Annotated in this window: 49 protein-coding genes (2 of these 49 cut by a window edge); 29 read left to right on the top strand and 20 right to left on the bottom strand. The window is 43.1% G+C overall.

Annotated elements, in window-relative coordinates:
* The 5 genes from BM043_RS15720 to BM043_RS15700 all read left to right on the top strand — a co-directional run.
* A protein-coding gene (locus tag BM043_RS15720; RefSeq protein ID WP_245753056.1) for a glycoside hydrolase family 10-like protein crosses the window boundary here: on the top strand, positions 1-1,595 show its 3' portion. Its footprint begins 46 nt before the window's first position; 1,595 of the gene's 1,641 nt are visible here — the last part of the coding sequence; its start codon lies off the left edge, out of view; the stop codon is at positions 1,593-1,595.
* Complete coding sequence (locus tag BM043_RS15715) at positions 1,592-2,071, top strand: GNAT family N-acetyltransferase (RefSeq protein WP_092793367.1); 480 nt, start codon at positions 1,592-1,594, stop codon at positions 2,069-2,071. The genes BM043_RS15720 and BM043_RS15715 overlap by 4 nt, the downstream gene beginning before the upstream one ends.
* Positions 2,068-3,333 (top strand): MFS transporter, encoded by a 1,266-nt coding sequence (locus BM043_RS15710; RefSeq protein ID WP_092793366.1) that lies wholly within the window; start codon positions 2,068-2,070, stop codon positions 3,331-3,333. Before BM043_RS15715 ends, BM043_RS15710 begins: the two co-directional genes overlap by 4 nt.
* Positions 3,334-3,643: 310 nt before the next feature.
* Positions 3,644-5,143 carry a glycoside hydrolase family 3 protein gene (locus BM043_RS15705; RefSeq protein ID WP_245753055.1) on the top strand — a complete coding sequence of 500 codons (1,500 nt, stop codon included), beginning with the start codon at positions 3,644-3,646 and terminating at the stop codon, positions 5,141-5,143.
* A gap of 101 nt (positions 5,144-5,244) precedes the next feature.
* Positions 5,245-6,714 (top strand): phage tail sheath family protein, encoded by a 1,470-nt coding sequence (locus BM043_RS15700; protein ID WP_092793364.1) that lies wholly within the window; start codon positions 5,245-5,247, stop codon positions 6,712-6,714.
* A 106-nt stretch (positions 6,715-6,820) separates the two neighbouring features.
* Here BM043_RS15700 and BM043_RS15695 read toward each other — a convergent pair whose 3' ends face one another.
* From BM043_RS15695 to gndA, 3 genes are all read right to left on the bottom strand, one after another.
* Positions 6,821-7,963 (bottom strand): aldose epimerase family protein, encoded by a 1,143-nt coding sequence (locus BM043_RS15695; protein WP_092793362.1) that lies wholly within the window; start codon positions 7,961-7,963, stop codon positions 6,821-6,823.
* A gap of 258 nt (positions 7,964-8,221) precedes the next feature.
* A complete protein-coding gene (locus tag BM043_RS15690; protein WP_092793360.1) occupies positions 8,222-9,589 on the bottom strand; it encodes an amidohydrolase family protein in 1,368 nt (455 codons plus the stop codon).
* Between the two features lie 114 nt (positions 9,590-9,703).
* Positions 9,704-11,599 (bottom strand): NADP-dependent phosphogluconate dehydrogenase, encoded by a 1,896-nt coding sequence (gndA, locus tag BM043_RS15685; protein WP_092793359.1) that lies wholly within the window; start codon positions 11,597-11,599, stop codon positions 9,704-9,706.
* 102 nt (positions 11,600-11,701) lie between these two features.
* Here gndA and BM043_RS15680 point away from each other — a divergent pair, with 102 nt between their 5' ends.
* The 3 genes from BM043_RS15680 to BM043_RS15670 all read left to right on the top strand — a co-directional run bounded on the left by BM043_RS15680 (position 11,702) and on the right by BM043_RS15670 (position 16,678).
* A complete protein-coding gene (locus tag BM043_RS15680) occupies positions 11,702-13,156 on the top strand; it encodes a DUF294 nucleotidyltransferase-like domain-containing protein (RefSeq protein ID WP_092793357.1) in 1,455 nt (484 codons plus the stop codon).
* Positions 13,157-13,396: 240 nt separating this feature from the next.
* A complete protein-coding gene (locus BM043_RS15675) occupies positions 13,397-15,724 on the top strand; it encodes a PIG-L family deacetylase (protein ID WP_092793355.1) in 2,328 nt (775 codons plus the stop codon).
* Between the two features lie 93 nt (positions 15,725-15,817).
* On the top strand, positions 15,818-16,678 hold the full coding sequence (locus BM043_RS15670; RefSeq protein ID WP_092793354.1) for an ROK family protein: 861 nt from the start codon (positions 15,818-15,820) through the stop codon (positions 16,676-16,678).
* A 55-nt stretch (positions 16,679-16,733) separates the two neighbouring features.
* Here BM043_RS15670 and BM043_RS15665 read toward each other — a convergent pair whose 3' ends face one another.
* The 3 genes from BM043_RS15665 to BM043_RS15660 all read right to left on the bottom strand — a co-directional run bounded on the left by BM043_RS15665 (position 16,734) and on the right by BM043_RS15660 (position 19,422).
* Entirely contained in the window at positions 16,734-17,903 is a 1,170-nt protein-coding gene (locus tag BM043_RS15665; protein WP_177188499.1) for a 6-bladed beta-propeller, read from the bottom strand.
* A gap of 50 nt (positions 17,904-17,953) precedes the next feature.
* Positions 17,954-18,196 (bottom strand): hypothetical protein, encoded by a 243-nt coding sequence (locus BM043_RS19555; RefSeq protein WP_177188498.1) that lies wholly within the window; start codon positions 18,194-18,196, stop codon positions 17,954-17,956.
* Between the two features lie 116 nt (positions 18,197-18,312).
* Positions 18,313-19,422, bottom strand: a complete 1,110-nt coding sequence (locus BM043_RS15660) for an endo-1,4-beta-xylanase (protein WP_092793350.1) — start codon at positions 19,420-19,422, stop codon at positions 18,313-18,315.
* A gap of 121 nt (positions 19,423-19,543) precedes the next feature.
* Between BM043_RS15660 and BM043_RS15655 the strand changes: the two genes are divergently transcribed.
* Together BM043_RS15655 and BM043_RS15650 are read left to right on the top strand one after the other, a co-directional pair.
* Positions 19,544-20,500, top strand: coding sequence for a carbon-nitrogen hydrolase family protein (locus BM043_RS15655; protein WP_092793348.1), 957 nt, complete (start codon positions 19,544-19,546; stop codon positions 20,498-20,500).
* A 37-nt stretch (positions 20,501-20,537) separates the two neighbouring features.
* Complete coding sequence (locus BM043_RS15650) at positions 20,538-20,762, top strand: addiction module component CHP02574 family protein (protein WP_092793346.1); 225 nt, start codon at positions 20,538-20,540, stop codon at positions 20,760-20,762.
* A 391-nt stretch (positions 20,763-21,153) separates the two neighbouring features.
* Here BM043_RS15650 and BM043_RS15640 read toward each other — a convergent pair whose 3' ends face one another.
* Entirely contained in the window at positions 21,154-22,524 is a 1,371-nt protein-coding gene (locus BM043_RS15640) for a Gfo/Idh/MocA family protein (RefSeq protein ID WP_092793344.1), read from the bottom strand.
* A gap of 136 nt (positions 22,525-22,660) precedes the next feature.
* Between BM043_RS15640 and BM043_RS15635 the strand changes: the two genes are divergently transcribed.
* From BM043_RS15635 to BM043_RS15565, 14 genes are all read left to right on the top strand, one after another.
* Complete coding sequence (locus tag BM043_RS15635; protein WP_092793342.1) at positions 22,661-23,533, top strand: geranylgeranylglycerol-phosphate geranylgeranyltransferase; 873 nt, start codon at positions 22,661-22,663, stop codon at positions 23,531-23,533.
* A gap of 83 nt (positions 23,534-23,616) precedes the next feature.
* Positions 23,617-24,699: a glutamate 5-kinase gene (gene proB, locus BM043_RS15630; RefSeq protein WP_092793340.1), complete on the top strand. Its 1,083-nt coding sequence runs from the start codon at positions 23,617-23,619 to the stop codon at positions 24,697-24,699.
* Positions 24,692-25,933, top strand: coding sequence for a glutamate-5-semialdehyde dehydrogenase (locus BM043_RS15625; protein WP_092793338.1), 1,242 nt, complete (start codon positions 24,692-24,694; stop codon positions 25,931-25,933). Before proB ends, BM043_RS15625 begins: the two co-directional genes overlap by 8 nt.
* A gap of 105 nt (positions 25,934-26,038) precedes the next feature.
* Complete coding sequence (gene purN / locus BM043_RS15620) at positions 26,039-26,608, top strand: phosphoribosylglycinamide formyltransferase (protein ID WP_092793336.1); 570 nt, start codon at positions 26,039-26,041, stop codon at positions 26,606-26,608.
* Between the two features lie 30 nt (positions 26,609-26,638).
* Positions 26,639-27,163 carry a BRO-N domain-containing protein gene (locus BM043_RS15615; RefSeq protein WP_092793334.1) on the top strand — a complete coding sequence of 175 codons (525 nt, stop codon included), beginning with the start codon at positions 26,639-26,641 and terminating at the stop codon, positions 27,161-27,163.
* A 186-nt stretch (positions 27,164-27,349) separates the two neighbouring features.
* On the top strand, positions 27,350-28,876 hold the full coding sequence (gene purH, locus BM043_RS15610; protein WP_092793332.1) for a bifunctional phosphoribosylaminoimidazolecarboxamide formyltransferase/IMP cyclohydrolase: 1,527 nt from the start codon (positions 27,350-27,352) through the stop codon (positions 28,874-28,876).
* A gap of 402 nt (positions 28,877-29,278) precedes the next feature.
* Entirely contained in the window at positions 29,279-29,497 is a 219-nt protein-coding gene (locus BM043_RS15600; protein ID WP_092793330.1) for a type II toxin-antitoxin system HicB family antitoxin, read from the top strand.
* Positions 29,498-29,734: 237 nt separating this feature from the next.
* On the top strand, positions 29,735-30,322 hold the full coding sequence (locus BM043_RS15595; RefSeq protein ID WP_092793328.1) for a hypothetical protein: 588 nt from the start codon (positions 29,735-29,737) through the stop codon (positions 30,320-30,322).
* Positions 30,323-30,495: 173 nt separating this feature from the next.
* Positions 30,496-31,989: a cysteine--tRNA ligase gene (gene cysS, locus BM043_RS15590; protein ID WP_092793326.1), complete on the top strand. Its 1,494-nt coding sequence runs from the start codon at positions 30,496-30,498 to the stop codon at positions 31,987-31,989.
* Positions 31,979-32,959: a M28 family peptidase gene (locus BM043_RS15585; RefSeq protein ID WP_092793324.1), complete on the top strand. Its 981-nt coding sequence runs from the start codon at positions 31,979-31,981 to the stop codon at positions 32,957-32,959. Before cysS ends, BM043_RS15585 begins: the two co-directional genes overlap by 11 nt.
* Before the next feature lie 89 nt (positions 32,960-33,048).
* Positions 33,049-34,074, top strand: a complete 1,026-nt coding sequence (locus tag BM043_RS15580) for a LacI family DNA-binding transcriptional regulator (RefSeq protein WP_092793322.1) — start codon at positions 33,049-33,051, stop codon at positions 34,072-34,074.
* 2 nt (positions 34,075-34,076) lie between these two features.
* The gene (locus BM043_RS15575; RefSeq protein WP_092793408.1) at positions 34,077-35,225 is read left to right on the top strand and encodes a galactokinase; all 1,149 of its coding nucleotides are present in this window, start codon (positions 34,077-34,079) and stop codon (positions 35,223-35,225) included.
* A gap of 231 nt (positions 35,226-35,456) precedes the next feature.
* Entirely contained in the window at positions 35,457-38,897 is a 3,441-nt protein-coding gene (locus tag BM043_RS15570) for a ThuA domain-containing protein (protein ID WP_092793320.1), read from the top strand.
* Between the two features lie 60 nt (positions 38,898-38,957).
* The gene (locus tag BM043_RS15565) at positions 38,958-39,551 is read left to right on the top strand and encodes a GNAT family N-acetyltransferase (RefSeq protein WP_092793318.1); all 594 of its coding nucleotides are present in this window, start codon (positions 38,958-38,960) and stop codon (positions 39,549-39,551) included.
* Here BM043_RS15565 and BM043_RS15560 read toward each other — a convergent pair.
* The 3 genes from BM043_RS15560 to BM043_RS15550 are packed head-to-tail and all read right to left on the bottom strand — an operon-like array spanning position 39,512 to position 42,298.
* Positions 39,512-40,807, bottom strand: a complete 1,296-nt coding sequence (locus tag BM043_RS15560; protein ID WP_092793316.1) for a TRAP transporter large permease — start codon at positions 40,805-40,807, stop codon at positions 39,512-39,514. The two genes, BM043_RS15565 and BM043_RS15560, sit on opposite strands and share 40 nt — an antisense overlap.
* On the bottom strand, positions 40,794-41,309 hold the full coding sequence (locus BM043_RS15555) for a TRAP transporter small permease (RefSeq protein WP_092793314.1): 516 nt from the start codon (positions 41,307-41,309) through the stop codon (positions 40,794-40,796). The genes BM043_RS15560 and BM043_RS15555 overlap by 14 nt, the downstream gene beginning before the upstream one ends.
* A complete protein-coding gene (locus BM043_RS15550; RefSeq protein ID WP_092793407.1) occupies positions 41,309-42,298 on the bottom strand; it encodes a TRAP transporter substrate-binding protein in 990 nt (329 codons plus the stop codon). The genes BM043_RS15555 and BM043_RS15550 overlap by 1 nt, the downstream gene beginning before the upstream one ends.
* Before the next feature lie 187 nt (positions 42,299-42,485).
* Between BM043_RS15550 and BM043_RS15545 the strand changes: the two genes are divergently transcribed.
* Positions 42,486-44,132, top strand: coding sequence for a UxaA family hydrolase (locus BM043_RS15545; RefSeq protein ID WP_092793312.1), 1,647 nt, complete (start codon positions 42,486-42,488; stop codon positions 44,130-44,132).
* 9 nt (positions 44,133-44,141) lie between these two features.
* Positions 44,142-45,518 (top strand): tagaturonate reductase, encoded by a 1,377-nt coding sequence (locus tag BM043_RS15540; protein WP_092793310.1) that lies wholly within the window; start codon positions 44,142-44,144, stop codon positions 45,516-45,518.
* A gap of 358 nt (positions 45,519-45,876) precedes the next feature.
* On the opposite strand, the gene BM043_RS15530 is transcribed toward BM043_RS15540, so the two are convergent.
* The 9 genes from BM043_RS15530 to rpsT all read right to left on the bottom strand — a co-directional run bounded on the left by BM043_RS15530 (position 45,877) and on the right by rpsT (position 53,505).
* Entirely contained in the window at positions 45,877-46,077 is a 201-nt protein-coding gene (locus tag BM043_RS15530) for a hypothetical protein (protein WP_092793306.1), read from the bottom strand.
* Positions 46,078-46,175: 98 nt separating this feature from the next.
* Positions 46,176-46,952: a zinc-dependent peptidase gene (locus BM043_RS15525; RefSeq protein ID WP_092793304.1), complete on the bottom strand. Its 777-nt coding sequence runs from the start codon at positions 46,950-46,952 to the stop codon at positions 46,176-46,178.
* 40 nt (positions 46,953-46,992) lie between these two features.
* Positions 46,993-48,558: a ribonuclease Y gene (rny, locus tag BM043_RS15520; protein ID WP_092793302.1), complete on the bottom strand. Its 1,566-nt coding sequence runs from the start codon at positions 48,556-48,558 to the stop codon at positions 46,993-46,995.
* Positions 48,559-48,627: 69 nt separating this feature from the next.
* The gene (locus BM043_RS15515) at positions 48,628-48,912 is read right to left on the bottom strand and encodes a cell division protein ZapA (protein ID WP_092793300.1); all 285 of its coding nucleotides are present in this window, start codon (positions 48,910-48,912) and stop codon (positions 48,628-48,630) included.
* 1 nt (position 48,913) lies between these two features.
* Entirely contained in the window at positions 48,914-49,198 is a 285-nt protein-coding gene (locus tag BM043_RS15510; protein ID WP_092793298.1) for a hypothetical protein, read from the bottom strand.
* Positions 49,199-49,201: 3 nt separating this feature from the next.
* A complete protein-coding gene (gene pheT / locus BM043_RS15505; RefSeq protein ID WP_092793296.1) occupies positions 49,202-51,616 on the bottom strand; it encodes a phenylalanine--tRNA ligase subunit beta in 2,415 nt (804 codons plus the stop codon).
* A 113-nt stretch (positions 51,617-51,729) separates the two neighbouring features.
* Entirely contained in the window at positions 51,730-52,347 is a 618-nt protein-coding gene (locus BM043_RS15500; RefSeq protein ID WP_092793295.1) for a DUF1684 domain-containing protein, read from the bottom strand.
* 109 nt (positions 52,348-52,456) lie between these two features.
* A complete protein-coding gene (gene radC / locus BM043_RS15495; protein WP_092793294.1) occupies positions 52,457-53,152 on the bottom strand; it encodes a RadC family protein in 696 nt (231 codons plus the stop codon).
* 98 nt (positions 53,153-53,250) lie between these two features.
* Positions 53,251-53,505: a 30S ribosomal protein S20 gene (gene rpsT / locus BM043_RS15490; protein WP_092793405.1), complete on the bottom strand. Its 255-nt coding sequence runs from the start codon at positions 53,503-53,505 to the stop codon at positions 53,251-53,253.
* Positions 53,506-53,716: 211 nt separating this feature from the next.
* Between rpsT and BM043_RS15485 the strand changes: the two genes are divergently transcribed.
* Complete coding sequence (locus BM043_RS15485) at positions 53,717-54,652, top strand: zinc dependent phospholipase C family protein (protein ID WP_245753054.1); 936 nt, start codon at positions 53,717-53,719, stop codon at positions 54,650-54,652.
* Positions 54,653-54,718: 66 nt separating this feature from the next.
* A complete protein-coding gene (locus tag BM043_RS15480) occupies positions 54,719-55,090 on the top strand; it encodes a four helix bundle protein (protein WP_092793291.1) in 372 nt (123 codons plus the stop codon).
* Positions 55,091-55,157: 67 nt separating this feature from the next.
* Here BM043_RS15480 and BM043_RS15475 read toward each other — a convergent pair whose 3' ends face one another.
* On the bottom strand, positions 55,158-56,468 hold the full coding sequence (locus tag BM043_RS15475; protein WP_092793288.1) for a pyridoxal phosphate-dependent aminotransferase: 1,311 nt from the start codon (positions 56,466-56,468) through the stop codon (positions 55,158-55,160).
* A gap of 237 nt (positions 56,469-56,705) precedes the next feature.
* On the opposite strand from BM043_RS15475, the gene BM043_RS15470 reads away from it, so the two are divergent.
* Positions 56,706-57,671 carry the 5' portion of a metallophosphoesterase gene (locus BM043_RS15470; protein ID WP_245753053.1) on the top strand. The gene runs 267 nt beyond the window's last position, so 966 of the gene's 1,233 nt are visible here — the first part of the coding sequence; it begins with the start codon at positions 56,706-56,708; its stop codon lies beyond the right edge, outside the window.

Genomic DNA, 57,671 nt, shown 5'->3' with positions numbered 1-57,671 from the left:
TTTTTTTTGCCTGTAAATCCCAAAAGGATCTTTCCGGCTCAAAAGAAACTCCCTCAATCGGAAAAGAAATACCGAAGAGAACCGACCGACAATTCCCCGAGAAACCCCTTCCCAAAACTCCCATAAACCTACAACCGCTTTCTTTCGAACTCCCCGAAATGCCCCGTGAGTTTAGGGGAGTCTGGATTGCGACAGTTGTCAATATCGACTGGCCGGAAGCCGGAACAGATAGTTGGGAAAAGCAAAAAAGGGATTTTGTCACCCTTTTGGATCATTATAAAAAAATGAATTTCAACGCAGTCATCGTGCAAGTGCGAACTGCAGGAGATGCCTTTTACCCCAGCCGACATGCACCTTGGTCCCGGTATTTGACCGGAAAGGAAGGAACAGCACCCAATACCATAGAAAATCCCCTCACATGGATGATCAATCAGGCTCATGAACGCGGCTTAGAGTTCCATGCTTGGCTCAATCCCTACCGTGCGACCTTTGATGACAAAACCAGTCTGCTCAGTCAGGATCACGATTTTAACCTCCACCGAGACTGGATGCTAAAATACGGACCAAAATATTATTACAATCCCGGTTTGCCAGAGGTGAGAGAAAAATTTATTGCGGTGATCGACGAACTCGTCAATAACTACGATTTGGATGCCGTGCACTTTGATGATTACTTTTATCCCTACAAAATCGGTAACCAGATTTTTCCAGATCAAAAGACCTTTAATCAATACAAAAAACCCGGACAAACCATTGATGATTGGCGACGCGAAAACGTCAATCTGCTAATTCAGGCCGTTCACCAAACTATCAAAAAATCTAAACCATGGGTGCAGTTTGGCATCTCCCCATTTGGAGTTTGGCGCAATCAGGACAAAGACCCCAAAGGCTCTCCGACTCGCGCTGGACAGACCAATTATGACGACCTTTATGCAGACCCGCTGACATGGATGAAAAATGGCTGGATCGATTACTTGATTCCTCAATTGTATTGGAGTATGGATTATGAATTGGCCAGCTATCGCAAACTCAATGACTGGTGGTCAATAAATAATTTTGGCACCCATATCTACATCGGAAACGGACCCTATAAAATCCGAGACAATGCCGACAAGGCCTGGGACAATCCCCGGGAAATCAACAATCAGATCAATTACACCCGTACACTTCCGGCCATTCAAGGAAATACATTTTTCTCTGCAAAGTCCCTCTTCGGCAAAAATCAGGATGTAGCAAACCTGCTGCAGCAGGAATTGTATAACCGACCTACTTTGCCGCCGGCTTTTGAACCAAATTCCCCTTCCATCATTGAAACACCATCTGTTTTCCAAGTGGAAGCTAACTTAGAATGGACAAAAATCACCTTGGAGAAACCCTTGGATCCGGCCATTCGCTATGCCATGATTCAAGGGGATGATAACTTGGTGAATTTAGCTGACGCAGAAATTCATACCGTATGGGTCGGTGGGACTCGTGCCCGTCACCTCGAGGTTAGCAGCTTACACACCAATTATTTGGCAGTTCGCTGGATTGATCACTACGGACGAATTGTCCAAACTCAAGTTTTCCAAACCCCAAAAGCAAGCCGACCATGAAAGATATGCTCGTTCGCTTGATCAACTTGCCCGATATTTCCGAATTGGCAAAAAGACTTTTAGAAAAGGAAAAGATTATTTTCCGTCGGGCAATTGCTCCCGAAAAACACCTTGTCACTGAATGGATTTTGGATCAATTCGGAGAGTATTGGAAATCTGAGGTGGAAGTAGCTTTTTCCAGACAGCCTGTTTCCTGCTGGATTGCTCAGCGGGAAAATGAGATTTTGGGATTTGCCTGCTATGAAAGCACGGCAAGAAATTTCTTTGGCCCAACAGGAACGTTGGAATCAGAACGGGGAAAAGGCATCGGGAAAATCCTTCTCATTAAATCTCTGGAATCGCTTCGGGAAATGGGCTATGTCTATGGCATCATCGGAGGGGTCGGACCGGCCGAATTTTATGAGAAAGCCGTCGGAGCCAAAATTATCGAAGGCTCAGAAATCAGTATTTACCAGAACTTACTCCGAAAGTCATGACCCAAAATTCAACTAAAAACCCGTGGTTTTGGGTACCGTCACTTTACCTCACCGAATCACTTCCCTACGTGGTGATCATTACCGTCTCGGTAATCATGTACAAAAACCTCGGCATCTCCAACGCAGATATTGGGCTGTACACTTCCTTTCTGTATTTACCTTGGGTAATCAAACCGATCTGGAGTCCGATTTTAGAGCTTTTTGGAAATAAAAAACAGTGGTTTCTCAGCATGCAATTGATCCTGTCTCTCGTCTTTTTGGGCGTGGGATTGACGACCGGTACCGATCAGTTTTTTACCATTACCCTTGCCTTTTTCTGGATGGGCGCTTTTGCTTCTGCTACTAATGACATTGCCTCCGACGGCTTGTATTTAATCGCCTTAAAACCCGATCAGCAAAGCTTTTTTGTCGGGATGCGAAGCACCTTTTACCGAGTTGGGATGATTACAGGACAAGGTTTGATTGTAATTCTGGCGGGTTATTTAGAAGAAAAATTCGGAGATCCGGCTCAAGCTTGGTCTTGGACGATGATCGGAGTCGGCGCCTTGATGCTATCCTTGTCTGGGATCAACTACCTGACTACCCCAAAAGTCATCGAACTACGTGTAGCTAAAGCTGATCAGCCTAGTTTTGGGAAGGTCTTTGGGACTTTCTTCACCAAGAAAAATATTGGGTTGTCGCTCGCTTTTGTCCTGTTCTACCGATTGGGGGAATCCCAATTGGTCAAGATGGCTTCCCCTTTTTTTCTTGATTCCCGAGAGACCGGCGGCTTGGGATTGAGTACCACCGAAGTCGGATTTATTTACGGGACCCTGGGCGTAATTGCGTTATTGACAGGTGGAATTGTCGGAGGCATTTTGATTTCACGTGACGGTTTGGGTAAGTGGATGATGCCCATGGCTTTTGCCATCAATATCCCAAATATCGGCTACATCTTTTTAGCATGGTTACAGCCGGAAAGTGTCTTTTTCTCTACGGCAGTCGTATTTATTGAGCAACTGGGCTATGGATTTGGCTTTGCGGCGTATATGGTATTTCTGATTTATCTGGCAGAAGGACTGTTCAAAACAGCTCATTATGCTTTGGCCACTGGATTTATGGCGATGGGTATGATGCTTCCGGGAATGCTGAGTGGCTATATGCAAGAATGGCTGGGATATTCGGGCTTTTTTGTATGGGTGGTGATTGCGACGATTCCTGGGATTTTGATCGCTTATTGGGCAAAATACCCGAAGGATTTTGGAAAAAAGTTAGAAAGCTAAAGGTTTAAGTCTAAGAAGATAGGGCTTCGACTACGCTCAGCCGGACAACGACTACGCTCAGCCGGACTCCAAACACAATCCGATATTGGTAGTGAAGACAAAGCCAATTACCTTTAGATTACGTCTTCATTGACTCCTAATTCCAATCGATCAATTCCTCATGAACCAAAATCAAAAAGTCATTCAACGCTTCTCCCCTGCAGCATTTAATCAAGATACGGAAGAAAACACTCGTTGGAGTTCGTGTCCCTACGGACTTCATAAGCTACATTGAAATGAGAGTGCAGACACTCCCTTAAGCGTTTAAAACATGATGAACAAAAACCAAAAAATCGCCCAATGCTTTTCCCCAGCAGCTTTTATTCACGATACAGAAGAAAACTACCTAGCCATCGAAAAGCTAATCCGGGAGCAGGAAATCGGCGGTTTGACTTTTTTCCATAGCCGTCATTCTGCGGCAGCAAATTTTGAAAAAAGAGCAGAGTCCCTGAAAACCGATGGCACTTTCGAAAAACTCATTGAACTGATCAATCGCTATCAGGCTATTTCCAAAATCCCTCTACTGATCAGCATTGACGGAGAATATGGCTTAGCAATGCGCGTGGAAAAAACTCCCCAATACCCTTTTGCAATTACGCTCGGTGCCTTGAAAAAAGATGCTGAAAAATGGGTAGAAGAAGTAGGCCATCGAATGGGTTTGGATATGAAGCGTTCGGGAATTCACCTCAACCTCGCCCCTTGTGCAGATGTCAATACCAATCCGGAAAATCCTGTGATTGGATACCGTTCCTTTGGAGATCAAGTCGATAAGGTGGCTAAACTTTCATTTGCAGCCTATTCGGGAATGAAAAAGGCAGGAATTGGGGCATGTCTGAAGCATTTCCCCGGACATGGGGATACAGCGGTAGACTCGCATTTAGGTTTACCTATTTTGCGCAAATCTAAAGCAGAACTCAAGGCCGAAGAACTCTTGCCCTTTCAATATGGTATTGATCGCGGAGTGGAGATGATTATGGTTGGCCACTTGGCAGTACCTGCGCTAACCGGAGGAAAGGACATTCCTGCCAGCATCAGCCGTGAGCTAATTACCGATTTGCTCAAAAGAGAAATGGGATTCAAAGGCTTGGTGATTTCTGATGCGCTAAATATGAAAGCCGTAGCCAATCTTTATCCCGAGCCCGGCGAACTCGAATGGCAGGCTTTCCATGCCGGAAATGATATTTTGTGTTTTTCTGATCATGTAAAGGAAGGGATTGAAAAAATCGGCCAAATGGCTTCAGATGCGGAAGTAGATGCGGTTTTTGAAAAAGTGATGAACTTGAAAAAACGCTTGGGCGTAATAGAAAGCAAGTCTATTGAAGTTCCTGCCTTCGATTGGGAAAGTCATTCCCAACTCCAAAAGGATCTGGCAGAAAACTATGTGTCGGTGATTTCAGGGGAAATTAATCCCGCTGAACTTAGGACTTTGGCAGAAGGAGGAAAGCTGGGTTACTGGGAATTTTTCACCCAAAGCCCAAGTCACTTTTCGCAAGAGCTCAATTTATCATCCTTGCCAATCGACGAAGCTGAAAAAGTAATTTTAGGCGTTTTTGTACCCAGTCACAAACCTTTAAATCAGTTTGGAATGGATCAAGGAGTACTGGATGAAATCCAAAAATTGGCCAAAAGCAAACCTTGCATTTTGGTTCATTTTGGAAATCCATTGGCATTAAAGCATCTGGGAAAATTGGATGATTTTGAAGCAGTGATTTGTGGGTATCAGGGATTTGAGGAAACCCAGCAGGTGGTTGCTGGCACTTTAGGATTCTGAGTAAAAAATGCAGTTTTCCTAGTACAGAAAAAAGGAAATAACCACTTGATTAGGTCTTTACTTTTCCAAAGGGTAATTTGAATTCCTAAATTTCCATTTTTATGAGCAAAAAATACAGAAGGCCTGGCATTTACATCGAGCAAGTTAGCACCTTGCCTAGGACAATTATTCAAGTTCCTACGGCAATTCCTTCCTTTATTGGCTATACAGAAAAAGCTATCCACAAGGGACAGTCTGCCTTAAATACGCCAGTTAAGATCAATTCCTTTGCAGAATATACAGCCAAGTTTGGAGAAAATTACCAACCGATTTTCGAACTCATTCCTGCTACGCCTGATGATCCTCACCCGATCACTATTAATGGCGAATCAAAATCTTTTACCCTAAAGACTAACCAAAAAGCCTACCTGTACTTCAGCGTTCGGGATTTTTTCTACAATGGAGGAGGGAGCTGCTACATCATTTCCGTCGGAACCTATTCTGACCAGAATGAAGTCTTGATCAAACGTGAGGAACTCTTGGGAACGGCTTCATCAACTCCAGCAGGGCTTAAGGCTTTAGAAAATGTACAAGAAGCCAGTTTGGTTTTAATCCCTGATGCTGTAGAACTCAGAAATGAGGCTTTTCCGGTATATCAGGATATGCTTAGAACATGCCCTCAGGACCAAAAACGCTTCGCTATCTTGGATATTCCCGATGGATTTTTAGATCGAACTGTCGACCGGGATGTCATTGAGGAATTCAGAACAGGGATCGGAAATCAGCATTTAAGTTTTGGAGCAGCCTATTATCCTTGGCTAAATCGACCGATGAGTGATTTTAAGCTTAGCTATAAAAATTTAGACCCATCGATTGCCTTAGATGAAATTTTAGCCGAGCCGGCAGTCCAGCAATTTTTGGCTAGTACTGATGAAACTGACCCCGATTTTCACAGGTCTTTGGAAATCCTGAGCCCCACCTATAATTCAATCCTTCAGGAAATGGCAAAAAAGTTAATTGCTTTTCCCAGTTCAGGAGCTGTTGCCGGAGTTTATTGTATGACGGATACTAGCCGAGGGGTATGGAAAGCTCCAGCCAATGTATCTCTATCGGGTTTTATCGAACCCACAGTCTCTATCAATTCTTCTCAACAGGAAGACTTGAATACTGGAGGATTTTCAGGGAAATCCATTAATGCTATCCGATTATTCCCAGGAATTGGAATTTTGATTTGGGGAGCACGAACACTCGCCGGAAATGACTATGAATGGCGCTATGTACCTGTCCGCAGAACGGCCATCATGATCGAGCAATCCATCAAAACTGCTTTAATATCTTGGAGCAGCGAACCCAATAATCCGAGCACTTGGAATGCCATTAAAATGAGTTGTGAAAATTTTATGGTATCGCTCTGGAGAGAAGGAGGACTCGCCGGAGCCAAGCCTGAAGATGCATTTTTTGTGCGAGTTGGATTGGGTCAGACCATGACCCAGCAGGATATTTTAGATAATCTGTTGAAACTGGAAATCGGAGTGGCCATGATCCGTCCTGCTGAGTTTATTATTTTGAGAATTAGTCAAAAGATGGAATAATTTAGGTTTAATCGGCTTGCGGAAAATAAAGTCAAATTCTTCGAATCAACTTCCTAAAAACAACAAAACCCTCCAAAGTCAAACAGCCTAAGAAGGCTTTTATTTTTTACTCCTCCACCGAGAATCGATATTCAATCCGATGCTCGTATTTCTCTCCAGGATTTAGGATCGGACTGGGGAAATTGTCATGATTAATGGCGTCGGGCCAGTTTTGGGATTCGAGACAGAAGCCCCAATGTTTGTCATAGGTTTTGCCATCCGCACCAGCAAAGTCCGCAAGAAAATTTCCCGTATAAAACTGTACACCCATATTATCGGAATACATGTCCATCACCCGGCCGGATTCGGGATGCCTAACCTTGGCAAAATGGATCATCTCCTCTGATTTCTCTGTTTTCATCACCATATTATGATCAAAACCTTCCCCATGAGCAGTGATCTGATCACCTAGAATTTTTGGTGTGCGGAAATCGAATGGTGTTCCAGTGACGTCTTTTACTTCACCTGTTGGAATCAAGCCCTCGTCAATTGGTGTATAGGCATCTGCCCAAAACTGAAACTCATGATCCAAGGCGTCGCGTTTTGCTCCTCCAAGATTGAAGTAGGTATGATTGGTCAGATTGACTATCGTTTTTTGATCTGTAGTTGCTTCAAAGCGGATTCGTAGCCTGTTATCTGAAGTCAACTCGATCCACTGCGTAGTCTGCAATGTTCCGGGATAACCTTCTTCTCCATCGGGACTCGTATAGGTCATTTTTACCCCGACCACTTTATCATCTGAGTAATGCTCCGCATCCCACACTTTTTTATTGAAGCCTTCCACTCCTCCATGCAGGTGATTCTCGCCGTTGTTTTGAGCCAAAGTGTAGGTTTTACCATCCAATTCAAATTCTCCTTTAGCGATCCGGTTAGCCACACGGCCTGCAGTTGCCCCAAAAAATGGATTCTCTTTGGTCAAAAACTCTTCCACGGTATCAAAGGTCAAGGTAATATTCTCTTGATTTCCATCTTTGTCCGGAGTGATGATTTTGGAAATCACTCCTCCATAATTGGTGAGCTCCACCTGCATGGTTCCATTGTCCAATACATATTTTGACACAGATTTGCCTTGATGCTCCGTTACTTTTTCTGCTTTAATCATAAGTTTGATTTCTTCTTTAATCGTTTCTTTTTCTTGAGGTGGTTTTTGAGAACAGGCCATCGCCAGAAAAAGCAATAAACCTGTGGTAATAATTGAATTGATTTTCATAGGTATGGGTTTGTTTTGAGCTTGGAATTTCTAGAAATAGAAAAGGGATTCTTCAAAATTCAACTATCAAACTTACAATTATTTATTAGTTAAGCCACTTTGAGATTTCCCCCTTCTGCCGATGTGAGTGTCGTCACTCACTGCATTAAGGAATTCACGTTATTTCCGTTCCTGATTTTTTTCGACCCGATCAAGTTCTTCTTGAAGCTTTTCCCTTAGCCACTGTGAGTGTCATCACTCACAGCATAAAGAAACACCTTATTTCCGTTCGTGATTTTTTTCGATCCTATCAAGTTCAGCTTGTAACCGGACCTGATCATACCATTTCCCCTCCATCATCACACCGAGTGGTTTTTGCATGGTTTTTAGGTTTTCCAGTGGATTATCAGTGACCATCACAAAGTCAGCCAGCATTCCTTCCTTGATCATTCCCCAGTCAGCTTCCGCATTCATGTAGTTAGCTGGCTCAACCGAACCTGTTTTCAAAATCTCATAATTGGACATTCCTGCTTTTGACATCAACTCGATCTCATGATGAATCGAAAAACCCGGAACATTAAATACCTGAGGCGAATCCGAAGCCATAATCATCGGTACGCCTGCACGGTGTAGCTCCATAAATAGCTGATTTCTGAAAGCCAAGTACGGCTCAACAAACTCTCTATCCAGCATTCCTGCCCGTTCCAACTGCTTTTTGCTGTTGACCCACTGCTGAATCAAGGGACCGGGAAGGTATTTCATTTCAGGAGCCATACGGAATTCGTCCGCAGGCACATAGCCAAAATACCGATCAAACAAGGTTAACGTCGGTGCCATGTAGGTACTTTGGTCGAGTGTTTTTTGGATCAAAGCGGATATCTTTTCCATTTCAACTTTATCCACCAACTTCAAATTAAACGGCCCGGAAGTAGTTGGATCAATTTCAAAATCTTCCGGCAAAAGTCCCTCCATGTATCCGTCTAAGTGTTCGATGGATTTAAATCCTGATCCCAAGGCATTTTCGATTCCCACTGCCAAAGGGACATGGCCTCCAAATGGAATCCCAACTTCCTTTGCTGTGTTTGCGATTTCCCACATTTCATCCAGTTCCACTCCGGGATGGATTTTTAGGTGATCGTATCCGGCATCTTTCTGATCTCGCACCATTTGAGCGGCTTGTTCCGGACTAGAGACCGAATTGGCATTGAAGGAAGGCCCAGAAATAAATACTCGAGGCCCTTCCGTTTCGCCGGATTGTACTCTACTCCTCAGATCCAAATGTGAAGGATGTCCCAGCATACTCCGAATTCGCAAAACGCCATTGGCTAAATACAACCACATGGATTCTTCCTGAAGCTGCGTGCTCCCATCATCTGCTACAGGGAGATGTGCATGAAACTCAGCAAGGCCGGGGAAAACATAAGCACCATTTCCGTCGATCACCTGATCGGCACTCATTCGGGGAGTCTGAGCCGTAAGTGGGATGATTTTTTGAATTTTACCTTCGGAAACATAAATCGCTTGATCTTTGAGAACCTGATCATTTTCCATGCTGACTACATGGACATTGGTCACCAAAAGATCCTGAGCCTGTACGGCCAATGCAGAAAAGATGGCCAACAAAAGAGGTGTTAATGTGAATCGCATAGCAGGTGATATTGGGTTTGCACTGAATTTCGTCCTTTCATGGTTCGAAACCAATCCGGTGGTGGAATTTTTTGATTGGAATAAAAAAATCAGAAGCAGAAAAGCACTTCCGATTTATTCTAAATTCCACTGCGTGTGATAATATTCCCCTCTTGGATCATCTTTTCGCTGATAGGTGTGGGCACCAAAATAATCGCGCTGCGCCTGAATCATGGAAGCACTGGAATCGGAGGTAATTCTTCCCAAGAGGTAATTGATCCCTGCACTCATCACCGGCATGGCAAAACCATGTGAAATTCCCAACCCAACTAGCTCGGCCAATGCTGCCCTGTCCGAAATCACTGAATCTTTGATTCCTTTCATTTCAAAAAAAGAATCCGAATAGTGTTCTGAGATATTTTCCATCAAACCTGATCGGATAATGCAACCATTCGTCCAAATCCTTGCGATTTCATAAAAATTAAGTTCCCATTTTTTTTCCTCTGAGACTGTTTTCATTAATCGAAAACCCACTTCATGATTGATAATTCGAGCCAAGCAATAAGCTTGCTTGATTTTGGGAAGCCAAGCATCCAGTTTATCTGTAACGGGAAGAAATTTATGCTGAAAGACTTCGGAAAGCACCATCCTCATCGACTTTTCCCCTGAAACCCCTCGAGCATTTACGGCTTCAGCCAAGGGACTATACGGCACACCATACTCCAGTGCAGTGGTCAGCGACCAACCTCCCGTCCCTTTTTGACCGGCTTGATCGAGGATTTGATCCAGAACCAATTCACCATTTTCCTTGAATACTAAAATATCAGCGGTAATCTCCAGCAGATAAGATTTCAAATCACCTTTATTCCAATCCGAATAAATCGCCGAAACTTCTTCCGGAGTACACCCAAAACCAAATCGAAGCAAATGGGTCAATTCCGCCAAAACCTGCATCTCACCATATTCGATAGAGTTATGCACCATTTTGATAAAATGTCCCGATCCTCCCGGCCCGACATAGGTGACGCAGGGTTTATCATTTTTATCTTTGGCGGATATTCTCCCTAAAAAATCGGCCACCATCGCATAACCTTCCGCATTTCCTCCGGGCATGATTGACGGGCCTTTACGAGCACCTTCCTCTCCTCCTGACACACCCATGGGAAGAAAATGCATTCCCGCCTCATGTAATCTTTGGACTCTTCGCTCAGAATCTTTGTAAAAGGAATTTCCCCCATCGATGATCAAATCTCCTTCTTCAATTTTTGGCAAAAGGGTATCCAACTGATGGTCTATCGCTGCTCCTGCTGGGATCATCATCAGGATTTTTCTAGGTCTTTCCAGAGAATCCAAAAAAGCGTCCAAATTTTCAAATGCCAGCATATTGGCAAAATCAGGATTTTCTTCCAGCACCTTGTTGGCAATTCCCTCCTCTTTTCCTTCGACAAAGCGATTATAAAGTGAAACAGGTACTCCCTTTTCAGCCAGATTCAGCGCCAAACTTTTCCCCATTACTCCCATTCCGATCACACCCATTTTCATTGCCAATGGATTTGATTGAATATACCGGACCGCTTCTGAAAGCATAATTTCCGGGGATTGATCAATCGAAAGCTGAAAACCATAGCTTGGATCCTCCCAAGTGGCCAATTGGGAATCCAGCATTTCGGCTTTCATGTAGTGATTTTTTCGCGCCAGCATCCGCGACCAGATCAAATCCCGCTTACCGATTAAATGAACCCAACGCAAATTTTCAGATACCTTGAGCATCTGCCGATAGGATTCCTTGAGTGCAGAGCAAGCTAAAACCGCTCCACCGGTTTTTTCAGACTCTTCAAGCTTTTTGGCTAGAGACAAAAGCCAAGGTTGGCGATCATCATCATTCAGGGGCATTCCCTGACTCATTTTTGCAATATTTTCGGCTGGGTGAAAATCATCTGCATCAAAAAATGGAAGATGAAACTGCTGGGAAAGGCCCGTACCCAAAGTAGTTTTTCCGGTACCGGATACGCCGGTGACTATGATTAGCATGGTTAAGCTGGGTTAGAATAGGATGAGATTTTAAAGATATACTCTGCTAGGGGAATGAAAAAATCGCATTAGAAAATTGTAAGATTCTGTAATTTAGACCGGATGAACAAAGAGACTTCTTTCATATCGGACCAATTTTATTCTAAAAAGGTCAATGATCTGCATTTTCGGAATTTACGGCTAGAAAAGCCTAATGCCTCCATCCAATCCTGCGCGGTGCGTATGGCCCGAGAGCAGGTAAGTTGTTTATTTATCGGGGAATCCGCTCAGCAAATTCAAGGATATATCACTGATATCACCCTTCGGGATCAAGTCTTGGCCAAAGGGCTTTCGCCCCAGTCCCCGGTCTCCCAAATCATGGAATTTGACATGGTATCTATTCATCCGGATGCCAGTTTAGTCGAGGCATTGATGCTAATGTTTCGGACTAAATCCCGCTACCTTTTGGTCAAGGAAAACGAGCAATTTGTAGGCTGGATCAGCCGAACCAAAGTCTTGACTGAGCAAAGCCAAGGTCCTTTTATGTTTATTCAATCGGTCAAAGAAGCCCGACAAATCCCCGAACTCCGAAGCAAATGGGAACGAATGCCCGAAATCATTCACCTACTTCTGAGCCGTGGGATGAAGGCAACGATTGTCAATCAAATCATTACCACCGTTGCGGATACGATCACCCAACGCGTCATTGAGCGGGTAATCAAAGAGATTGGTCCTGCTCCGGCAAAATTCGTCTTTTTTGTCCTAGGCAGTGAAGGAAGAGGCGAACTCACCCTGAAAACCGATCAGGACAATGCGATCATTTATGAAGACAAAGCCAACGAACAGCGAGAGATCGTTAGGGCCTATTTTCTCGATTTTGCCACGCGGGTATCGACCGCATTAGATCAAATCGGTATCGTCTTTTGCGAAGGGGAATTGATGGCCATGAATCCCAAATGGACGCATTCGCTCTCCCACTGGAAGCGAAACTATGAGCAATGGATTTCTGATGCCTCACAGGAAACGGCCATGAATTATACCACCTTTTTTGACTGTCGGGCGATATATGGAGAAAGTGAGCTTCTTGAGGATTTGCAATCCCACATGGGAAAGCTACTCGAAAAGGCTTCTGAGCGATTTTTTATGAATCTGGGCTACAATGCACTCCAATACGAGCCTCCTTTGACCTTTTTCAGAAATATCAAAAGCGAAAAAATCGACGGGGAAAAACAAATCAACATCAAACAAATCATGCGTCCTATTGTAGATTTAGCGCGGGTTTATGCACTCAAATGTCAAATTTTCGAACCCAACACCGCAAAGCGAATTGAAATTTTGCGACAAAAAGGAGTCTTCTCCGAGCCCGAAAGCCAAGAACTATTGCATGCTTTTAATTACTTGATGTCGCTTCGACTTGAAAACCAATCTCAACTGATATTGACCGAAAAAAGTAAACCCAAAAATTACCTCAAACTTTCAAACCTCACCAAAGTACAATCCGTCACCTTAACTGAGATTTTTAAAGTTATTAGGGATTTCCAGGCACGAATCAAATTGACCTTTACCAGAAGTCTATAAATTTTACAGACTGAACCGACTTTATTAAATTTTTTATAAAAGTTGTTTTTTATTAGCCAAAGTTTTTTAATTTTGTTAAAACAAATAAATTGCAAAAAGGAAGGCCCAATTCAATAGATAATTTCATCAATAATCCAATTGAAGGACAAAATATTGAAGGCAACCGATTTCCTGATTCTTTTTATTTGGCTTTAGCACAAATGACAACACATCTTACAAACCTTAATCTGTCTAACCAGTATGCTCAGTAAGTATCCGCTTTCGGAAGTCGAGAAAAATTTCCTTCAGGAATCCGGTGTTGAAAAAATCAGCACAAAAATCCCCTATCTTATGGTGGATAATTTTCCTAAGCTGGGGCTCCTCACCGCTTGTAGATTCCTCGAATGGGCTTCCGCAAATCCGGAGGGAGTGATCAGCTTGCCGACAGGAAAGACACCGGAGTTTTTTATCAAATGGACTCAATATCTACTCGAAAACTGGGACAGTAAAAAAGGAAAAGAAATCCGTGAAAAATACGGGCTGGGATCGACCAAAAAACCGGTGCTCAAAGATTTGACTTTTGTGCAGATTGATGAGTTTTACCCGATTTCCTCCCAGCAGCACAATAGCTTTTACGACTACGTCAATAAGTTTTATTTGCAGGGATTTGGCTTATCCAAAGAAAAAGCCATCCTGATCAATTCGGATGAAATTCCTTTGGCCGAAGGCAAACATTACAGCGAAATCTTCCCGGATCTGAAAGTGGACCTTTCACTCCGCTTCCGAGAGCCACAAAATGAGCTCGAAAAGCTCCAGCAAGACTCCATCTACAAAATCGATCAATGGTGTGCCGATTATGAGAAGAAAATCCGTGATCTGGGCGGAATCGGTTTCTTCCTCGGAGGAATCGGTCCGGATGGCCACATTGCTTTCAATACCCGCGGGTCGCACATTTACTCGGTAACTAGACTGACGGAGACCAATTTTGAAACTCAGGCTGTAGCCGCCGGAGATCTAGGCGGAATCGAAGTTTCGGCCAACCGACTCGTCATTACCATTGGTCTGGACACTATCGTGTACAATCCCGATGCCGTGGCCATCATTATTGCGGCAGGAGAGGCCAAAGCTGGAATCGTAAAAGATTCACTAGAAACCTCACTCAATAATGTCTATCCTGCCACGGTCCTTCAAAAGCTGAAAAACGGTAGATTCTACCTCACCAAAGGCGCTGCGGTAAAACTGACCGATTCGATGGATTCCTATTACCAAAAAGGGGAATGGACCTTCGAAAAAACCGAGCGGGCAGTTATTGATCTTTGCAAAAAACTCAACAAATACGGTCATCGCCTCAAACTCGATGACTTGAAAAATGATCGCTATTGCAAACTCATTCCGGATCTTTCTGAAGATACCGTGAGCAAAGTGATCCAAAGTGTGGATTCCAAGCTAGCCAAAGGCCTAGAGCCTGAGCGAAATGAAGTGCTACTTCATACCGGTCCACATCACGATGATATATCGCTGGGAATTTTGCCCCATATCACCAACCAACTCAGCGAACCATCAAACGAAGCCCACTTCAGTGTGCTCACCTCTGGATTTACGGCAGTGACCAACACTTTCGTCATTGAAACTCTTCAGCATACCAAAAAACTTTTGGATGAGAACAAAATCCAAATGGTCAATTATGAGGATTTCTTTGCCGTTGGCTACAGCCTCAAAACTGACAAAGACGTCTATCATTACCTGACCAATGTGGCTTCTGAAAATGCCGATGCGCGAAAACGTGGCCTTTGTCATCGCGTGGTGCGTGCCTTGGTGATCGTATATGAAATCAAAAACAAAACCCAGCTTCGCGAAACGATTAATGATGTGATCAGTATCCTGCGAAGAAGTTATGACGGGGAGAAAAATCCGGCTAAAATCCAGAAACTGAAAGGAATGATCCGGGAGTTTGAGGAGGAATTGGTTTGGGCCCACTTTGGCGTACAGGTAAAAAATGTGCATCACCTGCGCTTGGGCTTTTACACCGGGGATATTTTCACTGAGCAACCGGACAAAAAACGGGATGTGGAACCGATCGTGGAAATGTTCCGAAAAATTAAACCTACAAAGATTAGCTTAACGCTCGATCCGGAAGGTTCAGGACCCGACACCCATTACAAAGTACTTCAGGCTACTGCCGAAGCGGTACGTCAATGGAGCGAGGAGCATGACACGAGCGAGCTGCGAATTATTGGTTATCGAAACGTCTGGTTCAAATTTGAGCCGCATGAAGCCAATGTGATTGTACCCGTTTCTCTCGGAGACATGTCGGTCATGGAGGACTCTTTTGCCAACTGCTACCTAAGTCAGGTCAATGCTTCTTTCCCAAGCTATTCGCACAATGGCAAGTTTAGTACCGTGGCCAAACGAACCTGGGTCGGACAATTAAATGACATTCAGCTTTTGCTGGGCAAAAACTACTTCTATCTTCACGAGCGCGCCAAAGTTCGCTCCAGCCATGGATTGATTTTCTTCCGGGATATGAACGTGGATGAGTTTTTGGCAACTGCCAGAGAACTGGAAAAATCTATCGAGGGAATGCTCTAAAAGCCTTTCCTTTTTTCAAAAACACGGAGAAGTCTTAAAAACTGAACCGATTTTTGACTCAAACCTAATTATCAACCAACATAACCTAAACGAATGGAAAAGGCCATTTTGGGAATTGACATCGGAGGCACCGGCATCAAAGGTGGTGTGCTGATCAAAGGCCATTTGGAGGATATCCGGTCCATTCCTACACCGGCCCATGAGGACAAAGAACATATTTTGGAAACCATTGCGGTTTTTATCGAATCGTACCTAGAATATGATCCCGCAGGAATCGGAGTGGGAATCCCTGGACTGGTCAATGTAGAGGAAGGGATCGTCCTTGGTCTATCCAATATTCCTGCTTTTCAGCATGTAGAATTGGGCAAGTTCTTGACCGAACGGTTTGCCCGGCCTGTATTTATAAATAACGACGCCAACTGCTTTGCCTTGGGCGTACATAAATTTGGAGTAGGCCGAAAATTCAAAAACATGATCGGGATCACCTTGGGCACGGGCTTGGGAGGTGGGATCGTTATCAATGGCCATCTCTATTCAGGAGTAAATTCAGCGGCGGGGGAATGGTGCAGCGTGCCTTATTTGGAACACAATTTTGAACACTATTGCAGCGGAAAATTCTTTCTAAATTACTATCAAAGCAAACCCAAAGCCTTGGCAAAACGGGCCATGGCTGGGGATTTGGTCGCCCAAAAGGCATTTGATGAATTTGGTCATCATCTTGGAGAATTGTTCAAGCACATTTTATACACCCTAGCTCCTGAAGCCATTATTCTAGGCGGATCAATCCGGAAATCCTTCCCCCTTTTCAAAGCTTCTCTTGAACATACCCTATCTACTTTTGCCTATCCTACGGTATTAGAAAATTTCCAGATTTTGCTCTCCGAGCTAGACGAAACAGCCATTCATGGAGCCGTGGCCTTGGTCGAAATCGAAGAAGAAACAGTGAATAGTTAAGAATAAAGTTGGTTTAGTAGATTCAAAAAGACGACCTATGATTTGGGTCGTTTTTTTATTTCTTCCTATAAATAAATAGAACAGGATTTTCTTCCAAACTTGGTAAAATCTCCGTGAGATAATCTTGGTAGGGATTTATTCCTTTTCTCATTTCTATGGATGAATAAATTTCGGTAGGCGACAAGTTGATAATCATTTGATTTGCCTGAAAGTTCGTTGGGAAAATTGCGGGGAGATTTTCAATAACACCATCCATATCATTTTTAAAGCTGGAGACAATTCTTGCTTTATTTTCTACTTTATCAAAAGCTAAAAGACCAAGCCTTCCCCCCTCATAAAAATTTACAAAAACAAGATCTCCTAAATCCAAAACCTGATCCCCAAGGTTTAAAAAATTATTAAATCTTATCTCCTGAAAAAGTTTTACCATGTGAATTGAAGGCTTTGAGTCATCCCAAGGTAAATTTGATAGAGAAAAAATGCGATCTTCAGGGAATTCTAACGAGAAGACCTGATATTCTCCAGAGTTTAGTAAATAAAGATTACTGGATAAAGTTTCCTTAAAAAATAAATCACCATCAGACCCAGGATAAAAAAACTGAAACTTTGATCCCGCCTCTAATAAAAAATCATTCTCAATAAATTCAAGTGGTGTTTCCACGAAATCTAAATTCTGATCTAAATATTCTAATTCAATTGAAAGATTATCAAGCGAAGGTTTCAAAATGAGATACCCATCCTCATATGGAATCATATCATTAAAAGACTCTCTAAAGTCAAATTTCTTTTCAAAAATCAATTCTCCATCAAAATTGAATGCCAAAATTTTAGACAATGAACTATCTTGGATAAAAACAATATCTGAATCCTTGGAAAGGTAAAAATTGGTAACTCTCAAGAATTCTTCAGGTCCATTTCCTGTCCCAGAAAAAAAATTAATTAATTTACCTTGATAGTCAAAAATGTAAAGTGATTCAGAAACATGTCTATCCAAGACAAAGATAAAGCTCTCTGTGGTGATCACTTTTGTCGCTTCTCCTAGAAGGGAATTTTCTGTCACCTCCAATGGCACAATTAAAGTAGTATCAAAAAAATCGGTAAATCTTAAATCGATAGTTTCGCTTAAATCTATTTCGATTTCCTCTAAGCTACTATTTTCAAATTTTTCAACTCTATTGCAAGAAAAATTTAGTACAACTAGAAATAAAATTAAATTTTTACTCATTGATTTAAAATTTAGCGAATCCCTCAAATGAAGGATTCGCACAATCTTAATTATTGACATTCTGGCTCTTCTTCTGACATACAAGGACAAAGTTCCCCCCAGGCATAAACACATATTTCCCAAGTCGCAAAATATCCATTGCACCATTTAATTTGCGGTTCAGGCTTAAAGTGTTCGGTATATTCGGGACATGTTAAAATCTGACCTTGGGCAGGCTGGTTTAGTGTAAGGGTACCACATAAAAATAGTAACCCTAAAAAGAGGCTAAAGGATCCAACAAATAACTTTTTCATACAATGTTAATTTGGTTTAAACTAATTTACATTATAAAGAAAGAAAGAAAGAAAGAAAGAAAAAAGCAATATATTTTTGTTTTTTCTTTAACCTTTGATGTATTACTAAGTTGAAATTATCGGTTTTTTTTTATGAATAATGCAGTATTCCACTTCAACCTCATCTCCCGATCAAAAAGTAAAGGATAATTTCTGCGGCCTCGGACCGGCCAGTTATTCAGCCAAGTGCTGCCGTCATGTAATCCCCAAAAAGTCACCCGGCTGATTTTGTCTGAATGCTTTTTGAATAGCCCAAAAAGTGAGGCATAGCGGTCAACTAACTTATCATGCACCTCAGCAGGAATAGAATCGGCATAAGGATTCCATTCGGGTGAATCCGCATAGGAAATCTCTAAATCCGCCCCATCAAAATCACTGGGTCTCGGTAAAACATCTACATCAAGCTCGGTGATCATAACCTGAAAACCCGCCTGATGAATTTCCTCAATGGCTGTTTCAATCTGATCCAGGCTTGGGAAATCAAGTCGGTAATGCCCCTGCATCCCAATCCCATCGATTCGAATTCCCTGACTCCGGAGATTTTGAGCCATTTTCAAGATTGCCCGCCGTTTTTCCGGCTTCCAAACATTATAATCATTGTAATACAATTCAGCATCAGGGTCCACTTTTTGCGCTTTGGTAAATGCCTGAGCAATATATTCCTCGCCCATGAGCATGTACCAATGCGTTTTACGCCAAGTCCCGTCATCCTCAAAGGCCTCATTGACCACATCCCATCCATCAATTCGGCCTTTATATCTCCTGACGACAGTGTCGATATGATTCTCCATTCGGTCTTGTAATGCCTCTTTGGAAAGAAAAGATCCCTCTTGGTCCCGAAATACCCAATCGGGGACCTGCTGATGCCAAACCAAGGTATGCCCAACGATAAATGCATCCATTTCCTCCCCTTTTTTCACATAATTATCCCCAAACTCAAAGTCAAATTCGTCCTCCTGAGGATGTACATTGCTCCATTTGAGTCCATTTTCGGAAGTCAGTGAATTGAAATGAAGATCCAGCAGCGAATCAGCTGAAGCCATACTCCCATCAACTTGCCGTGCATTGACTGCCGCCCCGATATAAAAGTCAGGCTGAAATTCATCTTTTAGTCCCCGCTCCCCCGGAGTTTGGCAGGCTATTGTCCCGAGGAAAATTACGGCTATTAAAAATCTAGAATGGTTCATCTTTAGGGTTTTATAGGTTTGCTTAAAGATAAAAAGACATGGCTTCAATCCCTATATTTTTTGATTAAAGGACCTTTCCTTAATTTGAGCTGACAATCCTATCCCGCAAATCTATTCAACCATGAATCCAAACCAATTGACCATAGCTCTGGTACAAATCCCCTCTGTTTGGGCCAATAAATCCGCCACTCTCCAGCTGGCTAAGGATCGAATTAATGAAGCTGCGGAAAAGGGTGCGGAATTGGTGATTTTTGGAGAAGGGTTTCTTCCTGGCTATCCTTGGTGGCTTTCGGTCACCCATGCCAGCGCTTGGGATGACAAAGTCCAAAAGGAAATTTTTGCCCATTACGCCAGTCAAGCCATACAGATCGAAAAAGGAGATCTGAAAGAAATCCAGCAGCTAGCCAAAGAAAAAAGCATTGCAATCTACCTTGGGATCATCGAGCGACCTACTGATCGTGGGGGACACAGTTTGTACTGCACCTTGGTTTATATCGATCCAAAAGGTGAAATCCAGTCGGTTCACCGCAAACTTCAGCCAACTTACGACGAGCGATTGGTTTGGTCGCCCGGAGATGGAAATGGACTGAGGGTTCATCCACTAAAAGCTTTTACCGTGGGCGGATTAAATTGCTGGGAAAACTGGATGCCGCTTGCCCGAACAGCACTTTACGGGTTGGGGGAGAATCTTCATGTTGCCGTATGGCCGGGATCGGTGAGAAATACTGAGCTGATCACCCGAATGATAGCTCAGGAGAGTCGGTCATTTGTGATTTCAGTTTCCAGTCTGATGAGAAAAACCGATTTCCCGTCAGACACCCCGCATTTAGAATACATTTTAGAAAATTTTCCGGAGATAATCGGGGATGGCGGCAGCTGCATTGCAGGTCCGGATGGAAAATGGATTTTGGAACCGATCGCGGATAAAGAAGGAATTTTAATCGAAACGTTGAATTTCAATCGAGTCTTGGAAGAGCGACAGAACTTTGATCCCGTCGGCCACTATTCCCGACCGGATGTACTTCAGCTTCAGGTCAATCGGGAGAGGCAGAACTCAATTAAGCTCAAAGATTCTTAACCATTGCAAATCGTAAAGGGATTTCTTAATTTTAATTATGAAGCTACAGATAGTAAAAGACAGTAAAGGAAAAGATACAGGTGTATTTATACCGTTCGAAGATTGGATAGCCATCAAGCAAATCTACCCTGAAATTGAGATCGCCGATCAGGAATTAAGCCAATGGGAAAAGGACTTAATCGATCAACGTTTAGAAAAAATAAAAAATGACCCTAAAAGCTTGAAAGCTGGACAGGAACTTATTGAGGAATTAAAGAAATAAGCATATTGGAATTCAAGCTTTTATATCTTGATGAAGTCCTAAATGATATCCAAAATGCCAAGAGTTGGTACCAAGAGCAGAAATTAGGTTTAGAAAAAAAATTTGCTTTTGAAATTGAAAAAGCTCTACAAAAAATTCTAAAATCTCCTTACGCTTATGCTGTTTGATATAGAAATGTCAGAGTATCTCAACCGAATAGATTCCCATTCCATATCCATTTCTACATAGAAGATCTCACTTCTACTATCGTGATTGTAGCTATTGTGCATCAAAGGAGAGATCAGTACCAAACCAAAAAGCGACTTGAATAGGCTGATTTTCTTGAATAAAGATTTTTTCTAAAATTTTTATTTTTACCCCTTCTCGTTTATAAATAATCGGGTCCGATCTTTTAAGCCCCTCTTCCGGTTTTCATCAATTCGATATCCGTCAAATCGGATATTTTAATCATTTTCCCCTGCTCAATACTATTTCGGGCGGCTACGCCCACCAAGATCGACATGGCCCCATCCCGACTTCCTGCAGATTGACGCCAAGGATCCGCCATCTCAGGATCTTTGAATAATTTGTCTTTCAATCGCGTATCTCCGCCTCCATGTCCGCCTCCGCCGTGAGGAATGATGATTTCTTCCCGCTCTCCAAAATTACGAGTCAGGTGAATGACATCTTCTCTAGCTTCCTCCCAAGGTTGGCGCTCTTTGATCCAAGCTTCGAGTCGGCCTTTGGTTCCGTTAAATGCAATCCGATAGCCCTCGTATGGCGAATAAGTTGTCAAAGAATAGCTAACCTGAACTTTATTTTTGTATTTGATTTGCACGGCCATTTTATCATATATATCCACGTCTTCCCGAAATACACAGCCGTCACGATCGTAGCCATCGTATTCCCGATTGTCCACGTAGAGCTTTTTTAAATGCTCATTTTTTGTGATATCCCAGTAAAAATCACAGTTGGAAGTATGGGGACATTCGCGACAGTTTTTGGCTCGGAAGGGACCGTTTTTCCCATAAAACTCCAACTCCCCATGGGCGAAAACTTCCTCCGGATCCGAATCGATCCACCAGTTGAGCAAATCAAAATGATGGGTGGACTTATGAACTAACAGCGTGCCCCCGTATTCTTTTTTGCGATGCCAGCGCCGGAAATAATCAGCACCATGATACACATCTAAATACCAGTGAAAATCCACTGAAGTCAAATCGCCGATTTCACCTGCTCGCAAGAGTTCAAATAATCGCTGCCGATGAGGAGAATAGCGATAGTTGAAGGTCACAATGAGTTTTTTTCCACTTTCCCGCTCTGCATCCAAGATGGCCTGACACTTCATTTCATCAGTCGTCATCGGTTTTTCGGAAATCACATTCATCCCCGCTTTTAGTCCCGCAATGATATACTCATGGTGAGTGCTGTCCATGGTGGTGACGATCAGTACATCCGCGCCGGATTCCTGAATCATTTTATGCCCATCTACATACAATGGACTATCTGCTCCGATGAATTCCTTGGCATAGTTTAACCGACCCTCATTGATATCAGAAATCCCCACAAACTCCACTTCCTCGGAATAATTACGAACTACATCACGACCAAACATAGTCGTCCCTCGAATCCCAGTTCCGATCAGGGCAACTTTCATTTTTTGTCCAGGTTTGTCAAAAATCGAAATTGCTTCAGCTACCGGATGAATGAAAAAACTACCGGCCAAAAGGCTTCCAGAAAGCGCAATAAAATCTCTGCGGGATTGAGCTTCTTTTGAATTCATGGTTTTTTGGGTTTAAAAGGTTTGACTATCAAGATAATGAATTCAGCTAAAAAAGTGGAAAAGAAATTACGGAAACGATTTTCGGAGTATTTCAAAGAATTCAAAATAATACCCACAATTGCCGTATTTTTGAAGAATGAAACCCATCAATCAGGAGCGAACGATTTCTTTCAGAGGTCTTTTTCGGATTAGCCGTCCGGTCAATTTGCTCTTGGTGGCTTTCACCCAATTGATGACTGCCTATTTTTTGGTGGAGGAAAGCTGGTCAGGAATCCCAGTTTTACAGGATTTCAAACTGTATTTACTGATCCTTGCAACTCTGATGATCACCGCCGCAGGATACATGATTAATGATTACTATGATGTCAAAATCGATTATGTCAATCGGCCCGATGAGGTCATTGTAGGAAAAGGAATCAAACGTCGAGTCGTGATTTTCCTCCATACCATCCTCAATTTTTCAGCTATTGGGCTTGGCTATTTGGTCGCTCCGCGAATCGCACTCATTTGCTTTTTTGCGGCTTTCTTACTTTGGCTTTACAGCAATAGACTCAAAAGAGAACCTTTTATCGGCAACTTGACCGTTGCATTTCTCACGGGACTTTCCGTGTATTTGATCGCCATTTACTACCAAAAAAATGAACTCTTGGTGCTCACTTATGCCATTTTTGCATTTTTTCTTAATCTTATCCGAGAAATCATCAAGGACATTGAAGACCGGGATGGAGACCGCAAACATGGCTGTCGTACCTTGCCCATTGTGCTTGGCTTTCGGAAAACCAAACAAGTTATTTTTTTGATTGCCATAGGATTTGTATCCGCCATTTTGATCATCACTTTTGAAATCAACAAAGCGGAGCTATTCTTTTATTTCGGCGGACTCGGCCTGTTTTTTCTATGGTTTATGCGAAAAGTCTATCTGGCAGATCGAAAATCCCACTTTAGCCAGTTGAGTACTTTTGCCAAAATCCTGATGCTCGTAGGGACGCTAAGCATGGGATTTCTCTAAAAAATCAAAACATCAAAGAAACTTATCGATTTTTAGAAATCTGATCCCATTATCCTACTTTTGGTTGAATAAATTCAAATTTCATGCTACCCAGTACTACTATCGTCATCAAAATCGGATCAAATGTTTTGACCCAAGCCAACGGTCTGCCAGATCTGCATCGGATGGGACATCTCGTGGATCAGGTGATGAAATTGAAAGCTGCGGGAAAGAAAGTGGTTTTGGTCAGTTCGGGAGCAGTGGCTTTCGGAAGGCAAAAAGCATTTTTACCAGAAAAACTCAACCCAGTTTTCAAAAAACAAATCTGGGCCTCCACCGGGCAAATCCAATTGATCAATCGGTACCAGGATCTTTTTGAAAAGCATGGGCAAACCATTGCACAGATTTTGGTGACCAAGGAGGATTTCCGGGATCGAAAGCATTATCTGAATATGAAAAACTGCATCGAGGCTTTGTTGCAGCAGGATATTTTCCCCATCGTCAATGAAAACGACACCGTCACGATCACCGAGTTGATGTTTACCGACAATGATGAACTGGCAGGTCTCACGGCTGCTATGATTAATGCGGACACCTTGATGATCTTGAGCAATGTCCATGGGATTTTTACCGGAAATCCAGAAAACCCAAGCTCTCAGCTCATCGAAAAAGTGCAAGTCAATATGCCGGAAATCAACCAATATATCTCAGCCAGCAAATCTTCTTTTGGACGGGGCGGCATGCTGACCAAGTATGCCATGGCCAAAAAATCGGCGGATTTGGGCATTCAAGTTTTCATCGCCAATGGAAAAAATGATGGAGTACTCGAAGCTTTTTTGGATGGAAGTTTGCGCTGCACTTGGTTTGAGCCGCAAAAGCAGAAACAAGCGCCAAAAAAATGGCTGGCCCATGGAAGCCATTATTACAAAGGCGAGGTATTTATCAATGATGGAGCGAAGGAATCCCTTACCTCCACCGTGATTCGAAGCCTACTCCCAATTGGGGTTTCTCGGGTGGAAGGGGAATTTTCAAAAGGCGATATTTTGCTGATTCGGGATGAAAAGGGAGAAAAAATCGGACTCGGCAGGGCTGAATATTCGTCAAAATCTGCCTTGGAAAAAATCGGTCAGCGCCAGCAAAAAGCCATTATTCATTACAACTATCTTTACCTATTTGATCATGAATAAGTACAATCCATACTTTGCTAATGTAAAAGAAGCCAGTCGGAAATTGATTCGAATTGGCAATGATCAGGCGGGAGAAGTTTTGGCACGCTTGGCTGAGCTATTGGAAGAAAAAACTTGGTTTCTCTTGGCTGAAAACCAAAAAGATCTCGATCGGATGGACGCCACCAATCCCATGTATGATCGGTTGGCTTTGACTGAGGAGCGTATTCAGGGCATCGCCCGGGAAATGCTCGCCGTGCAAAAACTGCCCAGCCCCCTGCATCTTCGGCTGGAAGAAAAAATTCTTTCCAATGGACTTTACCTTGAGAAAATCAGTGTCCCTCTCGGTGTGATCGGCGTTATTTACGAAGCTCGCCCCAATGTCACGTTGGATGTGTTTTCCTTGGCTTTGAAATCTGGAAATGGATTAATCTTGAAAGGCGGTTCGGATGCCGAATTTTCCAACAGAGCCATTATTCAGCTCATCCATCAAGTGCTGCGCGAGTTTGAATTTCCAGAAAAGGCTTTTCTGCTTCTGCCTTCAGATCGTGAGGCAACCAAAGCACTTTTGGAAGCAGTGGATTTTGTGGATGTCATCATTCCAAGAGGGTCTCAAAGATTGATTGATTTTGTCCGGCAAAACGCAAAAGTACCCGTCATCGAAACCGGTGCCGGGATCGTGCATACCTATGTCGATGAGTCAGCGGATTTCGAAAAAGCCAAAGCCATCATTCTCAATGCCAAGACCCGTAGGCCCAGTGTTTGCAATTCTCTGGACTGTCTGATTATACATAGATCACATTTGCCTAATTTGGAACATCTCATTGCTCCCTTAATTGACGCAGGAGTTGAGATTTTTGCAGATTCGGATGCGTTTGCAGCTTTGAGTTCAAACCCAAATATTTCAGAGGCCAATGAACGTCATTTTGGTACTGAATTCCTGAGTTTAAAGCTTTCGATCAAAACCGTAGAGAATTTGAATCAGGCCTTGGACCATATCGCTAGATTTTCATCCAAACATTCTGAAGCCATCATTGCTGAAAACCAAGAAGCAATCGATCGTTTTTTGCTGGAAGTAGATGCTGCTGCCGTTTATGCCAACGCATCGACGGCTTTTACCGATGGGGCACAATTTGGTTTGGGAGCAGAGATCGGAATTAGTACTCAAAAACTACACGCCCGTGGGCCTATGGGACTGCGGGAGTTGACCAGCTACAAATGGGTAGTTCGTGGAAACGGACAAGTTCGCGGATGATAGGATAAAAATTGGCAATTTTTCGCTATTCCAACCAAGAATTGAATTTGATTTTCATCACCTGTCAGATTTTCTTAATTTCGATACGAATTCTAAAAACCACCTGTGAAACGACTTGCCATCCTAGCATCCGGAAGTGGCTCCAATGCCGAAAAAATCATGGAGCATTTTCAAAACTCCGAAAAAGCAACAGTAGGTTTAATTGCCTCAAACAAACCGGATGCTTTTGTGCTTGAGCGGGCAAAGAAATTCGACGTCCCCGGTTTTACGTTTACCCGCAAGGAAATGGAGGCGGGAGATTTGCTTCGAAAACTTCAAGCAAAACAAATCGATTGGGTGATTTTGGCGGGTTTTTTATTGAAAATACCGGAAGATTTGATCCGGGCCTTTCCTGATCGAATGGTTAATATTCATCCCGCCCTTTTGCCCAATTATGGTGGCAAAGGCATGTATGGAATGAAAGTCCACGAAGCAGTAAAGGCCGCGGGAGATGCCCAAACTGGGATTACAATTCATCTGGTCAATGAAAATTATGATGAGGGGAAAATTATTTTTCAGGCAGCTACGCCAGTTTCGCCTGGGGATAGTCCAGAGACAATTGCCGAAAAGGTGCATGCATTGGAACATCGCTATTTTCCTGAAGTCATCGAGAGCATAATAAAAAAAGAATCGTAAGTTTCAGATAATATTTAAAAACTCTCAGCCATGAGTAAAGTCGAACCGTTTGGAGATAAAAATGTGAGAGTAACTTGGGACAAGGAGCGCGAAGGTTGGTACTTTGCGATAGCTGATATTATTGGAGCTTTGACCAATCAGCAAGATCCATTTAAAGCCACCAAGGACCTTCGCAAAAAAAATAAAAAGATTGCCGAAATTTGGAAAGAAATATGGACTCCTGTCGAGCAAATGACCAAAGGTGGTCGACAACCTGTCAATAGTGCAAGTGCAATTGGGTTGACGCGAATAATCGTCAATATGAATTCCGGCCGAATACATTTATTTAGAGATTGGCTTAGAAAATTAAACTTGGATCTTGGCAACAAAAACCAAAATATCCAGCTGACAAAAAAACAGTTTCAAGATCTCTACGACATTTTAACTAATCCCGAAAGCTGGAAAAAAAGGAGAAGAGAATTTTTACTTGATCAAAAAAATCTCCCCATCCATCAAAAAATGAATGACTTAGAGGTGATTTTTGCCCTGCTCAAAACACAGGATTTTAAGTATTAGATTTTTTTGTGAGGGAGCAAGCTATTTTTCTCAGTAAAACCCTGAGGCAATTCACTTTTCATCCTATTCTAATTACACTCTAAAATCTGTTTCGGTTTAAGCCCAAAAACCTGAAACCACTTCCCCTTCCATCCTTTTTTCCTACCTTTGCATCTTCATTGAAAATCACACCTATCCATCTTAAAAATGGCTGTCAAAAAAATTCAATCTGCTTTAGTATCTGTCTTTTATAAAGACAATCTCGAACCTATCATTGCTTTGCTCAAAAAACACGGAGTGAAAATCTACTCCACCGGTGGCACTCAAAAATTCATCGAAGAGCAAGGCGCTGAAGTCATCCCTGTCGAAGAGTTGACTTCCTATCCTTCCATCTTCGGGGGAAGAGTAAAAACCCTCCACCCAAAGGTTTTTGGAGGGATTTTATACCGAAGAGAAAATGATGGCGATGTCAGCCAAGCAGCAGAATTTGATATTCCAGCCATTGATTTGGTGATCGTGGATTTGTATCCTTTTGAGGAAACAGTCGCTTCCGGCGCTTCAGAGGCTGACATCATTGAGAAAATTGATATCGGAGGGATTTCCTTGATCCGAGCTGCTGCTAAAAACTTCAAAGATGTCACCATCATCGCTTCCAAAAACCAGTACGCAGAACTCGAAGCCAAATTGGAAGCTCAGAATGGTGGAACAACTTTAGAAGACCGACGCTATTTTGCCGCGCAGGCATTTCAGGTTTCTTCCCATTACGATACGCATATTTTCAACTATTTCAACCAAAGTGAAGGAATTCCTTCCTTGAAGGTTTCCGAAAGCAGAGCCAAAGCGCTTCGTTATGGAGAAAATCCCCATCAATCTGCCCATTTCTATGGGGACTTGGAGGGACTTTTTGACCAGCTAAACGGGAAAGAACTTTCCTACAATAATCTGGTGGATGTAGATGCGGCGGTGAATTTGATCGCTGAGTTTCCCGACCAAACTGCCTTTGCCATCCTAAAGCATACCAATGCCTGTGGCTGTGCGACAGCGGAAACGGTGAAAGAGGCATATCAAAAAGCATTTGCCGCCGACACCACCTCTGCCTTTGGAGGAGTTTTAGTGACCAATCAGACGGTGGACAAAGCAGCAGCCGAAGAGATGCATTCGCTGTTTTTTGAAGTATTGATTGCACCGAATTTTACAGAAGAGGCTTTGGAAGTGTTGAAAGGCAAAAAGAACCGAATCCTGCTTCGCCAAAAAATGGCATTGCCGGGGACTAAAATGATCAAAACACTCCTCAATGGAGTCATCGAACAGGATAAAGATTTGGCAACTGAGAGCAAATCGGATTTCAAAGTAGCCACCAAGAAAGCTCCATCCGAAAAAGAAATGGATGCTTTGGTCTTCGCCGCCAAAGTCTGTAAGCATACCAAGTCCAACACCATCGTTTTAAGCAACGACAACCAATTGTTTGCCTCTGGTGTAGGGCAAACCTCTCGTGTAGATGCTTTACGCCAAGCCATTATCAAAGCCAAGGAGTTTGGATTTGATTTGAAAGGGGCAGTAATGGCATCCGATGCGTTCTTCCCTTTCCCAGATTGTGTGGAGATCGCCCATGAAGCTGGAATCACCGCAGTCGTTCAGCCAGGGGGGTCTATCAAAGACCAAGACAGCATTGACTATTGCGATGCGCATGGCATGAGCATGGTCATGACAGGAGTGAGACATTTTAAGCATTAATTGACTGACCTTTGAGGTTTCAATAACCTCGAAGGTCTGAGCTCAACATTTCAGAAACCTCCGGTCCCATTGGGATCGGAGGTTTTTTTACAGCAAAAATCAACTTCAAGATTGAAGATCAATTTCAAAAAATAGATTAATTTAGACTATGGGCAAGTATGAAAAACTTGTAGCCAAAATCCTATCCGGAAACTCAGACGCCAACATTACCTTTATAGATTTAAGAAAGTTGATTTTGATTTTTGGTTTTTCGGAAAGAATAAAAGGCAGTCACTACATATTTAGCAAAGAAGGTGTGGAAAAAAATCCTTAATCTTCAAGAAAAAAATGGTAAAGCAAAACCTTATCAGGTAAAACAAGTAAGATTAATTATATTGAAATATCAACTAAGCCTAGAAAATAGTGAAAACTGATCCACGATACGAAATTATAATTTACTGGAGTGACGTCGACCAAGCGTTTATTGCAGAGGTTCCAGAACTTGCTGGCTGTGCTTCCGATGGAGCTAGTTATTTAGAAGCTCTTCAAAATGTTGAGATTGTAATTCAAGAATGGATTGAAACAGCACAAGAAATGGGGAGGACAATCCCAAAACCCAAAGGTAAATTGATGTTTGCCTAAATGCGTATCAAGATTTAAGTAGCTTTAATTTGAAATCTGATATTTAGTTGTTCAAATGAAAATACAACACCTTTACCTTCTCTTTTTAATTTTATTCTGTTCATGCGCTATCACTGGTGAAGACGGACAAGAAGACTTTTTAGAAATCCTCCCGAAATCTCTGTTTCCCAACTTCAGAAATTAGCGGTCAATTTTGATGACAAATCAACCCATATTACCAAATACCAAGGAAGTACCTTGATTTCCACTCATGATAAATATTATGATGCCTCAGGAAGGGAGTTTTTTGATGTCTACCTAAAAAAAACATCCTATGATACTTCCAGCCTTGTGCAGTATACTTATGAGAATAATCTGCTAGTCAAAAAAGAGGCATTTCCATTTGATGGAAAAAAATATGTTTTTGGAGATGTCTTTACTTACCATTACGACTCGACTGATAAATTAATCCAACATAAGCGAGGAAACACGGTTTATTTCGATTACGAGTACAATGAGCAAGATCAATTGGAAAAAATAATTTTCGGTCCGCAGATTTCACATCAGGAGGGATATCATTTTTATTACGATGATCAAAACCGAATCCAGCGCCAAGTTTGGATGGTTTTCACGCAGCCAGATTCCCCTATTCGAGATTGGCACTACGTCTATGATGAGGAAGAAAAACTGATTTACAAATCAATCCCTACAGCTCCAGATGGAAAGTTGACACCTATGTTTGAGTACAGCTATGATGCTCAGGGCAGGTTGATCAAGGAGCTGGAGCGATATCCGGAATTTGGTTTTCAGGAACACTTTTCGACTATTTACCAGTATCAAAAGTAAAGCGCTGGACTCTTTTTTCTCTGAAAATTCAGCGCACAATCTGATCAAAATTGACAGCATCCTCAGCGTCAAACTTCCATCTCCCCTATTTTCGTCCTATTTTGCGAATTCGTTGAAACCAGATTACCTACAAATCGTATTTCGTCATTCGTAATTCGTACTTTTGAAGACTTATGAAGTCGCATAACCTCAAACTTTACAATACCCTTTCGCGGGAAAAGGAAGAATTTCAAGCCATCAATCCGCCATTTGTAGGCATGTATGTCTGTGGACCTACGGTCTATGGAGACGCGCATTTGGGACATGGTCGACCGGCAGTCACATTTGACACGGTCAATCGGTATTTGACACACCTTGGCTTTCGGGTTCGCTATGTCCGAAACATCACCGATGTGGGTCACCTCACAGGAGATGCGGATGAAGGCGAGGACAAAATCGCCAAAAAAGCCAAACTAGAGCAACTCGAACCCATGGAAGTCGCACAGCAATATACCGACACTTATCACCGGGATATGGCTTTGTTGAATACCTGGAAACCCAGTATAGAGCCTCGGGCCACGGGTCATATTCCCGAGCAAATCGCTTTGGTCGAGGCTATTCTGAACGAAGGTCTCGCTTACGAAATCAATGGATCGGTGTATTTCGATGTGCTGAAATACAACAAAAAATATAAATACGGAAAGCTATCCGGTCGGGTCCTCGAAGATCTCATGAGCGGCACCCGTGACCTAGACGGCCAAGGCGAAAAGCGAAATGCAGCGGATTTTGCACTTTGGAAAAAAGCAGCTCCCGAGCATCTGATGAAGTGGAATTCGCCTTGGGGAATGGGCTTCCCCGGTTGGCATCTAGAATGTACAGCCATGAGCTCGAAGTATCTAGGCAATCAATTCGATATTCACGGAGGAGGAATGGATTTGATGTTTCCGCACCATGAATGTGAAATCGCCCAAAGCAATGCCTGCAATCATCAGGATCCCGCCAAATACTGGATGCACAACAATATGATCACCATCAATGGGCAGAAGATGGGGAAATCCCTGGGTAATTTTATCAATCTTCAGGAGCTTTTCACCGGACAGCATGACTTGCTCGAGCAAGCCTACAGTCCGATGACGATTCGCTATTTCATGCTGACGGCACATTATCGATCCACCTTGGATTTTTCCAATGACGCCTTGAAAGCTGCCCAAAAAGGGTACAAAAAAATGATCAATGGGCTCCGAATTGCCCGGGTTTTAGAATACCAGGAAGATCAATCGATTGAACTGGATCAAACTCAAATCCAACAAATCGAATCCAGTATTGACCATGCTTATCGGGCCATGGACGATGATTTCAACACGGCTCAGGCAATTGGTCACTTATTCAATCTGTTGAAAAAAATCAACTCAATCTTTACCGGACAGTTGAAATCAGCCGCTTTGGGTCAGGATGTTTTTGCCAAACTAAAAGACACCTACACCACCTTTGTAACCGATATTTTGGGATTGATCGAGGAAAAAAGTGATGTTCAAAATGAGATGCTCGATCTGATGCTCAAGCTATATGGCGAAGCCAAAACCGCGAGGGATTATATCAAGGTGGACGAAATCCGGGCAAGATTAAAAGCCATGGGTTTTGTGGTGAAGGATATGAAAGACAAAATTGACTGGGCTTATGAAGAATAGTGCTTATGGTTTTCTGCTCTTAATCGCTCTTTTCTGGGCTTGCTCCGGTGAAAAAGCTACAGAAACAAGAGCTCCAGAAAAAGAGCTTAAACCCTACCCCGAATTCAATGCAGATTCGGCTTATGCCTTTGTACAAAAACAAGTGGATTTTGGTCCGCGAGTCCCCGGTACTCAGGGTCACCAAGACACCAAAGAATGGATTTTAAGCCAGCTGGAGCAATGGGAATGGGAAGTCCAAACCCAGGATTTTCAGGCAAAAACCTACGATGGACTGACTTGGGACCTTAGCAATATCATCGCCAGTTTTCAGCCTGAAGCCAGCAAAAGAATCCTCTTAGCGGCACATTGGGATACCCGGCGAATTGCCGATAAAGATACCGAGCGGATCGACGAACCGATCGACGGTGCCAATGACGGCGGTTCAGGTGTAGGCATATTGATGGAAATCGCCCGTACGATTGCTTCCCAAAATCTCAAACCGGACGTTGGAATTGACATTATTCTCTTTGACGGGGAAGATGACGGAGAACCAGAAAATGCTCGGGTCAGGGACAACTCACAGATCTGGTGGTGTTTGGGTTCTCAGCATTGGTCCAAAAACAAGCATGAATCCAATTACACGGCCTATTATGGAATTTTGGTCGATTTGGTTGGTGCCAAGGGAGCCAAGTTTTACCGTGAAGGATATTCCAGAAATTTTGCTTCGGGCATTCTGAAAAAAGTCTGGGACAATGCTCATCAACTAGGCCATTCCGATTATTTTATTTACAAGGATTCGCCCGAAATAATCGACGATCATTTCTTTGTCAATAGAGATGCTGGAATCCCCATGATTGACATCATTGAGTTTTCCCCTGACCTCGGATTTGGGCGATATCATCATACCCATCTGGATAATATGGAGTTGATTGACCGCCGATCCTTGCAAGCTGTCGGAGAAACTGTTTTATTTACAGTATATCAGGAATAAAAATTTTCTTATTTAATTGCAATTCAAACAAAAAGTAAGGCTTGTGATTATCAATTTGAAAATAAATCTTCACTGTAATTGAAAAAATCATGAAGAAAGGGCATCAGGTCACCATGAAGGAAATTGCCAAGAAACTAGGGGTCTCAGTTTCTACGATTTCCCGTGCATTGAAGGATTCACCGGAGCTTCATCCCGAGACTAAACGAAAGATCGTAGAGATGGCTAAGGAGATGAACTACCAGCCCAACTTGCTGGCGCAAAGTCTCCGCATCAGCCGAACCAAAACCCTCGGTGTCATCGTCCCTGAGATTACTTCTCATTTCTTTGCTTCCTGCATCAGCGGAATTCAGGATCATGCCAATAAACGTGGCTACAATGTCATGATCTGTCAATCCAACGAATCCATCGATCAGGAGATTGCCAATATCAAAACCTTGGTTGCTTCACAAGTGGATGCTTTGCTGATTTCGCTCAGCCGTGAAACCAACCACTACGAACACCTGTACGAACTCTACAGCCGGGAAATTCCATTTGTGCTGTTTGATCGCGTGCAAGAAGATATTCCCGTATCCAAAATCACCTTCAATGATGCCGGAGGAGCCTATCAAGTCACCCATCATTTATTGGAAATGGGCTGTCGCAGAATTGTATATGTATCAGGCCCGGAAGATCTTTACATTTCCAAAAAACGAAAAGAAGGTTACCTCAAAGCTTTGGCCGAATATGGAATTGCGGAGGAAAGCGATTTGATCAAAATCTCCGACCTGACCGAACAAGACAATGTCAGGGTAGCCAAAGAAATCATGGAAATGAAAACCAAACCCGATGGAGTTTTCTGTATGATCGATCCCGTGGCGGTGGACGTCTTGACTTATTGGAAGTCAAAAGGAGTAAAAGTCCCCGAGGAGTTTGCTTTAGCAGGTTTTACCAATAATCCTACGGCAGCCGTGGTCGAACCCCCATTAACCACCGTTTCCCAACCGGGATACGAAATGGGAAAATTGGCAGTCAGTCATTTACTTGACCAACTGGACGGATTGGCATCTGACGATCCGATTTCCATTGTTTTGGACACTACTTTGGTTCCAAGAAAATCCTCACAAAAAACGATTTGAATTTGAAAGCTAGGCTACAGGAGCTTTTTCAAAAAACTTTTGAAAGTACCCCAATCATTTCATTTGCTCCAGGAAGAATTAATCTCATAGGAGAGCATACCGATTATCAGGAAGGATTCGTATTTCCCGCAGCAGTCCAATTTGGGATTTGGGTGGGAGTCCAAAAAAACCAACTCCCCTATTGTAGACTTTATTCTATGGATTTTGAAGAGGAATTCACCTTTGATTGGCAAAGCTTTTCCCCCAAAAAAGGGCATTGGAGCACCTACGTGATGGGGTTTCTGGCTCAATTGAAGCAAGCTGGCTATCCATTCGCAGGTTTTGATATGATGATCGGTGGGGATATTCCTGTGGGTGCGGGCTTATCTTCCTCGGCAGCTTTATCTGTATCTATTGGCACAGGATTATCTCAACTATTTGGCTTAAAATTAACTCTACTTTCGATCTCCAAATATGCCCAAAACTCCGAGCATCAATACGCGGGAGTGAATTGCGGCATCATGGATCCTTACGCCTCTGCATTTGGAAAAAAAGATCATGCCCTACTTTTGGACTGCCGAAGCAATCAGCATCAGGAAATTACTGTGAATCTTGGCGAATATTCCTTGCTTTTGGTCAATTCCAATGTCAAGCATTCGTTGGAAGATTCGGCGTATAATCAGCGAAGGGCGGCTTGCGAAAAAAGTGTGGAGATCTTGAAGGCTGAGTTTCCAGAAATTAACACTCTCAGGGATCTAAGAAATCCGGATTTAAATCAAGTGGAAAAGTTACTTCCTGCCTCCCTTTTCCCAAAAGCCAAACACGTAATCAGCGAATGTGAACGAGTTCAATCCGCAGCGGATTCGCTTCAATCGGGAGATCTGAAATCGTTTGGGAAACTATTGAACGCATCGCATCAGAGCCTGAGTCAAGATTATGAAGTCAGCTGTGCTGAGTTGGATTTTTTAGCCGAAAAAGCCCAAAATTTTCCCGGTATTTTAGGTTCCCGAATGATGGGAGGAGGTTTTGGTGGCTGTACGATCAATTTGATAGAAACCCAGAAAATATCCGATTTTCAAGAAAAAATACATCAATTGTACCAAGAGGAATTTGGAATGAAACCTTCTTTTATTTCAGTGGAAATTAGTGAAGGTGCTCGGATAGTGAGTTGATTTTTTCAGGTCAAATACAAGGCTTTTTTTTCCGCAACTTTCAAATGGGTGAAATTGAAATTTTTGTAAAGATCATTTTAATGCCCAACAAACAACTGATCAATCTTGAATGAAAAAATTATTGTTTCATTTTGAAAAAATAGAACACTTTATCACCAAAAATTGCCGAATTTCAGTTACTTAGCGCAGCAATTTTAATAAATGCCTAATTTGTCAAAAAATTACCTTAGTATGAATTTTCCCAAAAACCTAAAAAACCTAATTGCCATCCTGCCTTTGGCTATGATGATGGGGATTTTGGTTTCCTCCTGCTCCAATAAGCGTGAAGGAGATCCCAAAGTACTCGTGTTTCATAAAACGGCAGGATTTTACCATGAATCTATTCCCAGCGGAATAGCCGCCATTGAGAAACTTGGAGCTGAAAATGGCTTCGTGGTCGATGCCACAGACAATGCGTCTGATATCAATGAAGAAAATCTCGAAAAATATGCAGCCGTGATTTGGCTCAGCACAACTGGAGATGTCTTAAATCATTATCAAGAAGCGGATTTTGAGCGATACATTCAGTCCGGCGGAGGCTTTGTCGGCATTCATGCCGCCGCTGACACCGAATACGAGTGGGGTTGGTATAATCAACTCGTCGGCGGATATTTCGCGGATCATCCGGGCATTAACGATCCCCATCCCAACGTACAAGAAGGAGTCATTACAAAAACAGGAGAAAGTCATCCATCCGTAGACTTTTTACCCGATTCTTGGAAGCGCACTGACGAATGGTATTCCTATAAAGAGGTAAATCCTGACACTAAAAAACTGCTTATGCTGGATGAATCTTCCTATCAGGGAGGATTGGATATGGGCGAGCATCCGATTGCCTGGGTTCATGATTTTGACGGTGGCCGTGCTTTTTACACCGGAGGTGGACATACAAATGAATCTTACGAGGAAGAAAATTTTGTGAAACATTTATTGGCAGGCATCCAATATGCGATTGGTGACAATCTGAACTTGGATTATGCGCAAGCAAAACAAAAACGTACTCCCGAGGAAAACCGATTTACAAAAACCATGCTTGCCGAGGGTGATTTCACAGAGCCTACCGAATTGACCGTATTGCCTAATTTGGACATCCTGGTCAGTCAGCGTAGAGGTGAGATTTTATATTGGGACGAAAATGCTCAATCCCTATCTGAGGTGGCCAAACTCGATGTGTATTGGCAAAGTGGCGTTCAGGGAGTCAATGCGGAAGAAGGATTAATGGGGATCCAAAAAGACCCCAATTACGCTCAAAACAATTTTGTATTCGTTTATTATGCTCCTTCTGGAGATGAGGAAATCAATCGGCTTTCTCGATTTACCTTCAAAGATGGTGTTTGGGATATGGATTCGGAGACCATCATTATGGACATCCCTTCCGATCGCTACATCTGCTGCCACACGGGTGGATCTATTGCTTTTGACAAAGATGGAAACCTCTTTCTTTCTTTAGGAGACAACTCTACTCCATTTAACCAAAATGAATCCCGCTACACCTTAAACGGCTACGCTCCGCTTGATGCAAGAGATGGTAGAAATCAATGGGATGCCCGAAGAAGCTCTGGAAATTCCAATGATCTTCGAGGAAAGATTCTCCGAATTAAAGTTGCTGATGACGGAAGCTATACGATTCCGGAAGGAAACCTTTATCCGGAAGGAACCGAAGGAACCAAACCTGAAATCTACGTCCAAGGAAACCGAAACCCTTATCGAATCTCGGTGGATCAAAAAACCGGTTTCCTTTATTGGGGTGAGGTCGGACCAGATGCACGGGCGGACTCCATCGATTGGAAAGGTCCAAAAGGGTACGATGAAGTCAATCAGGCGAGAAAAGCCGGAAACTTTGGCTGGCCATACCAAATCGGTGACAATTACGCTTATCGTGAATTCAACTACGAAACGGGCAAAACGGGACCGGCATTTGATCCGGCAAAACCAGTCAACAATTCTCCGCACAATACCGGTTTGAAAGAACTTCCACCAGCTCAGCCTGCTTTCATTTGGTATCCTTACGACAATTCACCTGACTTTCCACAAGTAGGAACGGGTGGTCGAAATGCCATGGCTGGACCGGTTTACTATTCGGATATGTATCCGGAAGATACCCGATTCCCGGATTATTTTGATGGAAAATTATTCATCTATGATTGGATCAGAGGCTGGATCAAAGTTGTAACCATGGAAGAAAACGGGGATTTCTCCAAAATGGAACCCTTCATGGCCGGCACCAAATTCAACTCCCTGATTGATATGGAAATGGGACCTGATGGCAAAATGTACATCTTAGAATACGGTACGGGTTGGTTTAGCAAAAACTCCGATTCAGGACTTTCGCGAATAGATTTCAATGGTGGAAATAGACCTCCGGTAGTTACCGAAGTCGATTCTGATAAGACCTCTGGAAGCCTTCCACTAACCGTGACATTCACGGCCGAAGCATCTGATCCTGAAAATGACGCGATCAGTTACACTTGGGACTTAGGCAATGGAAAAACAGAAACCACCACTGAGCCTCAAGTAACCGCTACTTATGATCAGGTGGGAGAATATGAGGTGACCGTCGCGGCTTCAGACGATTCTGGTCTTAGCGGAACTGGTCCTAAAGCTACCGTATATGCCGGCAACGTTGCACCCGAAGTCACCATCAGCATCAATGGAAATCAAACCTTCTATTTCCCCGGACAGCGGGTTTCTTATGAGGTTTCGGTTTCGGATGAAGACCATCCCGAAATAAACGCTGAGAACCTCTTTGTCGCGGCTGATTACATCGAAAGCTTCGATCAAGCAGAAGCAGATATGGGACACAAAGTCATGAGTGAAGCCATGACAGGAAAAGCTTTAGTCCAATCGCTCACTTGTAAAACCTGTCATAAAGAAGATGAAGCTTCTATTGGTCCGGCGTATACAGCGGTTGCTGAAAAATACCGAACTCGTCAGGCCAATTACCTGAAAGAAAAAATCAAAAATGGTGGCGGTGGTGTCTGGGGTGAAACGGCCATGCCAGCAAATCCGGATTTGAAAGAGTCTGATCTGAATGCTTTGGTTGCTTATATTTTCTCGCTTAAAGGAGAGCAGACTCCAAGTTTACCGGCCAGCGGAACCCTCGACCCGACGATGGGCAAAACTCCTTCTCCAATGGGAGCATTAATGATCAATGCCTCTTACACCGATCAAGGTGGCGAAAACATCAAGCCGCTTTCTGGAGGAACTACCAAGACTTTGCTTCCAAATACCTTGGATCCTGGATTAGCCACTGACTTGGAAGGCTATTCCAGTATGGCGTTCGACGGAAGAAACCTTTTGATGGTTCCTTCAGAAACAGCTTCTTTCGGTCTTCCAGCAGTAGATCTGACGGGAATCGGATCAGTGACTTTCACGGTGGCTTCTCCCGAAGAAATCGAAACTCCAGTGAATTTTGAGATTCGTGTAGGAAGTCCCAGCGGAAATGTCATTGCTCAAGGCACCTACACCCAAGGTCCTGCCGTCAAAGACCCAAATGTTCCCGTGATGTTTGCTCAGGCTACAATTCCAGTTACCGGAACAGCCAACGGAGAAAAAATCTACATCGTGACTTCGCCAGAAAGTGGTGAATTGGGCACGTTCATTATCTCGGCTATTACCTTTAATGCCAATTAACTTATATGACTAAATTCAAAGCCGAATCCGCATAGGGTTCGGCTTTTTTTGGTGCTAATCATGGAGAACGTCATCATAAAAACCAGTGAAACGGTCAAAGATCTTCATGGAATTTTAGCTTTACAAAAAGCTAATCTTCTTCAAAATCTTATTCCTGAAGAATTAGACAAGGAAGGATTTGTCCGGGTTCATCACAGGCTAGAGGACCTCCAAAAACTTCAGGAACAAGTCCCGCATATTATCGCCATTCAAAATGGAGAAGTCATCGCCTATGTTTTGACGATGACCGCAGCTTCGAGGGAAGAAATCCCGATGCTAATCCCTATGTTTCGGCAGTTTGATCGCCTGATTTTTAGAGGCAAAAAAATCTCAAGCTATTCCTATTTAGTGGTCGGGCAAGTTTGTATAGCCAAAGCTCACCGGGGAAAAAGGCTATTCACTCAAATCTATCAAGCCTATCGGACTGAATATAGCGGACGGTTTGATTTTGCGATCACCGAGATTTCGCTCAAAAATCCGCGATCTCTAAAAGCTCACCTGAACATCGGATTCCAGATAATTCATCAGTTCAAAGATGAATTCGAGGACTGGGCAATTGTACTTTGGGACTGGAATCAAACCCCAAACAATCCCGGTAGCCAAAGTGTGATTTGAGGGAAAAGCATAATGAGAATTAATGCCAAAACCATAGCAAAGAAAAAGGGTAAAAGAGGTTTAATCACTTTTTGAATACTAGTCTGAGCCACTCCCACTCCAATAAACAAAATCGATCCAACTGGTGGGGTACACAATCCAATACAAAGATTCAGCACCATCATAATCCCAAAGTGAACTGGGTCTACTCCCAAATCCACCACCACAGGCAAGAAAATCGGGGTGAAAATCAATACTGCTGGAGTCATGTCCATAAAGGTCCCGATAAAAAGTAGAATCAGATTAATCAATATCAAAATCACAATGATATTATCCGATAGGGAAAGCAAAGAGTCCGATATTTGCTGAGGAATCTCCTCTACGGACATGACCCAAGACATCGCCATAGAAGTAGCAATCAACAACATTACCACAGCTGTGGTTTCTGCGGATTTCAAAAGCACGGCAGGAAGATCTTTTACCTTGAGCTCCCGGTATATCAAAGACAAACCCAAAGCATACAGAACGGCAATGGCCGAAGCTTCCGTAGCAGTAAACACGCCTGCCACGATCCCCCCTATGACCACTATCAACAAGAATAAACTGGGGATGGCTCTCCAAAATGTAGAAAAAACCAATTTGGCCGAAGAGGCTTCTCCAGCGGGTAATTTTTTAATTTTCACCACGATAGCTGCGGTAATCATCAACATCAAACCCACCAGTAATCCCGGAAGATATCCTGCCACAAAAAGCGCAGCGACAGAAACTCCCCCGGAGGCAAGGGAATAAACGATCAGGACATTCGAAGGAGGAATAATCAAACCCGTCGTCGAAGATGTAATATTCACTGCCGCTCCTAGTTCCTTGGGATAGCCTTCTTTTTCCATACGCTTTCCTAAGATTCCTCCCATCGACGAAGCCGCCGCCACCGCCGAACCCGCAATCGCCCCCATAAGCATGGCAGCGATCACATTCACATGAAGTAAACCTCCGGGAAGCTTTCCCGTAAGGGCCTTGGCAAAATCTATCAATCGCCTAGCTATGCCCCCACTATTCATCAGCTCTCCCGCCAAAATAAAAAATGGAATCGCCAAGAGCGAAAAACTATCCAATCCAGTCCCCATTCGCTGAGCAATAGTCGTCATGGCAGGAATGGAAGAAACCGTGACTAATAAGGTTAGCAAACTTGACAAGCCTAAGCTCCATGCGACAGGCACGCCCATTCCCAAGAAAAAAAGGAATGAAAAGACAAGAATAAGAATGCTAATCGTTTCCATCAGTAGTCTGGATCTTTGTTTTTTGTAACAGTAAAATATCGGACACTTGATAATAGATCACCAATAGTCCGCTTACAGGAATAATTCCATACACGTAAGCCAGAGGAATGCGGAGAGCTGCTGAAGTTTGCTCTAAAATAAAGGTAATGTACACCAAATTGGAACCTCCGATCACCATCGTCAGCAAGGCAAAAACTCCGATAATTACACGAATGAAAACCTGAACTCTCCTTTTTTGGTCGGGCTGTAGAAAATCCTGCAAAACATCAATCGCCAAATGCTCATTTTTCCCAGCTACATAGGCAGCCCCAAGCATTCCGATCCAAATCAACATATAGCGGGCCAGCTCATCAGTAAACGAACTGGGATCATTGAGCAAATAGCGGGAGGCTACTTGCCAACTCACATTGATCACCATCAAACTCATCAGCCAAACCAATACCCAGCTGATCAACCAATCTGCTTTTTTTCTGAAGGTGCTATTTTTTTGCAAGGTCTCCATCAATTGACCAGTTGAATCGCTTTAATCAATTGATAAATTTCAGGCTGCTCGGCCTCCATTTGTTCGTACATCTCAGAGACTCCCTCTCTAAAAAGTGCTTTGTCCGGATAGCTGATTTGCACGCCGGCCTTTTCTAGCTCCCGTAAGGATTCTTCGGTAGATTCAGCCCAAATTTTGTACTGGTATTCTGAGGATTCATCGGCCGCTTCCTGCACCCAGGTTTTTTCTTCCTCACTGAGCAGATTCCAAACTTTGGTGCTGATCAGGACCACATCTGGCAAAACAGTATGCTCATCGATGCTGTAAAATTTGCAAACCTCATAGTGTTTTGATGTAAATAGACTCGGGGGGTTGTTTTCTGCTGCATCCACGATACCCTGCTGCAATGCACTGTAAAGCTCTCCGTAAGCCACGGGAGTAGGCGATCCACCCATCGAGCGAACCATATTTGAAGCCATATTGCTCTCCATCACCCGGACTTTCAGGCCTTGAAGGTCTTCGGGAGATTCGATGGGCTTGTCTTTGGTATAAAAACTCCGCTTTCCTCCATCATAATAGCAGAGTCCACGGAGCCAAAATTCTTCTGGGTCCAAAAGCAATTGTCTGCCGATTGGCCCATCAAGCACCTTTTTTTGATGCGCATCATCACGAAATAAGTACGGCATACCAAACACCTGCATCGTCGGCGCAAATCCTTCGAGAGCTGCTGCCGAAACTTTGGTCATTCCCAGACTTCCAATCTGAAGCAGTTCCAAGAGCTCCCGCTCGGTGCCCAATTGCTGATTGGGATAAACTTTGATTCGAAGCTGACCATTTGATTTTTCCTCCACGCGTTCGGCTAAAAACACCATTGCTTTATGCACGGGGTGGGATGTGACGAGGGCATGTCCCATTTTGATTTCGCGGCCAGTTTGAACTTCTCCACAAGCCAGGACGACAAACAAAGACGCAAGTAGTAAAAACGAGAAAGGTGTTTTTTCTGGGTTCATGTGAATCAAGCTCAACCAGACAATAATAAGGTTTTCCGGGTACATTTGCCCAGCTATTTACGGAATCGTTTTTCCTCCGTAAAAAGTAAAAAAAGCGAAAAATCCCTTTTTCTCACACTTTATGGAAATAGAACCAAGGTGGGCATTACCGAAAATGAGATTATCTTAGAGCTACAAAGCCAAACCTATGAACCGAAAGATTCTTCAGATACATCCCCTCGACAATGCAATTGTAGCACTCAGTGATTTAGATAAAGATGAAGTTTTTGAGATCAATGGAGAATCCATCCAACTCCTCGAATCCATTCCCGCCAAACACAAATTCTGCATCAAAGATCTTTCCCCAGGTGAGCGAGTCATCATGTACGGAGTGACCGTAGGAAAGGCCCAATCCTTTATTTCAAAAGGAGCGCTCCTCAATACCATCAATATAAAACACGATTCGGCCGATTTTGAGCTCAAAGCCGGAAACTTCAATTGGACGTCGCCTGATACTTCAGCTTTCGAAAATCGGACTTTTTTAGGGATTTATAGAGCAGACGGACAAGTTGGTACTGCCAACTATTGGCTGGTAATTCCACTGGTTTTTTGTGAAAACAGAAACGTAGAAACTATCCGAGAAGCTTTTTTGGAGGAATTGGGATATGCAAAACCCAATCCATTTAAAAACCTAGTTCGTCAACTCGTTCAGCAAACCCAATCCAAAGAAGCGGCGAGTGAACAATTCTTTGAAAAACCCTATACCAATTCTCCTTCTTCGGATCGGATTTTTGAAAATATTGACGGCATTAAATTTCTCACCCATCAAGGTGGTTGCGGAGGCACCCGTCAAGACGCCGAAATGCTCTGCAAGCTCCTGGCAGGCTATATTCACCATCCCAATGTAGCCGGAGCCACGGTTTTGAGTCTGGGTTGCCAACATGCCCAAGCGACTATTCTCCAGGAAAAACTGGCGGAGCTCAATCCTGAATTTGATAAGCCCCTATTAATTTTTGAGCAGCAGAAGGAAGGGACTGAGGAACAATTATTACAAAAAGCAATTACAGCGACATTTTACAACCTCACTCGTGCAAATGCCATAATCCGTAAACCTGCACCGCTTTCCAAACTCAGAATAGGTTTGGAATGTGGTGGATCGGATGGCTTTTCGGGTATCTCTGCCAATCCGGTCTTGGGACATGTTTCTGACTTAATTGCTGGTTTGGGAGGAAGTGCTGTTTTATCCGAGTTTCCTGAGCTCTGTGGAGTAGAGCAGGACTTGATTAATCGCTGTATCAATGCCCAAAAAGCCGAAAAATTTGCGGCGCTTATGAGGGCTTATTCTTCCTCGGCAGAAGCTGTGGGTTCAGGTTTTGATATGAATCCATCGCCTGGAAATATCCGTGACGGTTTGATCACCGATGCCATCAAATCCTGTGGAGCAGCCAAAAAAGGAGGCACATCTCCCATCACAGATGTATTGGACTATGGGGAATATGTAAAGGAAGCGGGATTAAATCTCCTTTGCACGCCTGGAAATGATGTGGAAAGCACCACTGCCCTAGCAGGAGCGGGCTGCAATATCATTTTATTTACCACCGGACTCGGTACCCCGACTGGAAATCCAATCTGCCCAGTAGTAAAAGTGTCGACAAACAATCGACTGGCTGAACGCATGCCCGATCTCATCGATTTCAATACGGGACCGATTATTTCTGGAGAAAAAACCATCCCTCAAATGGGCGAAGAACTGCTGGAGCTGATCATTCAAATCGCTAGCGGGCAGAAATCCACCAAAGCCATGGACTTGGGGCAGGATGATTTTATCCCATGGAAAAGAGGCGTTTCACTTTAATTTTTTGAAATGTCTTTGGCAGAAACCATAAATATCTTACAATTTGGAAACGGGAATTTTCTCCGTGGCTTTGCAGACTGGGTATTTCAGCAGCTTAACGATCGAAGGATTTTAGAAGCTGGCATTCACAGCGTTCAAATCCATACTCCCAAACTAGATGAGCGAATGCTGCGGCAAAACAATCAGTTTCATGTATGGATCGCTGGCTTGGAGAATGGTCAAAAAGTAGATCGCATCGATCGAATCAATTGCATCAAAAAATACAGTTCGATTTTCGATTCTTATGAGGAATATTTGAAAATAGCTGAAAACGCCGAGCTGAGATGGGTGATCAGCAATACCACCGAAGTGGGGATCATATTTGATACCCAAGATGATTCCTATCTTAAAATTCCAAAAACTTTCCCTGGTAAATTGACTGCCCTTCTTTTCCGACGATTTGATTTTTTTGAAGGTGATGCAGCAAAAGGACTGCAAATCTTACCCTGTGAATTGATAGAAAAAAATGGAGAAAAGCTCAAAGAATGTGTACTCGCCTACGCTCAACTTTGGCAATTACCGAAGTCATTCGAAGATTGGCTGAATGAATCGGTTTTATTTTACAATAGTTTGGTGGATCGAATTGTACCGGGCTTTCCAAAGGAAAAAATAAATAGCATAGAAGAAAAGCCGGGGGGAAAAGATGAGTTGTTGGTCATGGCGGAGCCTTATTACTTTTGGGCGATCGAAGGTGCTGAAAAACTCAAGAGTGAAATTGACTGGGAAAAAGCTGGATTGAATGTCAAATTCGTCAAAAATCTCGAAGTTTATCGCAGCCGTAAAGTCCGGATTTTAAATGGGGCACACACGGCATTGGTCCCTTATGCATACCTAAAAGGATTCAGAGACGTACGAACTGCTGTAGAAAATCCCGAGATCTATCATTTTCTCAAAACCCTCATTTACGAGGAAATCATTCCGACTTTAGCCTTGCCTGAGAAAGAACTTCGGGACTTTGCCGATTCCGTGTTGGAGCGATTTACTAATCCCTTCATTGATCATAAACTGCAATCCATTGCCTTGAATAGTATTTCAAAATTCCGGGTGAGAGTACTGCCATCTATTTGTACTTTTTACCGGCAAAGGGGAATCCTTCCTGAAAACCTGATTATTTCCTTTGCGGTACTTTTGATTTTCTACAAAGGAAAATTTAAGGAAGAACTATTGCCGATTCAAGACGATAACGAAGTTTTGAAATTTTTTGATGAATCTTGGAAAAAGTCCGATTTTAATCTAGCTGTGGAAACCATTTTGGCGAATCAGGAAATCTGGGGTCAAGATCTTAATTTACTTTCAGGACTTAAGGAACAACTCGTTAAAGAAATTGATAAAATTCTTAAAGTTTGAAGATGGTTTCTCAAAGAAATCAAAATTTCCTCATCAGACCACCCATTTCTATTGCCTAAAAAGAGATTTAAAAAAGTACCGTATCAGCGTCAAATAATCTTTATAAACCAATTTCCCTTCCTCAATCCTTAGAAATTGCTTATCGTTTTGAAAAAAAATAATTTGCTGCTCAAATCTGGTAAAAATCTCTCGATTGGATACGAATAATTTTACGTACGAAAAGGGAATATAAAGAGCAGATTTACCACTTACCCGTACTTCCAATACATCTGCTTCCTTTGAAGTGACATAGATTTCATGTTTTGTGGAGCGTAGCGATAAATCTGCTGATAAATTCAATTTTTTCATGCTTTGGAAACTATTTTCCGTCTGATGTGCTAATGCTCACCTTTCCGTTTAGTGTCCATTCTGCTTTTTCTTCTGATCCTACTTTTTTTGGTACACCCACTTTCAGATCCTTGAAATCGTAATGAATAACTGCATTTCTTCCAGTTAATTTGTCAAAAAGACCGATAGCCAAATCAGGCCAACTTTCTGTATTTTCTGTTTCTTTGCTCATGGTTTTTAGTTTAAAGTTCAATTTATTAACAACCCAAAAGAGTCATTGTTTGGATAAATCTAAATTCCTGAGCAATCTAAAAGTCAGCCCTTCTATTTTCAATCATTGATTTGGTCTTTCCCCAATATCAATGGATCCTGTTGAAGTAACATGACCAAAGTTTGATACAAGTCTGGAAATTGGGCCTTAAACGGTACCGGTTTTTCGAAAAAATTTTCAAGTGCCACAGCGAAAAACTCGTGCTCATTTTCAGCCCCTCTTTTTCTAAAAAAATCAGATTCCCCAGTTCGGATTAGGTTCATCTCCCTTTGTGCCAATTCCTCATACGATCTCCAAATCTTCGGATTTAAGAAGTTAAATTCATCATTGCTTCGGATCCAATTTTCCAGTTTCAAAGCATGTGCTACTTCATGAATCCCGAGGTTTATCCCATCTCTTTCGTCTACGAAGCCTTCTATAAAGCAAGGCCAAGAAAGTACAATGATCCCCAACCGAGGATTGACCTCACCTCGATGATAGGTTTGAGAGATCGTCGAAAAATAGCGATCGGGATAAATCAGGATTTTTTTAAAATGGCTGAGCGTTACTCTCGGAAAACCGAAAGTTACCTGCACAATGGTAGCTCCGATCAGAATTTTCATTTCGGGAGTGATTTTTCCCAGCCCTCCTCTTGGGACAAATTTTTTCGCAGTGAGAATGAAAGAAAGCTTTTTTCGAAACTCTATTTGATGCTGGGGTTTCAAATCTCGGTAGTAGCGAAATAGATTCCCTAAAATGGAAACCTCCGAATGCGTTAATCGGTGACGAAAAAGCCAAAATCCAAATCGATAAACGGATTCTGTTAAAAGACTTAAAAGTTGAATACTAAAAGGCATATAAAAAAAGCAGCCCTGTTAGGAGCTGCTTTATAATTAGTTAACGAGCGTAGTTGACGGCTCGCATTTCTCTGATTACCGTGATTTTGATCTGTCCTGGATATTGCATTTCCTTCTCAATTTTCTGAGAAATATCAAAGGAAAGCTTACCCGCGGTTTGATCATCCACATTATCTGCATCGACCAAAACCCGAAGCTCTCGGCCTGCTTGCATTGCGAAGCATTTGTTCACCCCGTCAAAGCTCAGCGCCAGCTCCTCCAGCTCTTTCAGACGCTTGATGTAGCTATCCATGATTTCTCGACGAGCCCCCGGCCTAGAGCCTGAAATGGCATCAGAGGCCTGTACAATCGGAGAGATCATCGATGTCATCTCAATCTCGTCATGGTGAGCTCCAATGGCATTACAAACTTCAGGGTTTTCCTTGTATCTCTTGGCGAGTTCCATGCCGAGAATAGCGTGAGGCAGCTCTTGCTCCTCATGCCAAACCTTTCCGATATCGTGCAGCAAACCTGCCCGCTTAGCCAGCTTGGCATTTAATCCCATTTCGGCAGCCATGGTGGCAGAAAGCTTAGCCACTTCTCTGGAGTGCTGTAGGAGGTTTTGTCCATAAGAAGATCTGAATCTCATCCGACCGACCATTTTGATCAGTTCGGGATGAAGTCCATGCACACCCAGTTCGATACAGGTACGCTCTCCGATTTCGATGATCTCTTCTTCGATGTTTTTCTCGGTTTTGGCAACTACCTCCTCGATACGGGCGGGATGAATTCTCCCATCCTGAACCAGTCTGTGAAGCGAAAGCTTCGCAATCTCTCTTCTTACCGGGTCAAATCCGGAAATAATAATCGCTTCCGGAGTATCATCCACGACGATTTCTACACCTGTAGCAGCTTCCAAAGCACGGATATTCCGCCCTTCACGTCCGATGATCTTACCTTTGATATCGTCGCTCTCAATATTGAAAACTGAGACGCAGTTTTCGATGGCGTGCTCGGTGGCGGTACGCTGAATGGTATCCAACACAATCTTTTTGGCCTGCTTAGTCGCTGTCAGTTTCGCCTCATCAAGAATATCTTTGATTTGAGAAGAGGCCTTGGTATTGGCTTCCTCAGTCAGCATCTGAATCAATTGGTCGCGAGCTTCCTCTCTCGTCAAGGCGGCGATTTTTTCAAGATCTGCGATGCGCTGATTGGTAATTCGGTCAAGCTCTTCTTTTTTAACCTGAACTGCATGAAGTTGTGCATTGAGGTTTTCCTTTTTGCTATCCAACTCTGCTTCTTTTCGCTTGACTTGCTCCAGCTCTTTAGAAACCTGCTGTTCACGTTGCTTGATTTTATTCTCATTAGTGATGATAATGTTCTTTTTATGAGACATCTCCTCATCAAAATCCGCCTTGATTTTCAGGTATTTTTCCTTGGCTTCGAGAATCTTATCTTTCTTTAAGGACTCGGCTGATATTTCAGCCTCTCTGAGCATTGATTTGACCTTTTCTTTGGCCTCATCCTCAAGTTTCTGATTTTTATTTTTGATCAATACGCCTGCAAGCGTCGCTCCTGCGCCAAGGCCCACCAGGCCTGCGAGGATGATATATAGCACTTCTCCCATAGGTATTTTGGTATAAATAAAACCTGCAGGAATCCTAAAAAACTCGGAAAATCAGTGGGGTTTCAACAATTATATGGCTTTCGAAAGCATGGAATTGATCTGGGCAAGACTGCTTTTGATGTGCTCACTGTCTTCGGCGTTGACCTCATTGGTTTCCAAAGACTCGACCATACAGTCGAATGCCACCATAGCCAGAAGATCCTGATTATCATCCAGTCCAAATTCTGATTTATACTTTCTCAGTTTCTCATTTATCAACTTGCCCGCATGGCGGATTTTTGATTCATCCTCCACTTTCACACGCATAGGATACTCTCGGTCTCCAATTTTGATTCGAATGGCAAGTGTTTCCATATCACTCGGATAAGTAGGTGATCAACTGATCGATTTCTTGTATATAATTATTGATTAAGTCACTCATTTCGGCCGAATCCTCGGGATTCACCGGTCGGTTGTCCACAATGTTACTAATTTTAATCTTATTTTTAAAATGATCGATTTCCTGCGCTTTCTTTTCCAAAGTGGCATTGACTTCTGCCAAATTTTCTTTCAACTGCAGATTTTCTTCCTGTAGCTCCAGCAATCGTGCACTCGCCTGTCGGGCCAGTTTTTCTAATTTTTGCAGTTCCTCTTGAATCATTTACTACATTCGGATTAGTGCTCCCACTTGGTTTTGAAAAGCCTGAATCAATTTACTCATTGTTTTGTCAATTACCTTATCAGTGAGTGTATTTTCCTGGTCTTGAAGATGAAAACTCAAGGCATAGGCTTTTTTACCCTCCTCAATTTTATCGCCCTGATACACATCAAAGACGCCGATTCGCTGAAGTAATTTCCCCCCTGCCTGGATTGCCACCTGCTTCACCTGATCATAGCTTACCGACTTATCCAACACCAGAGATAAATCCCTCCGCACCTCTGGAAACTTAGATAGCTCCTGATATTTTTTCAGACCGGATGCTTTTTTGCAAAGCAAATCCCAATCCAAATCCGCATACCAAACTTCCTGACGTGCTTCTGCCAGTTTCAACAGCTTGTCATCCACTAGACCAATCACACCAAGATCCTTTGATCCCAACTTCAATCCTAAGCCATACACGAAAGGCATGGACTCCAGCATTTGTACCTCTCCGATTTGAATATTGAGTTTTTCTAAAATTTGTTCGATGGTCGAATACAAATCAGCAAAACCGAAAGGCTTAGCAGACTCGATCCAGCTTTCAGCAAAACGATTGCCCGAATGAAAAATTGCCAGTCGTCTACTTTCTTGATAGCCTTCTTCCGCTTTTTGATAAATCGTACCAAACTCGAATAATTTCAGATCGGTTTGTCTTCGGTTGATATTATGCGCCAAAACCTCCAATCCACTAAAAATCATGGTCTGTCGCATCACTCCCAAATCTTCACTGAGCTTATTGTAAATTTCCACATTCAGTTTAGAGTCCAAAAAGCTTGATTTCTCTGCGTAGGAAGGTTTGGTTAAACTATTGGTAATCATCTCCTGATACCCTTGAGCACTGAGAATTTCTGAAAGCCGATACTGGAGTTTGTTCAAATCCTTAGCCGGATGCTCAGCGAGATAGTCGGTTTTCAGGTTTTCGGAAAGTTCCACCTGCTGAAAACCGTAAATCCTGAGCACCTCTTCAATAATGTCCGCCTCGCGGGTGACATCCACTCGATAGGGTTTGACGATAGCCTTGAATCCCGATTCGCTCTCATTTTGAACGTCAATTTCCAATCCTGTGAGAATTGATTTCACTTGGGTAGGCTCAATTTTTTTTCCAATTAATCGGTTGATATGGCCATATTCCACCTCAATTTCAAAATCATCAACAGGATATGGATATAAGTCTATGATTTCCGAACTCATCTTTCCACCCGCGATTTCCTGAAGCAGTTTTACCGCTTTTTTGAGGGCATAGACGGGCATATTAGGATCTGTTCCCCGCTCAAACCGGAACGAGGCATCCGTCTTCAACCCATGAAACTGGGCTCCTTTTCGAATGACATCAGGAGAAAAATAGGCCGACTCCAGAAAAATCGAAGAAGTCTCATCGGACACACCCGAACCTTTTCCTCCGAAAATGCCGCCAATACACATTCCCCCCTCCGCATCACAAATCATCAGCTCTTCACCAGAGAGTTTTCGCTCCTTTTCGTCCAAGGTGACAAATTTTGTGTCTTTGGGAAGTTTTTTGACAATAATTTTTCCTCCTGAAATCTGATCTGCATCAAAAGCATGAAGCGGCTGCCCCAAATCATGTAGGATGAAATTGGTAATGTCGACCACATTATTAATCGGCTCTAGGTCAAGCGCTCGAAGAAAATCCTGCAACCACTGAGGTGATGGCTCAACCTTCAAATCAGAGATCACTACACCGGCATATCGGGGACAATCAGCAGCATTTTCCACTGTGACTTCGACTTCTTTTCGATCTCCCTCAATTTGCAATTCAGGAGCCTGATCGATGCAAAGTGGTCGTCCCAACAAGGCTTTCAAATCCCGGGCTACGCCTAAATGAGAAGCGGCATCGGCTCGATTAGGAGTCAGGCCAATCTCCAAGACCTGATCCTGAGTGACGGAAATCAATTCGGAAGCGGGAGTACCATTTGGTAAATCTGTATCCAATACCATAATGCCATCATGACTGGTCCCAAGCCCCAATTCATCTTCAGCACAGATCATTCCCTCAGAAATTTGCCCACGAATTTTGGCCTTTTTGATGGTAAAGGAATCGCCTTCTGTGGGATATAAAGTCGCTCCAACCGTGGCGACGAGTACCTTCTGACCGGCAGCTACATTCGATGCGCCACATACAATTTGCGAAGGCTCTCCTGCCCCGATATCCACCGTAGTGAGGCTTAATTTATCCGCATCCGGGTGCTTGGTACAGGTTAGCACTTCTCCGATTACAATTCCCTCCAACGCTCCAGGTATCGAAATAAATTCTTCGATTCCTTCCACTTCCAAGCCTGACTGGGTCAACAGTGCGGCAATCTCTTCCGGGGATTCGGTCAGAGCAATGTATTTTTTTAATCGGTTGATTGAGATTTTCATAGTAAACAGCAATTCGGTACTTTCCGGACCTTATCTAAAGAAAAAGGGTTCGAAAACCCTTGATTTTACACTTAAACGATCACAAATTTAACGCTTTTAGATGAGGCTAAAGCCTATTCCTTATAATTTTTCTCCCCAGCCTCAATCGGGATCTCCAGTAAATTTTCTCTCGGTGGCAACGGACAGGCATAGTCGGGATTGTAAGCGCAATAGGGATTGTAGGCAAGATTGAAATCAATCGCGATGCTATTTTTACCATCCTGACGGGCATTGATGTAGCGACCACCTCCGTAAGTCTCTCCACCACTGGTATCGTCCGCAAAAGCCAAAAAGAAATTCCGCTTATCCGGTTCGTCCATGGCTTGGAGCAAAAGTAAGCGATTGGTTTTGCCTCCCAATTCAAATTCGGCAAAAGCATGCTCGATATAGCGCTCCTCAGTCCCATCGGTCATGGGAAGCTCACGAACCTTTTTATCTTCTACGGGAATCAATCGCGCCCGGACTTTATATGCGGGATCGATGGGATAAAAATTCAATTCCTTAAACTCCCGCTTTTGTTCCTCAGTCAGTGGAGATTCGATATTGTATCGGACGAATTTGTACTGTCGATCCCGCTCAGCTTCGATTTTTTCGATATAGGTCTCCGGGTCCTCAGCACTCGTCAAGGTATAAGTGATAGCAGCCAAAATGACCACAGAGACAAAAATTAAAATGATATGGTTGGATTTCATGAATCAAGATGGATTTTCCCGTGCTCCTTTCTTTAACAGCAGGTTAGTTCAACTAGTCCTCAAAAATACAACCTATCCTCGATCGGCACTATTTCTAATCTTCTTTTATCTATAAAATGCCTTCATCGGCGAAGCTAAAATACCCCGTATCTGTAAAAATTACATGGTCGAGAATAGGTAAATCCATCGCACGACCAATTTCTGTCAGTCGATTGGTCAACCGACGGTCTTGTTCGGAAGGACTGAGACTACCGCTGGGATGATTATGAACCAGGATAATTGACTGGGCATGATGATCCAAGGCAGATTTGAAAACGACCTTGGCATCGACCACGGTTCCGGAAGTTCCCCCTTGGGAAATCCGCTCCTTTTTGATTACCTGATTTCTTCGCGTAAGCAAAAGAAGGTAAAAATGCTCTACCACTTCATCATACATTTCGGGTTTCATCACATCATATACATCCTTTGAACTGGAGATTTTAAATCGTTTTTGAGGCTCAACTTCCTTTCGTCTCCGCCCCAGTTCCAAAGCGCTGACGATACTGATGGCTTTTGCTTCGCCGATTCCTTTGAATTTTTTGAGATCTTGAATACTCATCCGGGCCAAGGCCGCCAAATCATGATTGACTGAGGCTAAAATATGCCGGGATAAATCCACCGCACTGATCTTGGGAGTACCCGAACCGATCAAAATGGCAATCAATTCAGCATCAGTGAGTGAGCCTTTCCCGCGAAGCAGGAGCTTTTCGCGAGGACGATCCTCCTCGGCAAGTTGTGAAATTTTAATCGAGGTATAAGTATCCATAACTGATTAAAAAAATGTAAAACTAAAAATACTGATTTTCAGGGATAAAAAAAACCCTGACTAGCAGGGTTTTCAATGTTTTTCTTTACGAAAAGGAATTACGCCAAGGCGTTAACGAATTTGGCCAATCTAGACTTTTTGTTGCTAGCATTGTTTTTATGAATCACGTTTTTCTTCGCAAGTTTGTCAAGCAAGGAAGATACTTTCTGGTAAAGCTCCTGAGCTTCTACTTTGTCAGTAGCTGCCTTCAATCTTTTGATGAAAGTTCTGGTAGTCTTGGCCTGATATCTGTTTCTCAAACGCTTCGCTTCGTTGGCACGAATTCTTTTCAGAGCTGATTTGTGATTTGCCATATCTTGATTTAAATAAAGTTCTTTTTGTTCCCCTATACCGAATCGGAGTGCAAAGTTATTGTAAATAATTAATTCTGCCAAAGGAATTTACAACATTCCTTTCTGCACAGGTATTTTTGATCAGTGATTTTTTTTACAATTGCACTAATCTGCAGCAAATATAGGAGATAATTCGACTTTTTAAAGTTGAAAATTCTGAATAACTTCAAATATGAAGTTTTTGAGCCTGTTGATTTTTTATTGGGTTGCCCCGTTTTTGATCCCTTCACCTTGGGGATTTTATGCGCATAGCTTGATCAATCGAATGGCTGTGTATTCCCTGCCTCCTGAGCTGATTGCATTCTACAAGCCACATATTCAATTCATTACCGAAAAGGCAGTCAATCCTGACCGAAGGAGATATGCGGTCAAAGGCGAAGCCGAAAAGCATTACATTGATTTGGATGTTTACGGGGATTCGGCCCTGCATATTTTACCGGAATACTGGTTTGATGCCGTGGAAAAATTTGGAGAGGATAGTCTCCGGGCTCATGGCATTGGGCCTTGGTCTGCCTATTTGAATTTCCTGAACCTCACCCAAGCGATGGAGAAAAAAAACGGGGAGGCGATCCTTCGGATTTCGGCGGATTTGGGACATTACTTGGGAGATCTAAATGTACCGCTTCACACCACTCAAAATTACAACGGTCAACTGACGGGGCAGGAAGGGATCCATGGATTTTGGGAAAGCAGGGTCCCCGAATTGATGGCTGAGGATTTTACTCTTTGGGTGGGAAAAGCAGAATACATCGAGCGTCCACAGCAAGCGATTTGGCAGGCAGTGGCTGAATCCCATGCGCAGGTGGATTCGGTTTTGCGAGTGGAAAAGGAACTCACCGCGCAGTTTCCCGAAGATCAGAAATACAGCTTTGAAGAGCGCAACCGACTGACCGTCCGAGTTTATTCCCGGGAATTTACAGAAGCGTATGCCGCCGCTTTGGACGACATGGTGCAGCGACAAATGCGCAAATCCATCAAAATGATCGCGGACTTTTGGTATACCGCCTGGATCAATGCCGGACAGCCTGACCTCAGCACACTCGAAGGTGCAATTTTAACCGAGGAAAACTGGGACGCCGACCCGGATTTGAAGGTCAGAGATCATTGACGATAGTAGGCAGTGGAAGTAAACAGTAAGCAGAGATTAAAGAATTCATCACGTAAAAAGGAATAAATGGATTATCGAGATTTAATCGCATATCAAAAAGCATTCAAATTGGCTATGCGGATTTTTGAAATCAGTAAAAACTTTCCAAAGGAAGAAATTTATTCGTTAACGGATCAAATTCGAAGATCGAGCAGATCTGTATGTTCTTGTATTGGTGACAGTTACCGAAAACGACGATATCCCGCACATTTCATTTCCAAATTGAGCGACTCGGATATGGAAAATACGGAAACCCAAGTCTGGCTTAATTTCGCATTAGCTTGTAAATATATTGATGCATCCACTTTTTCAGAATTGGACCAAGAAGTCGTTGAAATAGGGAAACTTCTAAACTACATGATGGAAAATCCTGAAAAGTTTGGTTCTAAAAGGATATAAGTCAAATCGGCAAGGTGAGATAGCCTGCCAACTGCCAACTGTGACTGCCTACTCCTCAATTCTGACTTTATATTTCTGATTTCAGATATTGCCTAATCGCTTTCCCCAATCGCTCAAAGGTGTCCTTAAACACTTCCTCGTTTTCTTCCAAAAGCGTCACTCGGAAGCCTCTCAAATCTGAGCAAAAGGAAGATATCGGAACCACGCAGATTTGCTCAGCAGCCAGCAAATAATACACAAATCGCTTGTCCAAAGGCATACTTTTATCCAGCAGCCAAGAATCCAGCATGACTTGCAAACGCGGATCGCTAATCGGAAGGGATTGATCTGGGCTTAGAAGTTTTTCATCAAAGACAATCGTATTGTAAAAGGCGCCCTGAGTAGGATTAAATTTGATCCCCTCAATATCTCCCAAAATCTCCCGCATCCAATCGCTGCGCTTCCCAATGGCTGCATTCGCTTTTTCCCGATAAGGTTGATAAGCGGGATGATTCATGATTTTTGGGATCGCCAATTGAGGTAAAATCGTCGAGCAAACCTCGATCATCTTGGCGTTTTCGAGGGTTTGACAAAGTTTGGAAAATTCTACAGACGCCTCCCGATTATGAAACTCCATCCAGCCGCATCGAGCACCGGGCCAAGGAAATTCTTTGGAAATCCCTTTAAGCGAAATGGCAGGACGGCTTCCGATGACTTCTGCCAAAGCCACTGCCTCGATTCCATTGTAGGTGATATTGTGATAGATTTCATCTGCAATCAAAAGCAGATTAAACTCCTCGGCGATTTTGACAAAGCCTTCCAAAACTTCCTTCGGATAGACCATGCCGGTTGGGTTATCCGGATTGATAATCAAAATCCCGACAATCGAGGGATTGTATTTGACCTTCAGGTAGAGGTCCTCCATATCGGGCAGCCACTGATTATCCGGATCGAGTTTATAGGTAATTGGGGCGGTATTAGCGTGGGCAGCCTCGGCCGAACTGTGCGTCGAATAAGCAGGCGATGGCCCGATAATCCGTGCTGTTGGGATCAAGAATTGATAAAGCTTGGCTATGGCATCCCCCAAACCATTGAAAAACAAAATGTCTTCGGCTGTAATTTGACTCCCGATTTTATCATTATTTAGGTCTGCTAAAAATTGTCGGGTTTCCAGTACGCCTTTGGAATCCGCATAGCCGTAGGTTTTGTCTTCTTTGAGCAGATCGGCAATAATTTCCTTCATCCAATCGGGCACCTGATTACTTTTTTGAATGGGATCACCGATATTTTCCCAGGTGATCGAATAGCCAATCGCTTCGATCTGTCGGGCTTTTTTTACGATTCCGCGGATTTCATAGGAAAGTTCCTCTGCTCCGGGTCTGAGGAGTAGCTGTCTCATAGGTCAATAGGCTGGTTGGGAAAAAATTCCGCTACAAAGAAAAGGAAAACACAGACTAAAATTCACAAAGAGCCCAAAAAGCCACCATCTAAAGAATTTCCCAGGCTATAACTTAAAAATTTTACTCCTCGAGATTTTAGAATCCAGAATTTCGTTTCAATATTTCCAACTTGCTTTTCTACTTCCCGTTCAGGTAATTTCAGCCAAATAACCAACTTTCCACTTAACCGCTATCACGTGCTCAGCATCCTAATTCGATTAATTTTATTCATCCTTTTCCTTGGTCTGATCGACTGGTATTCCTTTCAAGCTTTCAAAACTGCCCTCGCTTCCCAACCTTGGGTCAAATATGCCTTTTGGGGCTTTTCGATTCTGGTCTATTTCTTTGTCGGCTATGTGTTTTTGACCTTCGAAAGAGGATCGATCAATCTCAGCTTTGGCCGAATGGTCTCCCTACTCATACTCTCACTCATCCCAAAACTGATTATCCTCGCTATCCTTTTTGGAGAAGATATCCTGCGATTGCTTTCTGGGGCTTTTCAATCTTTCGCTGGAGAAAGAGAAGGCGATTTTTTGCCTGAACGGAGAAAAATGATCAGTCAAACTGCTCTGATTCTTGCGGCAGTTCCATTTTTGGGAATTTTACACGGAGTGCTCATTGGGAAATACCGCTACCGAGTGGTCAAACACAGCTTGGAATTCGACGAACTCCCAGAGGAGTTTGACGGATTTACCATCACCCAGATTTCAGATATTCACTCAGGGAGTTTTGACAACAAAAAGAAACTGGAGTACGGCGTGGATTTGATCAATCAGCAAAATTCGGATGTCATTCTTTTCACCGGAGATTTGGTCAACAATCAGGCAGCAGAAATGGAGCCTTGGATTGAAGTATTCAATAAGCTAAAAGCTCCCATGGGTAAATATTCCGTACTCGGCAACCATGACTACGGAGACTACATGGATTGGCCGAGCAAAGAAGCTAAAGTGAGCAATCTGCAGCGTCTTTTTCAGGTTCACGAAGATCTTGGCTTTAAGCTTCTTCGAAATGAAAGCATCCAAATCCAAAAAAGACAAGCCCGTATTGATCTGATCGGGGTAGAAAACTGGGGGAAAGGCTTTGCGCAATACGGAGATTTGGGTAAAGCCACTGCCACCCTAAAGGACCAAAGCTTTAAAGTCTTAATGAGTCACGATCCTTCC

It is taken from the genome of Algoriphagus hitonicola (assembly GCF_900113375.1).
In the GTDB taxonomy this organism is placed as follows: domain Bacteria; phylum Bacteroidota; class Bacteroidia; order Cytophagales; family Cyclobacteriaceae; genus Algoriphagus; species Algoriphagus hitonicola.
This window is presented reverse-complemented; position numbering and strand designations above follow the sequence as displayed.

Excerpts from the sequence above, each read along its gene's own strand:
- BM043_RS15715 (WP_092793367.1), top strand. The coding sequence starts at position 1,592 with ATGAAAGATATGCTCGTTCGCTTGATCAACTTGCCCGATATTTCCGAA.
- BM043_RS15710 (WP_092793366.1), top strand. The coding sequence starts at position 2,068 with ATGACCCAAAATTCAACTAAAAACCCGTGGTTTTGGGTACCGTCACTT.
- BM043_RS15705 (WP_245753055.1), top strand. The coding sequence starts at position 3,644 with ATGATGAACAAAAACCAAAAAATCGCCCAATGCTTTTCCCCAGCAGCT.
- BM043_RS15700 (WP_092793364.1), top strand. The coding sequence starts at position 5,245 with ATGAGCAAAAAATACAGAAGGCCTGGCATTTACATCGAGCAAGTTAGC.
- BM043_RS15695 (WP_092793362.1), bottom strand. The coding sequence starts at position 7,963 with ATGAAAATCAATTCAATTATTACCACAGGTTTATTGCTTTTTCTGGCG.
- BM043_RS15690 (WP_092793360.1), bottom strand. The coding sequence starts at position 9,589 with ATGCGATTCACATTAACACCTCTTTTGTTGGCCATCTTTTCTGCATTG.
- gndA (WP_092793359.1), bottom strand. The coding sequence starts at position 11,599 with ATGCTAATCATAGTCACCGGCGTATCCGGTACCGGAAAAACTACTTTG.
- BM043_RS15680 (WP_092793357.1), top strand. The coding sequence starts at position 11,702 with ATGAACAAAGAGACTTCTTTCATATCGGACCAATTTTATTCTAAAAAG.
- BM043_RS15675 (WP_092793355.1), top strand. The coding sequence starts at position 13,397 with ATGCTCAGTAAGTATCCGCTTTCGGAAGTCGAGAAAAATTTCCTTCAG.
- BM043_RS15670 (WP_092793354.1), top strand. The coding sequence starts at position 15,818 with ATGGAAAAGGCCATTTTGGGAATTGACATCGGAGGCACCGGCATCAAA.
- BM043_RS15665 (WP_177188499.1), bottom strand. The coding sequence starts at position 17,903 with ATGAGTAAAAATTTAATTTTATTTCTAGTTGTACTAAATTTTTCTTGC.
- BM043_RS19555 (WP_177188498.1), bottom strand. The coding sequence starts at position 18,196 with ATGAAAAAGTTATTTGTTGGATCCTTTAGCCTCTTTTTAGGGTTACTA.
- BM043_RS15660 (WP_092793350.1), bottom strand. The coding sequence starts at position 19,422 with ATGAACCATTCTAGATTTTTAATAGCCGTAATTTTCCTCGGGACAATA.
- BM043_RS15655 (WP_092793348.1), top strand. The coding sequence starts at position 19,544 with ATGAATCCAAACCAATTGACCATAGCTCTGGTACAAATCCCCTCTGTT.
- BM043_RS15650 (WP_092793346.1), top strand. The coding sequence starts at position 20,538 with ATGAAGCTACAGATAGTAAAAGACAGTAAAGGAAAAGATACAGGTGTA.
- BM043_RS15640 (WP_092793344.1), bottom strand. The coding sequence starts at position 22,524 with ATGAATTCAAAAGAAGCTCAATCCCGCAGAGATTTTATTGCGCTTTCT.
- BM043_RS15635 (WP_092793342.1), top strand. The coding sequence starts at position 22,661 with ATGAAACCCATCAATCAGGAGCGAACGATTTCTTTCAGAGGTCTTTTT.
- proB (WP_092793340.1), top strand. The coding sequence starts at position 23,617 with ATGCTACCCAGTACTACTATCGTCATCAAAATCGGATCAAATGTTTTG.
- BM043_RS15625 (WP_092793338.1), top strand. The coding sequence starts at position 24,692 with ATGAATAAGTACAATCCATACTTTGCTAATGTAAAAGAAGCCAGTCGG.
- BM043_RS15615 (WP_092793334.1), top strand. The coding sequence starts at position 26,639 with ATGAGTAAAGTCGAACCGTTTGGAGATAAAAATGTGAGAGTAACTTGG.
- purH (WP_092793332.1), top strand. The coding sequence starts at position 27,350 with ATGGCTGTCAAAAAAATTCAATCTGCTTTAGTATCTGTCTTTTATAAA.
- cysS (WP_092793326.1), top strand. The coding sequence starts at position 30,496 with ATGAAGTCGCATAACCTCAAACTTTACAATACCCTTTCGCGGGAAAAG.
- BM043_RS15585 (WP_092793324.1), top strand. The coding sequence starts at position 31,979 with ATGAAGAATAGTGCTTATGGTTTTCTGCTCTTAATCGCTCTTTTCTGG.
- BM043_RS15580 (WP_092793322.1), top strand. The coding sequence starts at position 33,049 with ATGAAGAAAGGGCATCAGGTCACCATGAAGGAAATTGCCAAGAAACTA.
- BM043_RS15570 (WP_092793320.1), top strand. The coding sequence starts at position 35,457 with ATGAATTTTCCCAAAAACCTAAAAAACCTAATTGCCATCCTGCCTTTG.
- BM043_RS15565 (WP_092793318.1), top strand. The coding sequence starts at position 38,958 with ATGGAGAACGTCATCATAAAAACCAGTGAAACGGTCAAAGATCTTCAT.
- BM043_RS15560 (WP_092793316.1), bottom strand. The coding sequence starts at position 40,807 with ATGGAAACGATTAGCATTCTTATTCTTGTCTTTTCATTCCTTTTTTTC.
- BM043_RS15555 (WP_092793314.1), bottom strand. The coding sequence starts at position 41,309 with ATGGAGACCTTGCAAAAAAATAGCACCTTCAGAAAAAAAGCAGATTGG.
- BM043_RS15550 (WP_092793407.1), bottom strand. The coding sequence starts at position 42,298 with ATGAACCCAGAAAAAACACCTTTCTCGTTTTTACTACTTGCGTCTTTG.
- BM043_RS15545 (WP_092793312.1), top strand. The coding sequence starts at position 42,486 with ATGAACCGAAAGATTCTTCAGATACATCCCCTCGACAATGCAATTGTA.
- BM043_RS15540 (WP_092793310.1), top strand. The coding sequence starts at position 44,142 with ATGTCTTTGGCAGAAACCATAAATATCTTACAATTTGGAAACGGGAAT.
- BM043_RS15530 (WP_092793306.1), bottom strand. The coding sequence starts at position 46,077 with ATGAGCAAAGAAACAGAAAATACAGAAAGTTGGCCTGATTTGGCTATC.
- BM043_RS15525 (WP_092793304.1), bottom strand. The coding sequence starts at position 46,952 with ATGCCTTTTAGTATTCAACTTTTAAGTCTTTTAACAGAATCCGTTTAT.
- rny (WP_092793302.1), bottom strand. The coding sequence starts at position 48,558 with ATGGGAGAAGTGCTATATATCATCCTCGCAGGCCTGGTGGGCCTTGGC.
- BM043_RS15515 (WP_092793300.1), bottom strand. The coding sequence starts at position 48,912 with ATGGAAACACTTGCCATTCGAATCAAAATTGGAGACCGAGAGTATCCT.
- BM043_RS15510 (WP_092793298.1), bottom strand. The coding sequence starts at position 49,198 with ATGATTCAAGAGGAACTGCAAAAATTAGAAAAACTGGCCCGACAGGCG.
- pheT (WP_092793296.1), bottom strand. The coding sequence starts at position 51,616 with ATGAAAATCTCAATCAACCGATTAAAAAAATACATTGCTCTGACCGAA.
- BM043_RS15500 (WP_092793295.1), bottom strand. The coding sequence starts at position 52,347 with ATGAAATCCAACCATATCATTTTAATTTTTGTCTCTGTGGTCATTTTG.
- radC (WP_092793294.1), bottom strand. The coding sequence starts at position 53,152 with ATGGATACTTATACCTCGATTAAAATTTCACAACTTGCCGAGGAGGAT.
- rpsT (WP_092793405.1), bottom strand. The coding sequence starts at position 53,505 with ATGGCAAATCACAAATCAGCTCTGAAAAGAATTCGTGCCAACGAAGCG.
- BM043_RS15485 (WP_245753054.1), top strand. The coding sequence starts at position 53,717 with ATGAAGTTTTTGAGCCTGTTGATTTTTTATTGGGTTGCCCCGTTTTTG.
- BM043_RS15480 (WP_092793291.1), top strand. The coding sequence starts at position 54,719 with ATGGATTATCGAGATTTAATCGCATATCAAAAAGCATTCAAATTGGCT.
- BM043_RS15475 (WP_092793288.1), bottom strand. The coding sequence starts at position 56,468 with ATGAGACAGCTACTCCTCAGACCCGGAGCAGAGGAACTTTCCTATGAA.